Below are 55,878 nucleotides of genomic sequence, written 5' to 3'. Positions count from 1 at the left end.
GCAACCTTGTGCAATCAGGGACAGTACAACACAGCAATTTTTTTACAGGCATCCGATTCTGGCGCGTGCAACAAGCCGTAGCAATTCCTGAAGTAGACAAGAACATTATATTTACATTGCTTATTATTCGAACTACAGAAAATAAATTTGTTATTACCAGCCTAGATATGGTCTGGAACTAACGCTTAGTATAGCCTTAAATTTAATAAATGCGGGCAAAAATGCAATAAAATTGCACATATCGGTAAAACCATGTTATAAGCTAGTGAAAAAACACCAATAAAAATCATGATAAATAGCACATTAATTGATGAAGCCCTCAGCAAGTCCGATAAAAAAGAACTGGATCTTTTAGCAACACATCATTCGCCAGAAGCTTTACAAAAAATATTAACCACGAAATGGGTGTTACATAATGCCAATCTAAAAAATAGCCGCCTATACCTGGTAGGATTAATGCTTTTCTTTGGAACATACCTTAAAAAGGATATTCCCCTAGCCCTGTCTTTCTTACGGCTTGCAGCGTCTCGAATGGATCGCGCTGCCATCAATGCTTTAGGGATTATTTACAAAGAAAATCTCCATGGCGATCCACACGCACCTCATCTTAAAATTGCGAAAATATTATTGGCTGACGGTGCGGCACTTAAAGATTCGCTAGCCATCTTACACTTGATTATGATGCACCAAAAACATGGAAGTATTGCGATTACCGATGAAGATATTCAAGAATCTGTACAATATACTGGCTTTGAAATCAAAACATTTAAAAGCTACATTGCCAATCAGGAATTAACTCCGATGGAGGCAGATAGCGTCCGCGATCTGCATGATTTGACCCTGGATACTCTTGTTTATGATCCAAAATCTTCCCTTCTTTCAACTATGAAAGAAGACGCTTTTAAAGATTTGGAAATGCGCGCGCGCGAGAAGGCTGCGTCTGATTTGTTCAATTTAGGCTTAGCCTATGAGCATGGTCTAGCGCCACTAGACAAACCTGTTGAGGTTGATTTAAAGAAAAAAAACGCATGCGCCAAATACTTGGCGGCTTTTATGGCGAACCCTCATTACAGCTTAGCCAAGGAATACGCTGATCGGCTTCTTGAAGAACACAAACAATCCGCAGGGACAAGCAAGAACGCGAGTCCGATTAAATTGGCTGTGCCTGTAAAATCCAATGCCAGGCGGCATAAATATCTGGTAACGGATTCACCCGAAACATCCACTGATGATAATGCTACCGATGCAAATACAAAAGCTCAAGCCCAGGTAACGCCGCCTCTGCAACAAGTGTCTTTAAGGCAAGAACAATCGCTGGAGATATCAGAAAGCCTATCTCCACATTTCAGCGGGCCTCATCCCCTAACCCATAAGCGCAAGCGTGATTTTCCTGCCGAAGAATCCAATGCCAAAGTTTTTTTACAAACTGCCAATGAGCCACCCACGCCAGCACAACCCCCAGAGCAAGTGATCCGGACCAAATTACGTGAATTTATACCTGCCATCGAACCGCGCGACATGGATTATCAGAGTATTCAATTTTTTAAAAAAGAAAGGCAACGGCGAGACTCCCCTGCAGCAAGCAAACAATCCCCGAGGAAAAGCAATATTGAACACAACGAGGAAAAATCTTCACAAACAGAAATTGAGCAAACTTCGTTTAGTGAGGAAGCGCTTAAAAAAATAGGGCGTTGGGGAGAAGAACATGTATTCCATCTTTTACAAAAATATTATCAAACAGTATATCCTAATCACGTCTTTACTCTCACAACCCGCGGCTTTGCATTGACCGATGCCAGTAACAATAAAAATAAAATTGAAATCATTTGGTACAATAAAGACGCTGAGAGTTATAAAAGCAAGGATTTCGGAGTTGAAATTACCATAAACGGAGCCATTACCGAGAAACAGCGCCTGGAAGTTAAAACCACTACCGCTCATGCAGAGCATTATGCCACTATTTCCAATGGCGAATTTCAAAAAATAATTCGCTACCAGCAAAAAAGCAAACCTTACTCCATTTTTAGAGTATATGGGGCCGGCAATCCGCAGCATGTAAAAGTTGAAGTCATCGATAATATTCTTGAGCGAATTACTGCAGGAGAATTTCCCTTATCATTGAATATTAAGTTCTGAGCTTAACGCCAATCTAACTTACGCGAAAGATATCCACAAAATCTGTGGATATCTCTGTGTATTCCCTGCCAAAATTCTTGTATATCCATAATAGATGGATATACTTGTTTTTATTTATATTTGGAGGGGTATATGCAGCGTAGCAAGCATCTCATCCTAATTGCAGTTTTCTGCTGTTTCTTCGCTCCTTTACATGCGACCGCTTTAGGTAAGGATATAAAAGAAATCGAGCAAGAAATTAGTGATTCCGTCATCACTGCAAAAATAAAAGCCAAATTCACTAAAAACAGGAACTTAAATCCTTTAAAAATTTCCGTCTCAACTGAAAATGGCTTGGTCACTTTGCATGGCCACGTTAAGGATCAACAAGCCTTCATGGAGGCATTAAAACTGGCAAGAAACACTAAAGGTGTTAAAAACGTTGATGCAGAAGGCTTGGATATTAAAGTTGTAAATTTAGCCTTAACCGATGCTTATATTACGGCCCGGGTAGAAGCGGCCATATTTAAAGCCAAGGTTTTGGATGACGAATCCATTCCTTTAGTCGGGGTTAAAGCATCAACGACCAATGGCATAGTTACCTTATCAGGCTCTATCCAAAATGATAAAGCTATTGCAGCTATCTTAAAGCGGGTAAGCGCCATTCGCGGGGTTAGGAAAATCATTTCTCATCTGGAAATCAAGAAGGATGATGCTTAATGAAAGCCTTAACCCGATTTAGATTTTTCCTGTGGTATTTTAGCCACTATAAAGTCCCGATGATTGGGTATGTAAGGCCACGATTAGTAGAACTTGATGCAGAAAAAATAGTAGTTAAAATTCCGCTGCACCGCCGCACCCGTAATCATTTGCATTCAATGTACTTCGGAGCCTTGGCGGTGGGCGCCGACATCGCAGGAGGCTTGCATGGTTTCTATCATGCAGAACAGGAAGGGGTAAAAATTTCACTGGCATTTAAATCCTTCCAGGCAGAATTTCTGCAAAGACCTGAATCAGATGTATATTTCATCTGCGACAAAGGTAAAACCGTAAAAAACATGATTCAGCAATCTCGGAAAAACGGCTTGCGTCTGCACGAAAAACTTCCAGTCAAAGCTTATGTAAATTATCCCGCCTCCGCAACAGAAGTAGCATCCTTTATCCTGGAACTCTCCATAAAAGTTGTACAAGTAAAAAAAACCGTAATTGACAAACCCGGCATACAATTCTAATTTTAGTATTAGTAGTCACACTCATTGCTTTTCTTTTGAAAATACAACGCCCATGATTAATCTTCACATGCACACACAACCCGATGATGAGAGCTGCGGTCCCACGTGTTTGCATGCAATTTATACTTATTATGGGCTCATGATTAAGCTGGAAGATGTGGTACGCGACGTCGAACGCTCTTTATCCGGCGGGACCTTGGCGCCTATGCTTGGGAAACATGCATTAACCCATGGCTTTGAAACCACCATTTATGTGAATAATTTGGATGTATTTGATCCCACCTGGTTTGCACCGGACGGCGAATCCGAGCGCGAGGTGCTCATGGCGAAACTCGACGCGCAATTAAAGCACAAAATCGACATTGGCATTGTGCAATCCAGCACGGCTTATCAAGAATATCTGGAATTGGGCGGCAAAGTACGTTTCAGTACGTTAAGCGTTTCCCTGCTAAAAGAGTATTTCCAGCAAAAAATTCCTATTTTGACCGGGTTGAGTGCTACTTATCTTTATCGCAGTGCACGGGAAATTTATACCACTGAGGGGATAGCTTACTATGATGATATTCGGGGTACGCCTTGCGGCCATTTTGTAGTGTTGTGCGGCTATGACGATAAAAAAAGACATATTGTCGTCGCCGATCCGCACCGCGAGAATCCTCTATCGCATGATAACTACTACAAGGTAGGAAGCACCAATCTAATCAATGCCATTATGTTAGGGGTGCTGACTTATGATGCCAATTTATTAATCATACGACCGAAAAGGGATTTGCATGCAAACGATATTAGTAACTGATAATGTACAAAGTTGGGAATTTTTAAGTCATTTAGCTCCAGTGGTTCATGCTTTCGATTACTTGTCCAATGAAAATTACCATCAAAGCAAATCCATGCGCATCATCAACTTATGCCAATCTTACAATTATCAAACTATTGGGTATTATGTTTCCCTGCTTGCGCATGCACGCGATCATAAAGCCATCCCTTCCGTCTTAAGCATTCAAGATGTCCTTAATGCCAGTTTATCCAAGCAAATCTCGCAAGAAATTGATGAAGAAATCCAGCACAGCTTGCATGACATCAAAGGGAATGAATTCGTTTTAAGTTTGTATTTTGGGCAAAACATGGCCAAACGGCATGCAGTTTTAGCAAAAAAATTGCATGGATTATTTCCTTTACCGCTGCTTCGTTTTACCCTGGAGAAAAAAAAGCATTGGAGTATAAAAAAATTACAAACCCTATCGCTAGGCGATATTCCGGCACACCATGATGAATTTATGCGACAAGCCGCTGAAAGTTATTTTTCCAAAAAAAGATTTCATCAGTGGCGGAAAAAACAACGCTTCCATGACTTAGCCATCTTAATCGATGCTCAAGAACCAAATCCTCCTTCTAATAAAAAAGCATTGGATTCTTTTGTCAATGCTGGGGAAGAAATGGGGCTTAACATTGATTTTATTGATAAAAATGATAGCCGCTCAATTGCTGAATATGATGCACTGTTTATTCGTGCCACCACAGCCGTTGATCATTATACCTACCGTTTTGCCCGCCGTGCCGCCCAGGAAAATATAGTCGTGATTGATGACCCGCAATCCATTGTGAAATGTACAAATAAAGTGTATTTGGCAGAACTTTTGCAAAGCCATCAAATCCTAACTCCCGAAACATTATTCATCAGCAAATACGATACAGCGCTCCCTGATATCAAATTCCCTTGCGTGCTAAAAAAACCGGATAGTGCTTTTTCGCATGGGGTAATAAAATTAGATGATGAAAAAGATTTACAAAAATCCTTGGCACAATTTTTTAAAACATCCGATTTGATTCTCATCCAACCATTTATTCCAACTGATTTTGACTGGCGAATTGGTGTTCTCGACAACAAACCTTTATATGCTTGCCGCTATTTTATGGCTAAAAACCACTGGCAAATTTATAACTGGGATTCTAAATTCGAGCGCGAGGGGCGTTGCGAATCCGTTCCGTTATCCCAAGTTCCTGAAGCAATTATCAAGACTGCTTTGAAAGCCACACGCCTAATCGGTGACAGCCTTTATGGGGTCGACATCAAAAGCCATGGAGACAAGCATTACGTAATCGAGGTAAACGATAACCCCAACATTGATTTCGGCATAGAAGATGAAATTCTTGGCGAAACGTTGTATCAGCAAATCATGGGGATTTTCCTACAACGCATTCGCAGGAAGCATGGTTATGTCTAATTATCCGCTGTTATCTGTTCTTGGTATTGAAATTGAATATATGCTGGTTAATAAAACCACTCTCGATGTGCAACCGCAAAGCGACTTGCTTCTTAAATTGCTGGCAGGCGAGCTCACCAATGAAACCGTTTTAGGTGAAATAGCCATCAGCAATGAATTGGTGCTGCACGTTTTGGAATTTAAAAACCATGGGCCGAAACCACCCTCCCCGCACGTGCTTGCGCAGTTCCAACAAGCCATCCTGCAGATACAACCTGTGCTGGAACAACATAACCTGCAATTATTGCCCACTGGCGCACATCCTTGGATGAATCCACACCAAGAAACCAGACGCTGGCCACATGGCAATCGGGAAATTTACCAGCAGTATGACGAGATTTTTAATTGCCAAGGCCATGGATGGTCAAATTTACAAAGCATGCACGTCAATTTACCTTTTGCGAACGACGATGAATTCTGCCAATTACATAATTCCATACGCCTGCTCCTGCCACTTTTGCCTGCTTTAGCAGCCAGCACGCCTTTTCTGGAGGGGAAAAAAACAGGACTTTTAGATTCACGCTTGTTTTTTTATGGCAAAAATCAGCAGCGTATCCCATCCATAAGCGGCGATATTATTCCTGAATTCATCTGTTCTCGGGCAGAATACGAGCAAAAAATACTAAACCCCATGTATAAAGAAATAAGTCCGCTGGACCCTAAAGGCATCTTGCAACATGAATGGCTTAATTCACGGGCCGCCATTGCAAAATTTGCATACAATGCCATTGAAATTCGTATTCTTGATTCCCAGGAATGCGTCAGCGCGGATCTTGCCATCGCTTATGCCATCCATGCCATCCTCAAGGACTGGCATGAAAAATCCCCATTGCGCATCGATAAGCGTTGTGAAACTTCATGTCTTAAAGCTCTTTACGATGCAAGCATTAAGGAAGGCTTAGATGTTGAGATAACCGATTCACAGGTACTTGAGCAATGGCAATTGCCAAAACGCACTATGAAAATGCGTGAAGCCTGGTCGCAATTGCTTGAGCGGATCAGCAGCCAATTGGATGCCACCACGCAAATAACACTGGAACACATGCTGCGGCATGGCAATCTGAGCGAGCGCATCATACGCGCTTGCGGTGATGATACCAGCCGAAAAACGTTAATGCACGTATACCGCCAATTGGGCGATTGTTTATTAGAAAACCGATTATTCAGTGCTTTATGAAACCAACTATCCTCGTCATAAGCTGTGAGCATGGGGGCAATGATGTGCCCCCCCAATACGCACTATTATTCAAAGATAATGCGGAAATCCTAGCAACGCACCGAGCCTATGATGCAGGCTCACTGGCCATTGCTGAGTATTTACAACAAAAATTTTCCTGTGACTTTGTGTACACGACCATTACCCGCCTGTTAATTGATTGCAACCGTAGTTTAAATCACCCTAAATGCTTTTCAGAATTTACTAAAAAACTAAGCAGAGCTGAAAAACAAGTCTTAATTGACGCTTACTATTTACCTTACCGTCGGAAATTGGAAAGTTTAATCCAACAACATATTGCTCTAGGGCATCAAGTATTGCATTTATCCATCCACTCTTTTGTGCCCGAACTTAAAGGAGTCATCCGTAATGCTGCCATTTCCCTATTGTACGATTATCAGCGGCATGCAGAAAAAGAAGTGGCCCGCATCTGGCGAGGATTATTGCTAGAACAAACCCCTGCTTACAGAATCCGCATGAATTATCCCTATCGCGGCGACAGCGATGGCTTCACCAGCGCTTTGCGTAAACAATATTCTGAAAAAGAATACCTAGGAATTGAAGTGGAAAGCAATCAAGCCTTGATAGACCATGAATATTTATTCTCACAATTGCTCCATGTTTTGTCGGCAAGCTTAAAAGATTTGCTACAAGTTTTATGAATAATCTTTTGAAGCTCAACTATACTTTAATTGCCCGCATCAAAAGATGGAGCAGTACATGCAAAAAATAGCCAATCTGGAGAGTATCGGTGTCAAATTTACGGAATTGTTAAAGCAGGTTGGCATTGAACATCAGGAGCAATTATTAGCCCGCTGCGGTCCACGCAAAGAGCGTCAGGCATTGGCAAAACAATTAGGCATCAATGCAAAATTATTATTAAAATGGACACAACAAGCCGATTTAGCAAGGATTAGCGGCATTGGCGACGATTATGCTGAATTACTGCTGCAAGTTCGCATTGATTCCGTGCCAGCCCTGGCACAAAGCAACTCCAAGAAGCTGCTTAGCCATATGCAACAAATTAATGAGCAAAATAATTTGGTAAAAAAGCTGCCCAATGTAACACATCTAGAATCCTGGATCGAACAAGCCAAGAATTTACCCGCCTTAGTTGAACGCGATTTATTTTAATTCTCGCAGTGCAAGCGCTTGGCATTCCGGGCATATTCCATAGATATTTAAAGCATGATCCGTCATTTCAAATTGTGCTTTTTCAGCGATAAGCTTCTGCCTTTTTTCAATAATTTCATCGAAAAATTCTTCCACTCGGCCACATTTAATACAAACTAAATGGTCATGATGTTCATCTTGCCTTAACTCAAACACGGAATATCCGCCTTCGAAATTATGACGATTAATCAAACCCGCTGTTTCAAATTGTGCAAGCACCCGATAAACCGTGGCCAAGCCAACTTCTTCTCCCATTTCTTTTAACGTTTTATAGACGTCTTCAGCACTTAAATGATGTTGAGAAGAACGCTCCAAAATTTGTAAAATTTTCAAACGCGGGATGGTAATTTTAAGTCCGGCATCTTTCAATTGCTGGCTTTCTTCCACAAACACTCCTAGTCATACTACTCATGACAAAACTTATCCAAACAAGTTGGCTAACTTTAACAAAGCGCGGAAACGCTTGCAATTTATAGTCCTAGTGTCTTTCCCAATCTGCCATGGTATGATGGCGGATTTTTCTCCTAGGCAAAAAAATGCGGATTAAAACCATTCTCATCAGTGTTGCTTTTGTATTGACCCTACCCAGCTGTGCCTCTTATGATTTTTCACGACGGGCGGTGCAACAAGGAAATTTGTTGCCCCAATCTAAAATAGAACGCCTGCATGTTGGCATGAGCAAAGAAGACGTTGCCATCTTGATGGGCACAAGTTTAATCAGCCCATTATTCACGCAAGACCGCTGGGATTATGCGTATACTTGGCGGCGGGGCAACGGCCCAATGCAACAGCGCAACCTTGTTTTATATTTCAGACATGGACAATTAGTGCGTATACAGCATAACCCCTAATTAAATCCGTGCACGATAGTCTCTGCTATTCTGTACCACAGAGACTATCGTTTTGGTTAACTGGGCTTTTAGCATTTATCATTCTGAAAAGTTTCTCAGCAATTGCATCGTAATATTGCTCACTGCCATGTATCCAGTCTTGGACTTCGGCATTTACAGCATAGTAAGAATTATCAAATCCGATGGAAAAAATATATTTTCTGGCATTTAAAACCTGACAACCCATAGAGGTAAAAAGACTTTCTGTCATTTCATCGTATAATTCCCAAAAATTTAAAATGCCAGATAGTGCTTCGTTTATTGCCTGAGTAGGAGGGTCCGTTAAAACAATGACCTTAAACTTACATTTTTCACGCAATCGCCTAATCACTTCTATATTTTTAAGATTTTTTGATTTATACCAAGCTTCAAATTGAGACGGAGTTAAATGTTGAACATTTTTCTTATCGAGAAATTTCCTGAATGCTAAAACATTTTTATGAGACTGCATGCCTATATTTGTGATGACAATTTTTTCTTCATTCCCACTAATCGTCTTAAGAAATGGGATAATTTCCTCCCAAACAGGAGAAATTACCATGGGCGCAAAAACCTTATCATCATCGAGTTCAATTTCATTGGAAGCCCAACGCTTACCAGCCATCACCATACCACCTATATGTTCTATTTTTAATTTGTCAAAGCTCCTCGAGAGCTTTTCCATATGACTATCACCAAGCAAACAAATTTTGCTATTTACACACTTAATATCTTTTCTTTGCCATGCCTCCAGTAGGACGTCTTCGCAAATTACGTCTTGTTGGTCGACTAATTCTTCTAACCTATCTGCAAATTTTCTCTCATGACTGGGAGTAATACCTTTTTCAAAGTGCCGCATTACAAAATCAACGCCTTCCTGAGTCACCGTCCTTAAGTTGGAATCAAAATATTTGCCTCTTAACGGAAATGAAGCTATCAATTCATAGGATGGAAAGTAATCGACATTATTTTTGCAGTTAGAAAGATACCCGGCCACACTTCTCAATACCGATTTTGAATACATAGTCGCGGCAAGAACATGCTGATTTGAAGCAGTGGCTGTTAAAGGGACTGGCGAGACAGTGAGTAAAAAATTTAAGTGCGGGTTAATATTATTGAGCGTATCGATTACCCAAAGCAAATCTTCCAATACCTCCATGTAAGAATAATTTACAAAAATATGTTTTTGCTTATCAAAAACGCCCTTAATGGTTCCAGGGCAGACAGGATAAACAGCTCCTGCCGTACTAACCCACGCTTCTGTTAATCCAAGAGTAAAAATAAAAACATCAGCCTTTGCAATCGCGCCAATCATATTCACAAATGTTTGTATGCGAGCTTCTTGTAACTCTTCTTTACTTGAGAATCCATGTGTGGGAATAAGAGGCCGGAAAGGATCGTAATAAACTCCATTCTCATGATAGTATTCCGTTATTATTGGCATGGAATTTGTAGCTTGGGCGAGCCATTGCTTTAACAGAGATACTGTATATATATTCCCGGTCCTGAAAGAAAATACCCCATAACCGTTGTTTTTTAATTCCTCGGGACTAACATCCTGAGGACCTGGTTCAGAATCTAACCACACATACCCATTTTTTATAAGCCACCTGCTAATATGCTGGGCGAAGCACGAACCTACGGTAAGGAATGTAGAATCTTTACTCACAGGAAACTTAGGCTGCCATATCTTAAATATCTCACCCGTTGCCAGAGAATCAACCACTCCAGTACGCCAAAATTTTGTCTCGTCAAGATCTTGATATGGGTTCATCAGTTAACTTCCTGTTAATTATTAATTAGTATGTGATAAAGCTATCTATTATAGGAATAGTTGCTGCTTCAGTAATTAAGGGAGAGCAGGGAATTGATTATGTTTAAATAAAAGAATTAATAGTAATTTATGCATTTAAAATTTACTATAAAAATTAGGTAGAGCGTGGATACACTAATAACAAGGAGTTTTAATTGGATAATGTTAGCACCTTGCGACCTTTAGTTCACAAAACATACACTTGTATGCATCGTTATCGAGAACTATTCCTGTTTTTACAGCAAATACACAAAGCTTTTGATTTAAATTTTCGTCATATTCTCTCTTTTGGTTGCTCAAGTGGCGAAGAATGCCTCACTTTGAAAGAGCTTTTTCCAAACGCAAAAATTTTTGGCACAGATATTTTATCTGAGATGGTAGGCAAAGCCACCGAGTTTTGTGCTCTTGAGGCGAATATTAACATTTTACCCTACGAGACGTTTTGGCAAGATAATGACCAATATGACTTAGTTTGCTGTATGTCTGTATTGCTAGAATTGCAGTATCAATTTATGAAAAAACCTCATTGGCATACCTTGGTGGAAAACGAAGACCCGCAAAAAAAATTATTAGCATACGAACTCGTAATTAAAAATCTCAAGCTCAAATTCCCATTTTCAGAATTTGAAAATATAGTGACCTTATTAGATACTCGCGTACGTCCTGGTGGAATTTTGGTGCTTCATAATACCAATTATCGTTTTTTGGAAACAAAAGTTGGCGCTAATTATGACCCTATTATCTTACCGGGAAAAAATTATGAAACCATCCCGAAATGGCATGCAAATGATGAGCCGGTATTTCATGACTATACTGAAGTGATTTTCCGCAAGGCTCGCTAAATTATTTTACAGTTGGCTAGCAATTGCCCATGCCCACTCTATGCGCAATTTTTGCAAAATAGGGGTCTATAAATTCTTTATAGGTCTTATCTAAAAAGTTAAATAAAGATTTATAGCCCTCGAAATTTTCTTCAATTTGTCTTGCAAGGAAATTTTTAACACAATCTAATATCGAATAATCAGCTGCAAAGCTATCAAATAAAAATGCAGGAAAACAACCATGGCTAGTACCTGCCGTACGGGCAAAACCAAATCCCCTTGCATCTTCTACTAATAATATGGAAGCCTTACGTTTTCGCAAAAAAGCTATGTGGCCGTGTAACCGATAACCTATATGAAGATCCATGGGATTATATTGGTCTAGGTTGTCCACGTTACCCGACAAACGAAGAGTTGAGTAACCAATTTTTTCCGCCTCTTCTGCAATAAAATTCATCATTGGATTGGGTTTACTGTGCATAGAAACAAATAAGTCCGCCTGCGGAAAAATTTGCCTAATAAGGTGTAACAAACGTAACGATTGCTCCTGATATTTGGGATGATGCTGCAGAGTCATCACGATGGAGCGTATTGGACTAGGGGGAATGAATGGTTTATGTAAATATTCTTCATCAAAAAGGGCAAGGTCACCACTATAAACAGCTGGGACATTGAAACGATTTAACATGTTTACAATCAGCTGATCGCGGCAAGGCAAAGGACCGAATTTAGCCGTCAAAAAATTTAATACCTCAAGGGTTTTTTTATCGTATTCCACTGTTGTAAACGCGGTTGGAGAGACATTTTGAAAAGAACATCCTATTGGAAAAAACGCCGGCATGTTTTCAAGGTTATTGTATAAACGATATAAATCAGGGTAAGTGCTTGGGGAAATAGAAAATCCAGGGGCGATAATATTTTTGATTTGCCCCTGATCATAATTTTCCAGCGATGCTTCACGAAATAATGTCAAGGGCGCAAACTGCGGATTACGCGCCTTGATTAAACGCATTGCCGAATGAGCGATAAGAGCATCACCTACATTACGCGATTTATGCGCTGGATAAGTTGTGAGCAATATATCCGTATAAGCCATATTATCCTCCTGTATTGCCAGGCTCTTAACTTCGCCCCAGTGTTCTTAAGGTAAAACACTTGTAAATTTCAGCAACGACAATAATTTGCACCTACATTTTGCGGCGTGCTCGTTGCCGTCTTTTTTCTTTAGGATCAACCAACAGTGGCCGGTAGATTTCAATCCGGTCCCCGGTTTTTAGCACCGTATCGGGCGATATCGGTTTGGAAAAAATTCCAATTGGCAAAGAGGCAACTTCAGGATATTTTTCCTGCAAACCCGTTCTATGAATTGCCTCTTTGGCGGTGGTGCCGGTTGGCACCTGCAAATGCAGGTGTACAGGCTCGCCATTAAGAGGAATGTATACCAATTCAACCGTTTCCATATAAAACCTGGGCACGGTTACAGAAAGCGTCTACCATTTTGTCAGTAATTTGCTCAAAAATAGGGCCCAATAACATGGAAAGCATACGGCCGGCAAAATCAAACTCCAGGTCAAATGAAACGTGGCAGCCTTCCGGAACCTCGTCAAAACGCCAAAATCCCTCCAAGTGGCTAAAGGGCCCATCCACTAAACGAATTTCAATCATTTTATTTGCTTGCAGACGGTTGCGAGTTGTAAATGATTTACTCATGCCCGCCGCCGCAATCACCAGAGTCGCTTGTACCTCGTCTGCATCACGATGGTGAACCAAGGTCTTGGAAAAATAAGGTAGAAATTCAGCATAACGCTCTACATCATTCACTAAATCATACATTTGTTCGCATGAATAAGACACTACCCGGGATTTCTTTACTATGGTCATCGGGCTCCTCCACTTACTACTGGCAATTGTTGATTAAACCAATGGGATAAATCTTGTATTTCCTGCATTGAAATCGAATGTTCAAGCGGATATTCGCGGTAAGTAATATTGGCAAATCCTTGCGCTTGCAGCCAATTCATACTGGCTTTCGTCCACACAGGTAAAACGATTTGATCGTAAATGCCGGCCGCCATAAAAACAGGTATGTTTTTATGCATTTGCTGCACCTGCAATACATTGGGTAAAAAACTTGACAGCGCGATGATTCCTCCCAAAGGGGTTGAGCTGCGCAATCCGGCAAATAAAGCCATGGCCCCCCCTTGGGAAAACCCTGCTAAGAAAATTTGCTCGTGAGTTAACCCTTGCCCAATTTGGTTTGCAATGATTTCTTGGATCATGCGTTCGGAATCGAATATTCCTGCTGGCTCACCAAATTCATTAAAATCCAAATTGGCAATGTCAAACCAGGCGCGCATGGGAAAATTATTATTCATCGTGACCGGCCGTACCGCGGCATTCACACATATATGCCGTACAGGAATATTTATCGATAATTGCTCGGTCAATCCCGCCATATCTTGTGCATCAGCACCCAACCCATGCATCCAAATTACACAAGCTTTGGGATTTGCCTGCTCTTTTATGTATGCGTCCAACCATCTCTCCGACAAAAGCTCAAATTATCGCTAATAGATGCTCGCATAGCAAGGCAATAACCATGCAGCCATAGGCATTTCTCGATATACAGGTAAGGCATTGGGAGCTATTTGAATTATGGTATATACTTCTTGCTCAATGATGCATAAAGTTTCGAAACTCTAATCCCTGCTGTGACGCCAGAGAGCGAAGATGAAAAAAAACAAGCCCGTCTTATTTCTAAGTGTATTATTGTTTATTTTTTTGACTGCATGTGGACAAAAAGGCCCATTGTATTTGCCTGACTCCCAAACTAACCATGAAGCTAAACAGCAATGACTTTATATTTTACAAAAATGCATGGACTGGGGAATGACTTCATCGTGATTGACGCCATCCGCCAGTCCGTTAACCTGACCCGAGCACGCATCGCCATGCTTAGCAAGCGAGATACTGGTATCGGATTTGATCAATGTTTGTTGATTGAAGCGAGTCGCGCTGCAGATTGCGATTTTTTTTACCGTATATTCAATGCAGACGGGCAAGAAGTGGGGCAATGTGGAAATGGGGCTCGCTGTCTGGCACGCTTTGTTCATTATTATCAACTGACTGATAAAAAAGCCATTACAGTTGCTACCAAAACTACCCGTATGCAACTTCATATTAATCCCGATGATACGGTCACAGTAAACATGGGAAAGCCGCAGTTACTTCCTGAAAAAATCCCTTTAAACAGGATGGCCCTGCAACCAGTTTATTCTCTCCCTCTGGATAATGAAAGCACATGTGAATTTCATGCAATCAATGTTGGCAATCCACATGCTGTGCTTATAACCGACCACATTGCCGAAGCACCGGTAACTGATTTGGGGCGATTTATTTGTGAACATCCCTTGTTTCCTGAACAAACCAATGTCGGCTTCATGCAAATCCAAAACGCGGAATCGATCGCATTGCGGGTTTATGAACGCGGGTGCGGGGAGACGCGTGCTTGCGGTAGCGGTGCAGTAGCTGCCGCCGCTGTGGGCCGGCTCTACCATGGTTTGGGTGAAACCGTCAAAGTGGACCTACCTGGAGGCAGTCTGCTTGTCTTTTGGCCTGATGTGCAAAAAGACATCTTTTTGACTGGCCCGGCCGCATTCGTTTATGAAGGTAAGATATTATGCTGACATTAGGAAAGGAATGCTCATGCGTATCGTGATCTTAGGCGCCGGACAAGTGGGAGGCACCCTGGCTTACAATCTGGTACATGAAGATAATGATATTACCTTGGTGGATATCAATGGCGAGCGCTTGCGCGATTTACAGCACCGCCTCGACATAAAAACAGTACAAGGCAGTGCTTCGCATCCCAACGTATTAATTGAGGCCGGTATCGAACAAGCCGACATGTTGATTGCTGTCACCGACAGTGATGAAATTAATATGATGGGCTGCCAAATTGCCTACAGTTTATTCCGCACCCCAAATAAAATCGCCCGCATCCGCTCACACCAATATTATCAATACCCGGAAATTTTTCACAATGATCACATCCCGGTGGATGCTTGCATTAGCCCTGAGCAATTGGTTACCGAGCACATAGTAAATTTAATTGAATATCCAGGTGCCTCGCAGGTCATTGATTTTTCCGAAGGACGCGTCTTACTGGTCACCATTAAAACACAAGCAGAAAGTATGATGGTTGGCAAAACCATAGGCGAACTGGATCAATATCTAAGCGCCATAGAAGCGGGCGTGGTGGGAATATTTCGCAATAACGCCGCAATTCCTATAGAAACGGACTGTATGATAATGAAAGGAGACGATGTCTTATTTGTCGCATCGCCCCAGGCCATTCAACAAACCTTGATTGCTTTTGGCCGTTACATACACCCTAATCGCAGAATTATTATTGCCGGAGGCGGCCATATAGGCACAAAACTCGCTCAGACATTGGAGACGCGCTATCGTATTAAAATCATCGAACACAATGCTGAACGGGCAAATTTCCTGGCTTCACATTTGCATAAATCCACCATTTTGCAAGGAGACATCGCCGATCGGGATTTATTGGTTAATGAAAATATTGAATTTACCGATGTGTTTTGCGCGGTTACTAATGATGATGAAGCAAATATCATGTCTTGTCTGCAGGCCAAAAGGTTGGGAACACGCCACGCAATGGCTTTGGTAAACCGGAATGCTTATGTTGATTTGATTGACGACAGCACGATTGACCATGCCATATCGCCGCAACTCATTACTATCGGCAGCATTCTTACCAAGCTGCGGCGCGGTAATATGATTAAAGTCCACCGCCTGCATGATGAGGCGGAAGCCATTGAGCTGGTCGTGCACGGCGATAAGCAGACTTCGCAAGTCATTGGCCGCCGGCTTGATGAAATTGCATTGCCGCCTACCTGCATCCTGGCCGCGATCGTACGTGAGGAAAAAGTGTACATTGCCAGCAAAGAATTGGTGCTCGAAACAGGGGATCATGTTATTTTGCTGCTATTAAAAAAACGTTATGTCCGCCATGTAGAAGCACTTTTTCAGGTAAATTTAAGCTTTGTCAGCTAACACTGGGTTTAGCTGCAGCAACAAAAGTTTATAATTGTATGCAAATTAAAACCATTCTGCGCTTAATCGGCTTACTGCTGATGATTTTCAGCTTGAGCATGCTTACCCCTTTAATTTTTAATTTTATCTTTCATGAGGCATTTTGGATGCCTTTTGTTGCAGCGTTTACTGTTACTTGGGGAACAGGAACATTGCTTTGGTTTTGCTGCCGCAAACACCATCAGGAATTAAAAATACGCGATGGCTTCCTCATCGTTGTATTATTTTGGTTTGTTTTATGTTTCTTTGCCGCGCTGCCATTTTTATTTGCTATTGATGACCATACGCATGGCTTAACAGATGCCTTGTTTGAATCGGTTTCAGGGTTTACGACAACCGGCGCCACCATTATCACCCAATTGGAGGGTTTGCCGCATGCACTGTTATTTTACCGACAACAATTGCAATTTTTGGGTGGTATGGGAATTGTAGTATTAGCTGTAGCGATCCTGCCGATGCTGGGCGTCGGGGGCATGCAACTATTTCAGGCTGAAACCCCAGGTCCTATGAAAGAAACGAAGCTTACCCCTCGCATCGCGCAAACGGCAAAAGCCTTGTGGTTTATTTATTTTTTACTCACTTTATTGTGCATGCTGTGCTATTGGGCCGCCGGCATGCACTGGTTTGATGCTTTAGGAGAAAGCTTCGCCACAGTATCCACCGGGGGGTTCTCTGTGCACGATGCTAGTTTTGCATTTTATCAAAGCGATACAATTGAATTGATCGCCTGCGTATTCATGTTGCTTGGCGGAACCAATTTTGCCTTGCATTTTATGGCATTTAAGAAACGCAACCTTAAGCATTATTGGGAAGACGAAGAATTCCGCTGGTATATACTTATTTTATTCATCTCAAGCCTTGTAGTAATGGTAAGCCTCATTGCCTACAAATTTTATAAAGCGGATCATCATGCCTTCATAACCAGTTTGTTTAATGTCATTTCCCTGGCAACTACTACCGGGTTTATCTCGGCACCTTTTAGTACATGGCCCTCTTTCCTGCCCATTTTCATACTCCTCCTTGCCATCATTGGGGGCTGTGCTGCGTCGACGAGTGGCGGTGTGAAAATATTGCGAACCTTGTTACTTTTTAAACAAAGCCGTCGTGAAATGATCCGTTTGGTGCATCCGCACGCCATCATTCCGATAAAATTCGGCAAACATCAACTGGCAGAACCCGTTCTACAATCCATGTGGGGATTTCTTTCCGTGTTTATCGCCTTGTTTTTATTCTTAATGATTGTTTTTATGGCGTTTGGAAATGATTTCACCACTGCTTTTTCTGCAATAGTCGCAAGCCTTGCTAATGCGGGCGCAGGCATTGGAGCATTAAGCGTTACATTTACCGATTTGAACCTCCAGAGCAAGTGGCTGTTGATTTTTGCTATGCTGGCGGGTCGGCTGGAGATATTTTCTTTACTCATTTTATTTACTCGGGCATTCTGGCAAAAATAAGGGAATTAGGGAAGCCAGGCTGGCATAGCTTGATGCTTCGCGGCTTTATCGGGGTAAGGTTTAACATTTATAACTGTAATCTACCAGCGAATGCCAGTAAAAACTTAATGCGGTTCTTTTAATTTCCAACGCTTATGTAGCCACATCCATTGCTCAGGATGGGCTAAAATCATGCGCTCCAAAGCTTGATTGTAAGCCAGCGTGTTACGGTAAATGGATTCTTGGGTGGTTGCATAATCCTGCCAGGGAATGGGTTCAAAAAATTCCAATACGTGGCGGCCATCGGGTAAGCGGTAACTTGCCGCAGGAATGATAGGCAAATTGGTATGTCGTGCGAGACTGGCAAGGCTGCGATAAGTGCCCGCTTTTTTACCAAAAAATTCCACTGCGATACCGTCACGGTTTGCCAGCGAAGCATGCTGATCGAGCACGAAAACGACAGCATGCTTTTCTTCCAGGGCAGTACAGACTTGCTGCAGAGAATTTTTTTTAGGAATGACATGAAGGCCAGCGCGGTAATACCGCCTGAACAAAATTCTTTCTATGGTCTTGCTGCCTAACGTACGACGGATGAAATGGAACTGTCCTTTAAACTGCTTAAAGTTTAAAATTCCGCCCAATGGAGCAAATTCCCAATTACCAAAATGCCCGGTTAGAATTAAAACGCCTTTCCCCGCTTCAGCAATGCTCAATACACGCTCATGGCCACGCACTTCAACTTTTTCACGTAATTTTTCCTCAGACATAAAGCGAAGCACACACATTTCTTTAAGGGATGTTGCAAGGTGTGAATAGAACGCCTTTGCCAGATGAATTCGCTGCTGCTCGTCTAAAATCTTGCCAAATGCCTGATTGATATTGTTTAAAATCACTTGCCGGCGATAAGGTAAACAATGATAAATTAGCCTGCCGGCCCAAGAGACCGGCAAGTGATTAATATAATTTACTAATTCAGACACAAGCTTTTATCACCAAACAAGTATTAATGCTTGCAAACCCTCTGTTGACTACCACAGCATAGGGTTTTGTGGGCGCCAAGGTACGGTGTTCTTTGCAAATGTTGAGGCCTTCACAGCCTTTTGCGGGCGAGGCAAAATTCGCTATACCGGGGATACATTGGGTGTGCAAAGCATACGTTGCCAATGCAGTATCCAATACGCCGGCAGCACTGAGAGTATGCCCCATGGACCATTTAAAAGAAGTCAATGGAATATGGTAATCAGCAAAAACATTTTGGAGCGCATGCGCTTCGCTAACATCGGATTGTTTATTGCCATTACCGTGAGCAATCAAAAGGCCAACCTCTTCTTTACGGATTTCCTGTTCGGCGAGTGCAGCTTCCATCATGGCCGCCAAATGCTTGCCTTCCGCTTCCAGGGCAAATAATCCGGATGCCTCGGTTGCCCCTTTGCCGCCCATGATCTCGGCATAGCAAGATGCCGAACGCGCACGAGCACTTTGCTCGCTTTCCAAAACTAATGCAGCGGCGCCTTCTGATAGCAAGGTCCCATCATGATCGCTATCAAAAGGCTTTAAATGACGTGCGCTTAATAAGCCTAATTTTTCATAATAAAATAAGCCCTGGGGTTCGGTTCCCAAATCATAAGCAACAACTACAGCGCGTTCCGCCTGCCCGCTTTTGATTGCATGATATGCTTCCAGAATAGCTTGCATGCCGCCGACCGCATGATTGGTGATGTTATGGTTGGGGCCTTTAAAACCATAGGTGATACCGGTATAAGCCAAGACATTATTCGGTAAAATGCGCAATAACCACATGGGATGCACTTCCCCGAAAAGTTGGCTTGCAAATTTTTGCATGTCCTTGCCAGACTTACTCACTAACGATAAGAAATCATATTGCTGGCAATATTTATTACCTGGGGAACCTACATAAATTCCTGTTTCATCATTAAATTGCTCCGCATCCTCCAGGCTGTCGCGATAAGTTAATAAACCGCTATGTTCCACAGCTTGGATGGCAGCATTCAAGCCGATGACATCCTGCCGGGAAATGACTTTTATTAATTTACGATCAGGAAGCATCTTTGCCGGTTGGAAATTCTGTAGCTCACCACCAATGCGATGGGTCCAGGAAGATAAATCCCATTGTTTGATGTCACCGATGCCTTGCTTGCCTGTCAAAATGGCATTCCAGGTTTGCTCCAAGGTCGCCCCTGAAGCGGTAAGCGCACCCAACCCTGTAATAAAGACACGTCGCGTATTATTCATGGGACGCTCCCTCAAATTCAGGATGCTTAAACAACAGACAGCTGTTGGAGCCGCCAAAACCAAAGGAGTTGGACAATACCACGCCCAAGGATTTTTCACGGGGGCCTTCTGTAACATAATCCAAATCGCATTCAGCATCAGGCGTGGTTAAATTTGCTGTCATAGGCACGTGTGCATGTTTAATCGCTAAGACGGATAAAACGGCTTCAAGAGCTCCTGCTGCTGCAATTAAATGCCCTGTCTGGCTTTTAGTTGAACTAACCGGCAAGCGATATGCCGTTTCGCCAAATACTGCTTTTATTGCATTGGTTTCACTTAAATCATTCATTTTGGTAGAAGTACCGTGCGCGTTAATGTAATCCACATCCGCCGGGCGAACCCCGCCATCCCGCAACGCTTGCTCTATTGCTTGTCTGGCGCCATCGCCATTGGGATGGGAATCTGTAATGCGGTAGGAACTGAGCGTATTGCCCTCTCCGGCTAATTCCGCGTAAATATGTGCCCCACGCGCTTTTGCTTTTTCCCACGCTTCCAGGATTAAAAAGGCAGCTCCCTCACCCAAAACAAATCCATTGCGTGTGCCATCGAAGGGGCGGCTTGCCGTTTGCGGTGTATCATTAAACGTAGACAAGGCACCCAATAAGCAGAAACTGGATAAGCCTAAGGGATTTATCATGGAGTCAAAGCCGCCGGCCAACATAAAATCAGCATCGCCACGCCGGATAACTTGCATGGCAAGACCTAACGCTTGCCCGCCAGAAGCGCATGCCGTATGCACGGAACTTGCATAACCCTTGATACCAAACTGCTGGATCAAGAGTGACAACCCTGAATTGGACGTGGTTTTGCCAAAATCGGTGAGCTTATGGAATTCCCGGGATTCTTGATGCAAGCGCTGCCAATCGATTTCACCGGTTGCTGCACATGCTTCTTGGAAACGATGCAGATAATCGTATTCTGCCGTCATCATGCCACTGCCAGTTACTACTCCCCAGCGGCAAGCCGTTTGTTCGGTAGGTAAAACACCCGCGTCGTTGAATGCCTGCAATGCTGCATCCAAAGCAAAATGGGTAAACGACATGGCAAAACGTGTGTGCTTACCGGTTAACTCGGGCGATGGAGAAAAATTTTTTACTTCCGCGGCAATGCGGGCAGGAAAACAAGAAGCATCAAATTGCTTTATTTCAGCGATGCCGGATTGCCTAGCCATTAAATTGTTCCAGGTAGAAACGACATCATTACCTAAAGGGGATACCACGCCGAGGCCCGTAATCGCAACTCGTCTTTTTTTCATACTACACCTCTGCAGTCAATACCATTTCCAAAACGCAAACTCGCTTGCCTGCCACTTCGCTGCGAAACGCAAGGATGAGTTCTTCTTCATCACGTTGCTTCACGCTCAGCTGACAAGCAATAACATCACCTGGCTGAACGAAATCATTCATTTTGATCTTGCGCATTTCCCGAACCTGATAGCCTTGTGTAAATTGGGCACGTGCAAGGAATTCGCGGGCCAGGTTTAGCTTGCACTCAAGCAATACCGTCATGGGCAGCACCGGCTTATTGGGAAAATGATCAGGAAAATAAGAGGCGGCGCGGTTAATGAATTTCTCGGCACATAATTGCTCGCCAGGCGTGCTGCTAACAATGCGGTCAAAAGACATGTTCGCGCACGAAATTTGTGCAGGCGCCGCAGGCAATATTTCAATCCCCGCCGGCGCAACAAGGGGCCAGTGGCCAGGCCTGTTGATTTCCGCAAACTGCCTGCGAACGCACTCCGGAGCAATAAAATCCTCCATCGGCAGCAACGGGCCTAAGGCATTTTCGATACGAAATACGATTTCATCACCCACGCGTGCCACGCTATGGTAGCGCACCGCAGCATCATCCAAAGCATCGATAAAGGATTCCAGCAGCAGGGTTTCCCCGACGTACACAGAACGATGCAAATGAGCGCTCGCCACTACGCCTGCCACAGGCCGTGAGGTAAAATCGTTGTGCAGCATGACATTCCATGCCGCCAACTGCCCCAAAGTTTCGCCAATCAGGGATGGGATAAAACACCATTTACCCTCACCGTCTTGGCAAAGGTAATGGTCGTCAAAGGTAACATGCTTTATTCCACATACATATTCAGCAGGGGATAATTGCAATATTCTGTCAACAAATAAGAAACGCATTAGGCCACATGTTCACGAGTTTTTTGCTCTTGCACCGCAACCACGATTAATTTACAAAAAGTTTCCACGGTAAACAGCAGAGGAATTTCACTGACTTTCATGTTGGGTTTAAAATGATCAGCCGGAACTTCGCTTAAATAATTTTTTAAAGCATTCATACCGGGCTCGGTGAGGACACCGCCTTTCTCAAATTCGTCTTCCGCCAAATCACCACGGGCATTTTTTTCCAATTGACCGCGAGGGATCTTAATGTCAAATTCTTTTTCTAATTGAAAGACCAAATCAAGGAAATCAATAGACTCTGCCCCTAAATCACCAATTAAGCGGCTGGTTAAGGAAATTTCATCTTCGTCAATGACTAATACATCAGCGATAATTTCCCGAACTTTGGGATAAACGCTTTCTACATTCATGTTATACCTCTGAGCTTACTAATCTTCAAATCTCGGGAGTATATCATAAGTTTCATGAGTGCAGCTATCATAACGCAAGAAATAAGTCTAGCCTATGATATTGTATCCAGCATCCACATAAATGATTTGTCCTTTAATCATTTCCGCTTCCGGCAAACACAATAAATAAATGGTATTGGCCACGTCTTCCGGCAATAAAGGGCGGCCTGCCAATGAATGCGCTTGGTATTCATCCAGTAATTGCTCACGGTTTGGAAAATGCTTTAACGCATCCGTATCGACTACGCCAGCAGAAACGGTATTGACGCTGATGCCATCTTCCGCCAGTTCAAGGCTAAGCGAGCGCACCAAAGCTTCCAGCGCAGCTTTTGAAGCACCGATAAAGGCATAATTGGGGATAGCACGCGACGCACCCAAGCTTGATAAGGCAATAATACGTCCACCGCGCGGCATCATGGCGCGCGCTTCGCTTGCTAAATGGTTCAATGCCAAAGCATTGGTTTCCAGGCACCAGCGCCAATGTTTGGTGGACATTTTCATGGCGGGCTTTAACACGCCGCTAGCCGCATTGCTGATTAAGAAATCCAGCCGGGAAAAATGTTGGCGAAATTGCCCCATCAATTCCTTTACGGAAGCATGATCCGCCACATTGCCTTGAATGGCTAATGCCCGCCGGCCTAATGCCTGAATTTCGCCCACTAAGGCTTGCGCACTATCGGAGCTATTGTAATACACAATGGCTATGTCGCAGCCTGCTTTAGCTAATTTTAAGGCAGTTGCCCGGCCTATACCCCGTGCCCCACCGGTAATTAAAGCAACCCTATCGGCAAATAGCTGGTTCATCAGTCAATCTCTGCAAGAAAAATGCACAAGCTAACGCGATTCAATGCATCTGTCAATAAAGTTTGTTCTTACAGTAATTTTTCGATTTTAGCTGCTGCGCGTTTGCCTATAATTAATGTATTCTTTGCATTATCTGAGCATAATCATGAGCGCATTTAGCAAAACTGAAGCTATGGATCTTATGGCTGGACTCCAGCAGCAGTAAAAATTTTGTCAAACAGCACGTCACAACGCATGAAAAAAGCAATAACTCACTTAAAGCTGAACGTGAAAAACAAAGAGTGAGAAGAAAATAGCCTCAAACGAGAATGAAGAAAAATTAAGAATCAATTCCTTGAATTAAATGCAAGCTAGATTTTATTTATGCAATATATTTTGCAAGCGATTTATTTAGCTGTAATTTTTCATCATCTGCACAAAATTGAATAATTTATTATCATTGCAAGCGTTGCAATTAAACTATTCACACGTGGCTCACTATTGGGTAACCTTAAGATTATGCTTGTTTCTACATACCTATCTTTGTACCATCATGCCATGTTTTGCTAGTGTGAACCGCGGTAATGAAACAAACTTGGTCCCGAAGCGTTTTCCCCATTGCGGCTATATTTTCCTTCCGCATGCTTGGCTTATTCATGCTAATTCCAGTATTTACTATCTACGCCCCGACTTTGCAAGCGGCAACCCCCGCTTTAATTGGTATAGCATTGGGAAGTTATGGTCTAAGCCAGGGCATTTTACAAATACCTTTTGGCTTGTTGTCCGATCGCTTGGGAAGAAAACCTATGCTAACCCTGGGCCTGACACTCTTTATTTTAGGAAGCTTATGGGGCGCATTAACTACTTCCATCTACGGCATGATTGCGGCACGTATTTTACAAGGAATGGGAGCAATTGGCAGTGTACTGGTGGCGCTGCTGGCTGATTTGACACCGGATGAAGAACGCACCAAAGCGATGGCGGTAATCGGTGCGACCATCGGTTTATCATTTACGCTCGCCATGGTCATAAGCCCCGCCATCACGCGTTATTTTGGCTTATCGGGCATATTTTATTTCACAGCAATCCTGGCTTTTCTAGGCTTATTCTTGTTGCATTTCGTCATACCAACTCCCAAGAAGGAACCGTTTCATATCGACAGTGAAACTAATCCTAAATTATTCAAAACCGTTATCAGTAACCCGCACTTACAACGTTTAAACGTAGGCATTTTTTCCCAACATTTTATTTTAACCTCTACTTTTTTCGTACTCCCTTTGCTGTTGCAAGAACATATTGCGCAAGGCCACTTAACACAATCCTGGCATTTTTATTTACCGCTGATGCTATTCTCATTCATCGCCATGATCCCATTTATTGTTTTTGCTGAACGCAAACATAAATTTAAAATGATTTTTTTAGCTGCTGTGATATTAACGGCATTATGTCAAAGCATACTCATTCCATTGCATACCTCATGGTTTGCCTTCTGTACGGTAATTTTTTTATACTTTGTCGTATTCAATTTGCTTGAAGCCAGCCTGCCTTCGCTCGTTTCCAAACAAGCGAATCCCGAAAGCAAAGGCACCGCCATGGGTATTTACTCCAGCAGTCAGTTTCTGGGAATTTTTGTTGGTGGTGCCCTGGCCGGTTTCATATTTCAATGGGCAGGCATTAATGGCATATTCTTCATTAATACTTTGCTGGCTTGCATCTGGTTTATCGTGGCATTGCCCATGCAGCCTAACTTGTATCAAACTACCTTACTTGTTCCTTTCCCTGATGAAAAAATAAGCAATGATTTAATCGCAAAGCTAGGCAAAATTCCAGGTGTGCACCAGGTTACCTTGGCGTCAGATGAACGCATCATTTATTTGCGAATTGATAAATCCCGCTATAAACCAGGCAGCGCAGAAAACTTATTTAAGGCTTGATTTAGTCGTTATCCTGTGTCTTCTTACTCTACGCAAGGGCATAAATATTCAGTATAATGGCTTGCTAACTATCGCATAATGGAGAATTCAATGGCTCGCGGGATTAACAAAGTTATATTGGTAGGCAATGTCGGCACGGATCCTGAAATCCGCTACATGCCAAACGGCAATGCGGTCGCTACTTTATCGGTTGCAACCAGTGAAGCATGGAAAGATAAACAAACTGGGGAAAAACAAGAACGCACCGAATGGCACCGGGTAGTATGCTTTAATCGTCTGGGTGAAATAGCAGGCGAATACATTCGCAAAGGCGCCAAACTCTATGTGGAAGGCAGCTTGCGCACACGAAAATGGCAAGATCAGCAAGGCCAGGATCGCTACACTACTGAAATCGTAGCTGCTGATATCCAAATGCTGGACAGCAAGAGTCCAGGTGCGGGAGCAAACAATTATAGTGAAGCACCTCCCATGCACCATGAAAATTCTCACACCCCGGTAAAACCGTCACAAAAAACCGCACAAGAAGCATTTGATGAGCTGGATGACGATATCCCATTCTAAAAGCCTGAGTAAAGTTTAATTATTTTATAAGCCCATGGATTTGGGCTTTTTATTTTAAAAATAGTATAAAATTACAAATATAAGCTTGCAGGTATTTGCTATCAAAACATGACAAGAAAGCCACATATGAGCAGTAAACAATCTCTATTAATTCGACTTTTATAGAATTTATTACACAATCGCCAACGCATTTATTTACAATGATGAAATTTTATAAAAATGATTATTTTCGCTAGAATATGATTTCTGGGTAAACTTTCATTTAATTTTCAATCATTGCATGGCCAGATGTTATGAATGATTTTTGCCGTTGGGTGGAATGCATTCAAAAAATCATCAATACCTATGCAAACATGCATGCCTGTCATTAGGTACGCACAGTAAACACGAGAGCATTTATTTATGAAAAAAGCGGTTATTCTTTTCTCTGGAGGACTCGATTCAACCACAGTTCTGGCTTTCGCTAAAAATCAGAATTTTGATTGTTATCCCATCAGTTTTAATTATGGGCAAAAGCATTCGATTGAGTTACAAGCAGCTAAAAATATTATCCGGCATTTTGACATCAAGCAGCATAAAATCATTGAACTTTCACCAAACATGTTCGGCGCATCGGCATTGACAGAAGATACAATTACTGTACCTGCCTACAAAGAAGACCGTGCATCCAGCATTCCTATTACTTATGTGCCCGCGAGAAATACCATTTTCCTCTCTATCGCTTTGGGCTATGCGGAAAGCATCGGTGCTCAGGATATTTTTCTGGGCATCAGCCATGTTGATTATTCGGGTTATCCAGATTGCAGACCTGAATACCTACAAGCCTTTGAAAAACTAGCCAACCTGGCTACCAAAGATGCGGTGGAAGGTAAAAAAATAACTGTGCATGCTCCTTTGCTCTATTTAAGCAAAGCAGAAACCATCAAGCTCGGGATTGCAAATGGTGTGGATTATGCTTTCACCGTATCATGCTACAATGCCAATCCTTCTGATTTTTCGGCATGCGGGTATTGCGACAGCTGCACGTATCGCAAGAAAGGTTTTGCCGAAGCAGGCATAGCAGATCCAACCCGATACGCCTCACATAATAAGCTTTAGTCTAAGCAACTTTTCAATGGATGATGTTAAGCATATTCCTTTGGCTACACCACATCGCAATCATAATAAAAGGCAAGGAGATAACAGTTGAACTTACTTGGGTGACAGAAGCGGCATGTTCCAATGTTGCTGTACCAGCTTCTGAACGCAGGCTTTACAAAAGAAACTTAAAACGATTTATAAAAAAACAAAAAAGCCAGGACAAGCCTGGCTTTTTACTACTGATTTTTATTCCTCAGTAGCTTCTGGTCTGTCTACCAATTCAACAATTGCCATAGGGGCATTGTCGCCTGGACGAAAACCGCATTTTAACACACGAACATAACCACCGGGACGCTTTGCATATCTTGGCCCTAGGGTTGTAAACAATTTGCCAACTGATTCTTTGCAACGTAAAGAAGCAAAAGCTTGTCTTCGGCTTGCTACTGAATCGGATTTTCCAGTAGTAATCAATGGCTCAATATAACGACGTAATTCTTTTGCTTTCGGCAATGTCGTCTTAATCAACTCATGCTTGATTAAAGAACAGCACATGTTTGAAAACATCGCTTCTCTATGGCTGCTTGTACGACTTAATTTACGTCCGATATTACGATGACGCATAACAAAAACTCCTAAATTTATTCGCCAAGGTTCTCTGGCGGCCAATTCTCAAGTTTCATCCCTAATGATAAAGAGCGGGAAGCCAGAACATCCTTGATTTCGGTCAGTGATTTTTTACCCAAATTTGGTGTCTTCAACAATTCATTTTCTGTTTTCTGCACCAAATCACCGATGTAGTAAATATTTTCAGCTTTTAAGCAGTTTGCTGAACGTACAGTTAGCTCCAGATCATCCACAGGGCGTAACAGTATGGGGTCGAATTCATTACGCTCTTTATGATCAAGGCGTGACTCTTCAAACTTCATATCAACAAACGCATGCAACTGACGTTGCAGGATGCTGGCTGAAATTCGAATGGCTTCTTCCGGATCCAGAGTACCGTTCGTTTGTAAATCAATAGTTAACTTGTCCAAGTCAGTACGATTTTCCACACGCGCATTATCGACAAAATAAGCAACTTTACGTACAGGTGAAAAAATACTGTCAATTTTTAACTTGCCTACAGATTTCTTTTGTACTTCTTCATCCAGAGCATAGTGAGCGAATGTTTCAGTAGAGCGGAAACCTACTCCTTTTTCGACCTTTAAAGTCATATTGAGTTTTCCATTCTCATTCAAGTTAGCAATGACAAAGTCTGGATTTAATATTTCAACACCGTGAGTCAGCTGAATATCACCGGCAGTAACTTGGCAAGGACCTTGCTTGTTCAAAGTCAAGGTAGCTTCATGTCCGACGGAAATTTTAACAGCAACTTCCTTCAGATTTAGAAGAATATTCACTACGTCTTCTTGTACGCCTTCAATCGTGCTGTATTCATGCAGCACGCCTTCAATTGTAGCTTCGGTGATAGCACTGCCTGGCATGGAAGAAATTAAAATTCGTCTCAATGCATTACCAAGAGTATGCCCAAACCCACGCTCTAAGGGTTCGAGTACAATTCTTGAGTGATTAGGCGTCTCAGACTGCACTTTTAAAACCTTAGGGGTCAGCATTTCATTAATATCAGTATACATTCGGCTATGCCTCCAGTTTTACTTAGAGTAAAGTTCTACCACCAAGTTAACGTTAAAATCAGCAGGTAGATCATTCAATGTTGGCAATGACGTAAATGTACCTTTCAAAGAATTTGCATCTACATTCAACCAGGCACAAGGTGCACGCTGTTCAGACAATGCGATTGCAGCTTGAATACGGCCCTGATCTTTTGCTCTTTGCCGAATTGACACAACATCGCCTGCCTTAACTAAATATGACGCTATATCAACAATTTTGTCATTGACCAAAATAGCTCGGTGTGAAACCAATTGTCTTGCCTCAGCACGTGTGCTGGCAAATCCCATACGGTACACAACGTTATCTAGACGTCGCTCCAAAGCAATCATCAGGTTTTCGCCCGTGGCACCTTTTTGCCGGCTAGCCAGCTTATAATAGTTACGGAATTGCTTTTCTAGCACGCCATACAAACGTCTAATTTTTTGCTTTTCACGTAATTGCAAACCATAATCGCTTAAACGTGGGCGCTTATCACCGTGTTGACCAGGCAACTTCTCAGCTTTGCATTTTGATTTATAATCACGAACACCACTTTTAAGGAATAAATCGGTCCCTTCTCTACGTGACAATTTACACTTTGGACCAAGATATTTAGCCATTGAATACTCCTGAGTCTTTATACACGACGTTTTTTAGGCGGTTTACAACCATTATGAGGTATACCCGTTACATCGGTTATTTCTACGATTTTAAAATCCTGCGCTATCAATTCACGAATAGTTGATTCACGGCCAGGTCCCGGACCATGTACAAAAACAGCTACAGACTTCATGCCATATTCTTTGGCAGTAGCTGCTGCTCTTTCAGTAGCAACCTGGGCTGCATAAGGTGTACTTTTACGTGAGCCACGGAAGCCCGAACCACCCGCGGTAGCCCAACACAGCGCATTACCCTGGCGATCAGTAAAAGTAATGATTGTATTGTTAAAGGAGGCATGTACGTGAACAATACCATCTGATACTACACGTTTAACCTTTTTTCTTACCCTTTGTTGTTTTGCCTTAGCCATCTTAATTTCCTACGTGAAAAATCAAACCACAGTGCCTTTACGTCGACCTTTTCGTGTTCTAGCATTTGTCTTCGTACGCTGGCCTCTCAGTGGCAAACCTCTACGGTGACGTAAACCTCGGTAACAACCAAGATCCATCAGACGCTTAATATTCATGCTAATTACACGGCGTAAATCGCCCTCAACTGTTATTTTTGCAATCTCATTTCTGAACAATTCCAGTTGGTCATCACTCAATTGCGACACTTTTGTCGCAGGATCAATACCAACTTGTTGGCATAATTTAAGAGATGTTGGCTTTCCAATACCGTAGATCGATGTAAGTGCAATTACTATGTGTTTATTATCCGGTATGTTCACACCTGCAATACGAGCCATTAATTTCTCCGATCGTTATTTGCTCTGCCGAAAGGGACAGAAGAATACTAGTTTCATTAATTAAAATCAAGCTTGTTAGCCTTGCTTTTGCTTATGCCGGGCATCTTTACAGATTACTCGCACAGATCCACTGCGCTTAATAATTTTACAGTTGCGGCAAATTCGCTTTACTGACGCTCTAACTTTCATTCTTATTAACTCCAAAAAAAATCATAACAGACCCGGCAATTTCGTGCCTTTAAAATTGGCTTTTTTCATTAATGAATCATATTGCTGGGTCATCAAATGGGCTTGTATTTGTGCAACAAAATCCATAATTACGACAACAATAATCAATAATGAAGTACCACCAAAATAAAAAGGAACATGCCATGTATACATTAGCAGCTGGGGCAACAAACAAACTAAAACCAAGTATATTGCACCAACTAATGTCAAGCGTGTCATGACCTGATCAATGTATCTTGACGTTTGTTCTCCTGGTCTAATTCCAGGAATATAAGCACCAGACTTCTTTAAATTGTCAGCTGTATCTTTCGGATTAAATACCAACGCTGTATAGAAAAATGCAAAAAACAAAATCGCAACAGCATATACAATTAAGTACAATGGTTGTCCGGGTGATAAAGCCATGCCAATGTCAGCCAACCAATCCATTCCCTTGCCGCGAGCAAAAAATTGAGCCAAAGTTGCAGGCAACAAAATAATACTTGATGCAAATATAGGTGGAATAACTCCAGCCATATTAATTTTCAAAGGTAAATGGCTTGATTGTGCTGCATAAACTTTGCGCCCTTGCGTTCTTTGCGCATAGTTTACACGAATTCGCCGTTGTGCGCGCTCTATAAACACAACAAACCCAGTTACCAACACAACGATTACTGCTATTAATATCAAGGTTAATGCCTGCATTTGCCCTTCTTTTACTTGTTGCAAAACAGAAGCAATTGCACTAGGCATGCTTGATACAATCCCAGAAAAAATGATAAGAGAAATGCCATTTCCTATCCCTTTTTCGGTAATTTGCTCACCAAGCCACATAAGAAACATTGTACCAGTAACTAAAGTGACTACAGCCGTAAAATAAAAAAATAAATCCGGTTGCAATGCAATCTGCTGGCTGGCTAACCATCTTGCCATTCCCAATGACTGGAATATAGCCAAGAATAAGGTTAAATAGCGCGTGTACTGATTTAATTTCCGCCGGCCCGATTCGCCTTCTTTTTTCAATTGTTCCAACGATGGAACGACAACTGAAAATAACTGAATCATGATGGAAGCAGAAATATATGGCATGATCCCGATAGCAAATACAGTGACTCGTGATAATGCGCCACCAGAAAACATATTGAACAAGCCAAAAATAGTATTTTGTTGTTCGTTAAAGAAATTTGCTAGCTTTTGCGGATCCAGACCTGGAACAGGTATATGCGCTCCAAGTCTGTATACCAAAATCCCAATAACCACAAATAGCAATCTTGACTTTAGCTCAGCCAAGCCACCACGAGCTAGACCGGATGTTGCTTGTTTCTGGTTTTTCATAGTCACTCTTCTATGCTTCCACCCAGATCAGTAATTGCTTTACGTGCACCCTGGGTTACACGAAGGCCTCTAAGCTTGATAGCAGTGGTTAATTCACCAGACAAAATGACTTTAACATCCAATATGGACTTATTAATTAATCCAGCAGCTTTTAAGGCAGCCAAATCAATTACTTCTGCATCCAACTTAGCCAGTTCGCCTAAAGTAACTTCATCAATTGTCTTAGCAACGCGCGATTTAAACCCCATTTTGGGCAAACGGCGTTGGATAGGCATCTGACCGCCTTCGAAATTGATTTTGTGATAGCCACCAGCTCTGGCTTTTTGTCCTTTGTGACCTTTTCCGCTTGTTTTACCAAGTCCGGAGCCTATACCGCGCCCTAAACGCTTACGGCTAGTGCGTGCGCCTGGTGCAGGAGAAAGTGTATTTAACTTCATTATGCGCTCTCCTCAACCTTAACCAAGTAGCTAATTACATTCACTAAACCTCTAATTTGTGGAATATCTTGATGTATAGCTGAATGGTTCATTTTACGTAAGCCTAGCTGCCGAGCAATTTCAATATGTTTGGGCAGTCGGCCAATCAAACTTTTAACGAGTGTGATTTTAATTTTGTTATTGTTCATGATTAACCTGCCGTAATTTCTTCAACGGTCTTACCGCGCTTGGCAGCGACGTAATCCGGTGTACCAATATTGGTCAGCGCACCAACTGTTGCACGGACAATATTGCTTGGATTGGTGGAACCAATGCTTTTAGCTAAAATGTTTTGTACGCCCAAAACTTCAAGAACAGCCCGCATTGCACCACCGGCAATAATTCCTGTACCTTCACTGGCAGGCTTCATAAATACTTTAGAGGCACCATAGTTCCAAGTGATTTCATGATGAATGGTTGTACCTGCAAGAGGGACATACACCATGTTTTTACGTGCTTGATCCATTGCCTTTTGAATAGCAATCGGAACTTCACGAGCTTTACCACGACCAAAGCCAACCTTACCCTTACCATCACCAATTACTACCAAAACTGCAAATCCAAAAACCCGACCGCCTTTTACTACTTTAGCAGTACGCGTTACGGATACTAATTTCTCTTGGTAGCCATCAGTTTTTGTTGATTCATCTAATGCCATAACCGTTCCTTAAAAATCCAAGCCCGCTTCACGAGCACCATCTGCCAGCGCTTTAACTCGGCCATGATATTTATAACCTGCTCGGTCAAACGCTACTTGAGATATGTTTTTCTCTTTGGCACGCTGCGCCAATAATTTGCCAACCTGCTGTGCTTGCTCGCACTTATTGCCTTTCAAAGTGGCTTTCAATTCTTTATCTACAGTAGATGAAGATGCAAGCACTTGATCGCCATTTAAGCCTTTTTCTACAATGAGTGCATAAATATGCGATGCACTGCGACGAACTACCAGTCTAGGACGGTTAGAGCGGGAGCTTTTAATAACAGCTTTTGCTTTAGCAGCTCTCCGTTCACGGGCTTTCAATTTTGTCATGATTTACACCTTATTTCTTTTTCGCTTCTTTGCGAATAATCACTTCACCAGCGTATTTAACACCTTTCCCTTTATATGGCTCAGGTGGACGGAAAGCACGAATCTCGGCTGCAACTTGTCCTAAAAGCTGGTTATTAATACCTTTCAGGATGACGGTCGTGTTGTTAGGCGTCTCTACAACCACACCTTCAGGCAGGTTGTAATCAATGTTATGAGAATAACCAAGCGATAATGAAACAGATTTGCCTTTAGCTTGCGCACGATAACCTACGCCTACCAGTTCAAGAGTCATTTCGAAACCGTCGGTAACACCTTTTACCATATTATTTACTAAAGCACGTGCTGTTCCAGCTTGTGCCCAAGCATTTGGGTCATTTGAAGCAGGTTTAAAAATAACTTTTTTACCATTTTCTTCAGTCGTTTGTACATCAACCAGTCGATTGCGATGCTGGGTTAATGAACCTTTGGGCCCTTTTACTGTTACTGTATCTTTATCGACTGTCAATTCAACATTGGCCGGCAGAACAATAGGGGCTTTTGCTACTCTAGACATATCTATCCTCGTTCTTTATTACGCGACTTCACAAATAACTTCGCCGCCTACACCACTCTTTTTTGCCTTAATGTGCGACATCACGCCTTCAGAGGTTGATAAAATAGCGATACCGAACCCTGGTACAGCAGACAATTGTTTTGCTGATTTATAAATCCGCAATCCAGGTCGGCTGATACGCTTAATTCGCTCAATAACCGGGCGCCCGTGATAATACTTAAGCTGCAAAGTAATTTTCTTAAGGTTATTATCCAAGGACTCAACAGCGTAGTCTGCTATGTATCCTTCATCTTTTAGCACTTTTGCAATTGCTTCCTTTAAGTTTGACGAAACTAACGTCACATACTGATGCTTTGCTTGCTGGCCATTCCTAATTCGGGTCAGCATATCAGCAACGGGATCATGCATACTCACAATCTTTCTCCAATGAATAAATGTTCTTACCAGCTGGACTTTCTGCCGCCAGTAACGTTTCCACTCATCAACTGCTGGCGTAGGCAAATTCTGCAGAGTCCAAATTTACGGTATACAGCATGAGGACGGCCACATTGTTGACAACGTGTACTAAGACGAACAGGATTCGAGTTAACCGGTAACTTGGCTAGCTTCGCCTGAGCTGACATGATTTCATCAAAATCAGTAGATGACTTAATGAGGTCTTTTAATTCAGCTCGTCGAGCTCTATATTTTTCTACTAGATGAGCTTTTTGATTCTCACGTTCTATTATAGATTTTTTAGCCACAGTTATACCCTTCTTATTTTCTATCTTTATCTTTTAATGGAAGATTAAAGGCCTCTAATAAAGCTTTAGCTTCTTCATTCGTTTTTGCGCTGGTCGTGATGCAAATATCAAGCCCACGAATACCATCAATTTTATCAAAATCGATTTCAGGGAATACGATTTGCTCTTGTATCCCCATGCTGTAATTGCCGGTTCCGTCAAATGATTTAGGATTTAAACCCCTAAAATCACGCACCCGTGGCAAAGCTACAGTAATCAATCTATCTAAAAATTCATACATGCGGTCTTTACGCAGAGTAACTTTACATCCAATAGGCCAGCCTTCGCGAATTTTAAAACCGGCGATGGATTTTTTTGCACGCGTAACAACTGGCTTTTGACCAGAGATTCTTGTCATGTCTTCGATTGCAAAGTTCATTACTTTTTTGTCGCCCACTGCTTCACCAACCCCCATATTCAGGGTGATTTTTTCAATTTTGGGGACTTGCATGACACTTTTGTAGCCAAATTTTTTCATCATCATTTCGACTACATCTTTTTTATAAAATTCTTTCAGTCTAGCCATTTCCATCACCTAATTAAACAAGGTCGATTACTTCATCATTTGATTTGAAGTATCTTACCTTGTATCGATTACCGTCTTTCTCAAGAAACTTGAACCCAACTTTATCGGCTTTTTTCGTGGCAGGATTATATAAAGCTACATTTGAAGCGTCTAATGGAGCTTCTTTTGCTATAATTCCACCCTTTTGGTTTATTTGAGGATTTGGCTTGACGTGTTTCTTAACGACATTAGCGCCTTCAACTACCAGCTTTTCCCCAACCACACGCAGTACCTTGCCTACGTGATTCTTACTTTTTCCGGCTGTCACAATGACTGTATCGCCTTTTTTAATGCGTTTCATAAACAATCCTCACAATACTTCAGCGGCAAGAGAAATAATTTTCATGAATCGCTCTCTTAGCTCGCGAGTTACTGGCCCGAAAATACGGGTACCAATAGGCTCATACTGGTTGTTTAAAAGTACGGCAGCATTTCCGTCAAAGCGGATTAAAGATCCGTCATCGCGACGCACACCTTGGCTTGTACGCACTACAACTGCATTCATCACAGCACCTTTTTTAACTTTGCTGCGTGGAATGGCTTCTTTAACACTGACTTTGATAATATCACCAATGCGTGCATAACGCCTATGCGATCCGCCAAGCACTTTGATACACATTACTTTGCGCGCGCCACTATTATCTGCGACATCGAGCACGGTCTGCATTTGTATCATTCTATTCTCCAGCTCTAAATTCGACCAGAAAAAGGCTGCTGATTATATCAGCCTTCTTGGTTTTTTAAAAGTAATCAAATTATGAATATTAAGAAATTACTTCGACTAGGACCCAGCTTTTCAGTTTTGACAGAGGTCTGGATTCACGAATTTTCACAATATTACCAATTTTACATATTTGATTTTCATCATGAGCGTGTAATTTGGTTCTACGCTTCATGATTTTTCCATATTTTGGATGCTTAACCGTACGTTCAACCATGACAACTATGGTTTTTTGCATCTTGTCACTAACTACTTTACCAATCATTGTTCTGGCATTTGATTCACTGTTTGACATATTAATTACCTGCCTTTTCAGTCATAAGTGTTTTAATTCTGGCAATCAATCTTCTTACTTTGGAAACTAAATGTGTCTTATCCAGTGTGCCATTAGCCTTTTTCATGCGTAAGTTAAACTGTTCTTTACGTAAAGAGAGCAACTCAGTCTGCAATTCATCAATCGTCATGTTTTTCAGTTCATTTATACTTTTCATCACATCACCTTGCGCTCTTCAAATACAACTTTGAATGGTAGCTTTGCTTTAGCTAAATCAAATGCTTCCATTGCAAGTTCTTTACTCACACCTTCCATTTCAAAAAGAACTTTGCCAGGCTGAATTTGAGCAACCCAGTACTCAACGTTACCTTTACCTTTACCTTGCCGGACTTCTAAAGGTTTTTGTGTAATTGGTTTGTCAGGGAAAACGCGGATCCAAATTTTACCACCACGCTTGACATGACGAGTCATGGCACGACGTGCTGCTTCAATTTGTCTTGCCGTCAAACGGCCTCGTTCTACCGCTTTCAAACCAAATTCGCCAAAGCTGATCTTGGAACCTCTTAGTGCCAGACCACGATTTCGGCCTTTCATTTGCTTACGATATTTTGTTCGTTTTGGCTGTAACATAATTCAAATCCTCACTTCTTATCGCTGTCAGCACTACGGGTTTTTTGTGTAACAGTCTCACCCTTAAAGATCCAAACTTTGACGCCAATAATACCGTAGGTTGTTTTAGACTCAGCAGTGCCATAATCAATATCAGCACGGAAAGTATGCAAAGGAACTCGGCCTTCTCGATACCATTCACTTCGCGCAATCTCTGCACCACCCAAACGACCGCTTACGCAAATTTTAATGCCTTTGGCACCAGCTTTTAACGCAGACGTAACAGCACGCTTCATTGCACGGCGGAACATAACACGTTGTTCCAACTGTTGAGCAATGCTCTCAGCAACAAGCGTCGAATCCAGTTCGGGTTTGCGAACTTCTTCGATGTTTAAATGTACCGGCACACCAAGCTCAGCAGAAATTTCACTGCGTAAAGACTCAATACCGCCACCTTTTTTACCAATTAAAACACCAGGACGAGCGCTATGGATGGTTACTACTGCATTATTAGCAGGACGCTCAATCTGGATGCGGCTGATAGCAGCTGCCATCAATTTCTTTTTTAATTGTTTACGCAAATTGATATCTTGATTCAATAACTGTGCATAATTTTTGCTTGCGTACCATTTTGAGTTCCAATCTTTAATAATGCCAAGGCGTATACCGATTGGATTTACTTTTTGTCCCATTGCTATTCCTCGTCAGACACTTTAATGGTGATGTGGCAAGTACGCTTGCTTATACGATTTGCGCGGCCTTTTGCACGAGGGCTAATACGTTTTAATGTAACCCCTTCGTCTACGCACACCATACCTACTTTCAGTTCGTCAATATCCGCGCCATTATTATTTTCTGCATTAGCAATAGCAGATTCTAATAATTTCAGCATTAACTGCGCCCCTTTTTTAGGGGTAAACCTTAGTACTTCCACTGCCCCTGAAACGTTCATATTACGAATCATGTCAGCAACCAATCTGCCTTTCTGAGCAGATAATGGTGCATTTTTTAATCTAGCTGTAACTTCCATCATTGCCCTCTTTACTTACCTTTGGCCTTTCTGTCACCAGCATGGCCCTTGAATGTGCGAGTCATGGCAAATTCGCCTAACTTATGACCAACCATGTTATCCGTAATGAACACAGGAACATGATCTTTGCCGTTATGGACGGCTATGGTTAAATCAATCATTTCTGGAATGATTGTAGAACGTCTTGACCAAGTCTTAATCGGCTTTTTAGATTTAGACTCAACAGCCGCCTCCACTTTGGTAAGCAGGTGATGATCAACAAATGGACCTTTTCTAACAGAACGTGCCACTTTTATATCCTCTTAACGAATTATTTTTTCTTGCGTCTTCTTACAATAAACTTGTCAGTCCGTTTATTACTTCTTGTTTTATAACCTTTGGTTGGTACACCCCAAGGAGTCACAGGATGACGGCCACCAGAAGTTCTTCCCTCACCACCTCCATGAGGATGGTCAACTGGGTTCATTGCAACGCCACGGACGGTCGGTCGTACACCACGCCATCTCTTTGCGCCGGCTTTACCCAAAGAGCGAAGACTGTGTTCACTATTGCTTACTTCACCAACAGTAGCGCGACAAGCAATTAGAACTTTCCTCATTTCGCCAGAGCGAAGTTTAATAGTTGCGTAAGCACCTTCTTTTGCAACGATCTGTCCACTGCAACCAGCACTGCGTAACATTTGTGCACCTTTGCCAGGCTTGAGTTCAACACAGTGAATGGTTGTACCTACCGGAATATTTTTTAAAGGCAGGCAATTTCCATTGCTGATCGGAGAATCATCCCCACTTACAATCACATCCCCTTGCTTCAAATGGGATGGGGCAATAATGTACCGCCGTTCGCCATCTTTGTAAACAACTAAAGCAATTAATGCAGAACGATTTGGATCATATTCTATTCGTTCAACCTTGGCTTCAATCCCATCTTTATTGCGCTTAAAGTCGATTAAACGGTATTGTCCGCGAATACCGCCGCCAATATGGCGTACCGTAATTCGACCTTGGTTGTTGCGCCCACCGGTTTTATTCAGCTTTTCTGTCAATGCTGCGTGCGGTTTGCCTTTATGGATATGATGGTGAACAACCCGCAGCTCACTGCGCTTTCCAGGTGACGTAGGTTTTGATTTTAATAATGCCATCTTAATCTGCCTTTTATTCTGTTACGCTGAAGTCGATATCGTAGCCTGACTGTAAAGTAACAAACGCTTTTTTCCAGTCACTACGCTTACCGAGCATCTGTCTGAAGCGTTTTTGTTTGCCTTTCACATTCACCACAGATACGTTTTTAACTTTTACGTTAAAAATATGTTCAACAGCTTGTTTAATTTCATTCTTAGTAGCATTTTTAAGCACTTTAAAAGTAAACTGCTTAAAATGCTCAGCCATAACAGTTGTTTTCTCAGAGGTATGCGGCTCTCTTAGAACCATCATTAATCGTTCAGCATTCATTGTAACTGCTCCTCTAATTTCTTGATGGCATCTTTAGTAATTAAAACCTTTTCAAAGCGCAGTAAGTTTACCGGATCTAATCCGACAACATCACATACTTCATATTGAATGAGATTACGTGAAGCCAAGTATTCATTTTCACCGATTTCATCCATGACAATTAACGCATTTTCTAAATTAAGTTCCTTCATTTTTTGCATAAAATCTTTAGTTTTCAATGAAGGGCACTGAAAATCGCTAACCACTATTAAATTTTCTGTACGCTGCAGCTCAGAAAGGATACTGCGCATGGCACGCTTATACATTTTGCGGTTTAATTTCTGTGAATAATCACGCTTTTTGGAAGCGAAGGTAACACCACCACTACGCCACAAAGGGCTGCGGATCGTCCCGGCACGAGCGCGGCCAGTGCCTTTTTGATTCCAAGGTTTTTTACCGCCGCCACGAACTTCTGAACGGGTTTTTTGCGCACTATTACCACTACGTGCATTATTCATGAACGTTACAACAGCTTGGTGAACCAAACTTTCATTGTAGTCATAGGCAAATATTGCCTCACTAACGTCAAACTTTGCGTTTGTATCTCTTGTTTCTAATTGCATCATTGGCCCCTTACTTGCTTTTTAGTTGCGGGCTTAACTTCGACTCGGGCTCCCGGAGCACCAGGAATAGCGCCTTTAATTAAAAGCAAATTACGCTCGTTATCAACTTTTACTACTTCCAGCGATTGTATGGTGCAGCGTTTGTTACCCATTTGCCCAGCCATCTTTTTGCCTTTGAATACACGGCCAGGGGTCTGGTTTTGTCCAATTGAACCTGGGACACGGTGTGAACGTGAATTACCATGCGTAGCGTCTTGTGTGCGGAAGTTATGACGCTTAACCGTACCGGCAAATCCTTTACCTTTGGAAATTGCAGACACATCTACGAATTGACCTTCGTTAAATACATCGGCAACAGTCAAGCTTTGTCCCAGTGTGTACTGGTCAATATCATCCAAGCGGAACTCGCACAGCATATCTCCTGCTTCAACTTGTGCCTTTGCAAAGTGACCTGCCATAGCTTTGTTAACTCGGCTCGTTTTTTTTGTGCCAGCTACTAACTGTACAGCTGTATACCCATCAACATCGACATTTTTCAATTGTGAAACGCGATTGGCGTAAACTTCCACTACAGACACAGGAATAGATTTTCCTTCTGTTGTAAAAACTCGCGTCATACCGATTTTACGGCCTAATAAACCGATCGTCGTCATTTTAACACCTCTTTAAATATCCTGTGTCCACTTAGCTAATCATCAAGACTAATTTGAACATCCACACCGGCAGCCAAATCTAGCTTCATTAATGCATCCACTGTTTTTTCAGTTGGATTAACAATAACGACTAAACGCTTGTGGGTACGCAACTCGTATTGATCCCGTGCATCTTTATTCACATGCGGAGAAGTGAGCACAGTAAATTTTTCCTTCTTCATGGGAAGAGGAATAGGACCACGAATTTGTGCGCCTGTACGCTTGGCAGTATCAACAATTTCACGTGTTGAGGCATCAATCATTCGGTGGTCGAATGATTTGAGACGAATTTTAATGTTTTGATTATTGCTCATTTTCTCTTACTCAATAATTTTAGCGACAACACCAGCGCCTACGGTACGGCCACCTTCGCGGATAGCGAAACGCAAACCTTCGTCCATAGCAATTGGAGAATGCAAGCTAACAGTCATTTGAACGTTATCACCTGGCATCACCATCTCAATACCTTCCGGTAAATCACAGGTGCCTGTTACGTCGGTTGTCCTAAAGTAAAACTGTGGGCGATAACCATTGAAAAATGGTGTATGGCGACCACCTTCATCTTTAGACAACACATAAACTTCCGCTTCAAACTTCGTATGTGGCTTGATGGTGCCTGGCTTAGCTAATACCTGGCCACGCTCAACTTCATCACGCTTCGTACCACGCAGCAACACACCTACGTTGTCCCCAGCTCGACCTTCATCCAGAAGCTTGCGGAACATTTCAACACCAGTACAAGTCGTCTTAACTGTGTCACGTATACCAACAATCTCAACTTCTTCACCAACTTTGACAATTCCACTCTCAACACGGCCGGTAACCACAGTACCACGTCCAGAAATAGAAAATACGTCTTCAATCGGCAACAAGAAGCTCTTGTCAATGTTACGAACTGGCTCAGGTATGTAAGAATCCATCGTGTCAACCAGCTTATCATATGCTTTGGCAGTACCACCAAATTTCTTCGCCATAACCGTAGTGATCGCCGCCGTCAGTGTCGTCTTGCCATGGTCTACGTGACCAATCGTTCCCACGTTCACGTGCGGCTTCGTACGTTCAAACTTTTCCTTCGCCATCTTGTACCTCGTTAACTTTTATTGTTTCTTGATGATCGCTTCAGCAATATTTGCTGGCGCTTCTGCGTACTTAGCAAATTCCATGGTATACGTAGCTCGTCCTTGGGTTGCAGAGCGTAAATCAGTGGAATAACCAAACATCTCAGCAAGTGGTACTTCTGCACGAATAACACGACCAGCTGGAGACTCATCCATACCTTGTAATACACCTCTGCGGCGGCTTAAGTCACCCATTACATCACCCATGTAATCTTCAGGGGTAACTACTTCCACTTTCATAATTGGCTCAAGCAATATAGGGGTTGCCTTTAATGCACCTTGTTTGAAACATTGCGAACCGGCAATTTTAAATGCCATTTCACTTGAGTCAACTTCGTGGAAAGAACCGTCAAACAATGTTACCTTCACGTCTACCACTGGATAACCAGCAATAACACCGTTTTGCAATTGCTCTTGTACACCTTTATCAACAGCAGGAATATATTCTTTTGGAATAACACCGCCGACAATTGCATTAACGAATTCGTAACCTTCACCACGCGCCTTAGGCTCGATTTTAAGCCAAACGTGACCATATTGACCACGACCGCCTGACTGACGTACGAATTTGCCCTCTTGTTCCACAGCGGATTTTAAAGTTTCACGATAAGCAACCTGCGGCTTACCTACATTTGCTTCAACCAAAAATTCGCGGCGCATTCTATCGATGATAATTTCAAGGTGTAATTCACCCATACCTTGAATGATTGTTTGTCCTGACTCTTCATCGGTATGCACTCGGAACGAAGGGTCTTCCTGTGCCAGCTTACCTAATGCAATCGACATTTTTTCCTGGTCAGCTTTTGTCTTAGGTTCAACGGCAACAGCAATTACTGGATCTGGAAAGTCCATACGCTCTAAGGTGATGATTGAATTAGTATCACACAAAGTGTCCCCTGTGGTTACTGTTTTCAATCCAACGGCTGCGGCTATGTCTCCTGCCCTAACTTCTTTGATTTCTTCGCGAGAGTTAGCATGCATTTGCAACAAGCGGCCAATTCGTTCTTTTTTGTCTTTAACTGGGTTATAAACCGTATCACCTGACTTCAATACCCCAGAGTAAACACGGAAATAAGTTAACGTACCTACAAATGGATCGGTAGCAATTTTAAACGCCAATGCCGAAAAAGGCTCATCATAAGATGTTTTACGGAAAGCTTCTTCACCATCTTCATCAACACCCCGTACAGGAGGAATATCGAGTGGAGAAGGTAAATAATCAACCACGCCGTCCAACACGGCTTGTACGCCTTTGTTTTTGAAGGCAGAGCCACAAAAAACGGGGACGATTTCATTATTGATCGTTCTGCGGCGTAATGCAGCCTTAATTTCTTCTTCGGAAAGTTCTTCGCCTTCGAGGTATTTTTCCATCAACGCTTCAGAATCTTCGGCAGCAGCTTCAACTATTTGACTACGCAATTCTTCGCACTGTGCTCTTAATTCAGCAGGGATTTCATGGTATTCAAATTTCATACCCTTGCTTTCTTCATCCCAGTGAATTGCTTTCATTTTTACGAGGTCAATTACCCCTTTGAAGGTTTCTTCAGCACCAATAGGTAATTGCACAACCACCGGATTAGAGCCCAGACGTTCTTTAATTTGCTTGACCACACGAATGAAATTAGCACCCATGCGATCCATTTTATTTACGAAAACAATGCGTGGCACACCATATTTGTCTGCTTGCCGCCACACGGTTTCGGATTGCGGCTCTACGCCAGATACTGAGTCGAATACGACAACCGCACCGTCCAAAACGCGTAGAGAACGCTCTACCTCAATCATGAAGTCAACGTGTCCAGGGGTATCAATGATGTTAACGCGATGGCGCTTGAATTGGTTATCCATGCCAGACCAGTAGCAAGTAGTTGCTGCTGATGTAATGGTGATTCCCCGCTCTTGTTCTTGGGGCATCCAATCCATAGTCGCAGCACCCTCATGCACTTCACCCAGCTTATGAGAACGACCAGTATAAAAAAGAACGCGTTCTGTGGTGGTGGTCTTTCCCGCATCAACGTGTGCGGCGATGCCAATATTTCTATATAATTCTAAAGGTGTAGTTGACACGGATAACCTCTCTCATTAATTCCATCTGAAATGCGCAAAGGCTTGGTTAGCTTTTGCCATTCTGTGGGTCTCTTCACGTTTTTTCACGGCTGAACCTTTGCTTTCAAATGCATCAAGCAGTTCACCCGCCAGGCGCAACATCATGCCCTTCTCACCGCGTGAACGTGCAGCTTGAACAATCCAGCGCATACCTAATGCAATGCTGCGATCCAATCGGACTTCCACCGGAACTTGATAAGTTGCACCACCAACACGGCGTGAACGAACTTCAACGGTAGGGCGAACGTTATCCAATGCTTGTTCAAAATAACGTAAAACGCCTGTAGCAGAACTGCTGCCAGCATCGCCTTCGTCTTCATCCGATTTTTTAACTTTCTTCAGGCGCTCTTCCAGGATGGATAAGGCACCATAAATGATTTTTTCAGCAGTTGATTTCTTACCGCTGATCATTAAAACGTTAATAAATTTTGCCAACAATTCACTATGATATTTTGGATCAGGCAAAATTTCTCTTTTGGGGACTTCTCTTCTTCTTGGCATGTCTAAATTCCTAATCTAAGATTATTTCTTATCTTTTGGTTTTTTGGTTCCATATTTAGAGCGGCCTTGTTTACGATCATTAACACCTGACGTATCCAAGCTACCGCGAACCGTGTGATAGCGCACACCAGGCAAGTCTTTAACCCGGCCCCCACGGATGAGAACAACAGAATGCTCTTGAAGGTTATGACCTTCGCCGCCGATATAGGAGGTTACTTCATAGCCATTTGTTAACCGTACACGCGCCACCTTACGCATAGCTGAGTTAGGCTTTTTAGGTGTTGTTGTATAAACGCGGGTACATACCCCTCTGCGTTGTGGGCAAGATTCTAACGCTGGAACGTTACTTTTTCTTTTAACATCCCGACGTGGCTTTCTCACCAGCTGATTAATAGTAGCCATTTATTGTTAACTCCGAACTTTATCTTTAGATTATTTTCGTATGCATAAGGAGGCCGGATTCTATATAGCTCCAGCCGGTTTGTCAAGCCTAACCTGTATGCACCTGGTTTCAGATTATTAAATTTTGAGTTTCAACTTTGCCTTAATCGCTAAAGCAAAGCTAAATTTTGAGCTCGCTGTTTATTGCATGGATACACATGATACTTTGCTGCCTGACATTTGCATGTAAGGCAGCAAAACCGCTCACGAAAATTTAATTAAAAACTCCCAAAATTATCAATCTTAGAACCCTGTTCCCTCATCGCGATTATCTGCATTCAATGCTTCGCTTAATGCATGCTCAACATCGCTTGCAGTAACTGTGTGCGAAGATTGTTCCATAAGCGACCTGCGCTTGGCTTTACGTCCTTGATGATAAGCATATCCAGTACCTGCTGGAATCAATCGTCCCACCATGACGTTTTCTTTAAGACCACGCAAATCGTCAACTTTTCCGCTTACCGCCGCTTCAGTCAATACACGTGTCGTTTCCTGGAATGACGCCGCTGAAATAAACGACTCGGTAGCCAATGAAGCTTTAGTGATTCCAAGGAGTATCGGCGTACCATCTGCAGGCATTTTATTGTCTGCAACCAGTTTATCGTTTTCCTGGAGCATAGCCGTCTCTTCCACTTGCTCACCCACCAAGAATTTGGAGTCGCCAGCGAATGCAATGGTTCTTTTCCGCAACATTTGCCGCACGATGGTTTCAATGTGCTTATCGTTAATTTTTACGCCTTGCAGTCTGTACACATCCTGAACTTCATTGACGATGTAATTCGCTAATGCACCGACTCCCAAAAGACGTAAAATATCATGCGGATTTGGAGGACCATCGGCAATGATTTCCCCTTTTTCTACATGCTCACCTTCAAACACAGAAATATGTCGCCATTTTGGTATCAATTCTTCATGAATTTGATTATCGGCTCCTGTAATGATCAGGCGGCGTTTACCCTTGGTTTCTTTACCAAAGCTAACAATTCCAGATATTTCCGCCATGACTGCCGAATCTTTTGGCTTGCGGGCTTCAAACAAGTCTGCTACACGCGGCAAGCCCCCGGTGATATCACGGGTCTTCGAGCGCTCTTGCGGAATACGGGCAATAACATCACCCACGCCAACGCGACTGCCATCTTCAAAGTTGATGATGGCATCAACAGGCAGGTAGTATTGAGCAGGAACATTGGTACCTGCCAAGAAAATATCATCACCCTCATCAGATACCAGCTTAACCATAGGACGTAAATCACGCCCGGCGATACCACGCTGTTTGGCATCAATGACAACAATGTTGCTAAGCCCGGTCAGCTCATCGGTTTGACGATTCATGGTCAAACCTTCAATCAAATCGACGAACTTCAATTTTCCGGCTACTTCTGAAATGACTGGATGGGTGTGCGGATCCCAAGTGGCAATGACTTGCCCTGCTTCAACCGGTGAGTTATCACGCACAGATAATACGGCACCATATGGCAGCTTGTAACGCTCACGCTCACGGCCAAACTCATCAGCAATGGTTACTTCCCCAGAGCGGGATACAGCAACTAAATTATTATTTTCATGGGTTACGGTCTTAATATTATGCAGCCTGATTATACCCTTGTTTTTAACTTGGATATTATTAGCAGCAGTGGCCCGTGATGCAGCACCTCCAATGTGGAAAGTACGCATGGTTAACTGTGTACCCGGTTCACCAATGGATTGCGCAGCAATAATCCCTACTGCTTCCCCAGTGTTTACCAAATGCCCACGTGCCAAATCGCGACCATAGCATTTAGCACACAAGCCAAAACGCGTTTCACAAGTGATAGGTGAACGGACATAAACTTGGTCAACACCTATCTTTTCCAAACGCTCAACCCATTCTTCATCCAGCAATGTTCCTGCCGTGACGATGGGTTCACTTTGGTGAGGCACATACACGTCGGTAGCTACCACGCGCCCTAAAACGCGCTCTTGCAAAGGCTCTACTACGTCACCACCCTCAATTAACGGCTGCATTAAAATGCCTTTTTCCGTACCGCAATCATCTTCAGTAATCACGACATCCTGCGCTACGTCTACGAGGCGCCGGGTCAAATAACCGGAGTTTGCTGTCTTCAATGCTGTATCAGCAAGACCTTTGCGCGCACCGTGGGTCGAAATAAAGTACTGGAATACATTTAATCCCTCGCGGAAATTCGCAGTAATCGGGGTTTCAATAATAGAGCCGTCCGGAGCCGCCATCAATCCGCGCATCCCGGCTAACTGTCTGATCTGGGCCGCCGAACCCCGCGCTCCTGAGTCAGCCATCATAAAGATTGGGTTAAATGAATCCTGCCGAACTGCTTTTCCTTCGGCATTGACTATTTCTTCGGTCGCAATTTTGGTCATCATCGATTTGGCGACCATCTCATTGGTACGCGACCAAATGTCGATGACTTTGTTATAACGCTCACCATTGGTTACCAGACCAGAACGATATTGTGATTCAATTTCCCGAACTTCATTGTCAGCTTGCTCGATAATATCTGCTTTATCATCCGGAATTTCCATATCTTCAATACCGATGGATGCACCGGCACGGGTGGCATATTTAAAGCCCATATACATCAATTGGTCTGCAAATATGACGGTTTCCTTTAAGCCAAAGTTTCGGTAACAGCTATCGACGACCCTGGATATGGCTTTTTTAGTCATCGGCTTGTTGATGTTGGAAAACGGCATGCCTTTAGGAAGGATGTCAGCAAGAATTGCTCTTCCAACCGTGGTATCAACCAACTGATAACCAGAAGGATGAACCGATTTGTCTACGGGCATGCGAATTTTTACCTTGGCATGGATATCAACATAACCATCTTCATAAAAATTCTGTGCTTCTTGAATATTGGCAAATATTTTACCTTCGCCTAAAGCATTTACGCGTTCGCGGGTTAAATAATACAAGCCCAGTACCACATCCTGGCTAGGAACAATAATGGGTTCGCCGTTTGCTGGCGACAAGATATTATTGGTAGACATCATTAATGAACGAGCTTCCAACTGCGCTTCAATGGTCAGTGGCACGTGCACAGCCATTTGGTCACCATCAAAGTCTGCGTTGTATGCTGTACACACCAGCGGGTGCAATTGAATTGCCTTGCCTTCGATGAGAACGGGTTCGAATGCCTGAATCCCCAAACGGTGGAGTGTTGGAGCACGGTTTAAGAGAATCGGATGTTCACGTATTACGTCTTCAAGAATATCCCAAACCACGGGCTCTTCACGTTCTACCATTTTTTTAGCCGCTTTAATCGTAGTCGCTAAACCACGAAATTCCAGCTTGCTGAATATGAATGGCTTAAACAATTCCAAAGCCATCTTTTTAGGTAACCCGCATTGATGCAAACGTAGTGTAGGACCTACTACAATAACCGAACGGCCTGAATAATCGACACGCTTACCCAATAAGTTTTGGCGGAAGCGACCTTGCTTACCTTTGATCATGTCAGCCAAAGATTTTAATGGACGCTTATTCGTTCCTGTAATGGCACGACCCCTGCGACCATTGTCCAATAAAGCATCTACCGATTCTTGCAGCATGCGCTTTTCATTACGGACAATAATATCCGGAGCATTTAAATCCAACAGGCGTTTCAAACGATTATTACGGTTAATAACGCGACGGTACAAGTCATTGAGATCAGAGGTAGCAAAGCGACCGCCATCCAAAGGAACCAAAGGTCTTAAATCCGGTGGCAAAACAGGAAGGACATTCATAATCATCCATTCCGGTTTATTTCCTGAATCATAAAATGCCTCAAGTAATTTGAGACGTTTGGTGATTTTTTTAATTTTTGTCTCAGAATTGGTAGTCGGCAATTCCTCACGTAGCGATTTAATTTCCTCTTCCAAATCGATTTGACGTAACAAGTCACGGATTGCTTCAGCACCCATGCGTGCGTCAAACTCATCGCCATATTCTTCCATCGCTTCGAGATATGCTTCATCATTGAGCAGTTGCCCGCGCTCAAGCTCAGTCATTCCTGGGTCAACCACTACGAATGCTTCAAAGTAAAGTACACGCTCAATATCTCTTAAAGTCATATCCAATAACAGACCGATGCGGGAAGGCAGAGACTTTAAAAACCAAATGTGGGCTACAGGACTTGCCAATTCAATATGCCCCATGCGCTCACGTCTTACTTTGGTCAGCGCAAGCTCAACACCACACTTTTCACAAATTACACCACGGTGTTTTAAACGCTTATATTTTCCGCATAAGCATTCATAATCTTTGATAGGGCCAAAAATTTTGGCGCAAAATAATCCATCGCGTTCTGGTTTAAACGTGCGGTAATTAATGGTTTCAGGTTTTTTGACTTCACCATAAGACCATGAACGAATTAATTCAGGAGAAGCTAACGCAATTTTAATTGCATCAAATTCTTCACTTTGGCCTTGTTGTTTGAGCATGCCTAGCAAATCACTCATTACAGGTGTTTTCTTCATCGATTCGTTGCCTAGATTAGCCAAGTTAATGCCTCCAAAAATGGTCAGTCAGAAGTAACATCATTGAGCACAGACAAGCGATTGCCGTGCTCGTTACAGTCGAATAAATACAGTTAGTCGTGTTCTAACTCAATATCAATGCCCAATGCGCGGATTTCCTTTAACAACACGTTAAAGGATTCAGGCATGCCGGCATCCATACGGTGGTCGCCATCCACAATATTTTTGTATATCTTGGTTCGACCGCTCACGTCATCCGATTTAACAGTTAACATTTCCTGCAGAGTATAAGCAGCACCATAAGCTTCCAAGGCCCAAACTTCCATCTCCCCGAAACGCTGGCCTCCGAACTGGGCTTTACCCCCTAATGGTTGTTGGGTAACCAAACTGTATGAACCCGTGGAACGGGCATGCATCTTGTCATCCACCAAGTGGTTCAACTTCAGCATATACATGTATCCAACAGTAACCGGGTTGTCGAATTTCCTACCAGTTCGACCATCAATCAATGTTGTTTTGCCGTCTAAAGGCAAGCCAGCCAGCTTAAGCATGGACTTAATTTCAGCTTCACTTGCACCGTCGAATACTGGGGTAGCCATGGGAACCCCTGCCCGCAAGTTATTTGCCAGCAAGAGAAGTTCTTCATCACTCAATCGATCCAGTTCGACTCGCTTTTGTTCATCATGGTTGTAGATGGTGTGCAAATATTCTTTGACTTCTGCAATAGAACGTCTGCTGTCCAGTAACTCACCAATACGGTGGCCCAAGCCTTTGGCAGCAAGCCCCAAGTGGGTTTCAAGTACTTGACCAATGTTCATTCGCGAAGGCACGCCTAATGGGTTCAATACGATATCGACTGGAGTCCCATCTTCCATATAAGGCATATCTTCCACTGGTACTACAATTGAAATTACCCCTTTGTTTCCATGGCGACCCGCCATTTTATCACCGGGCTGGATACGTCGTTTCACCGCCAGATAAACTTTTACAATTTTTAAAACGCCTGGCGCTAAATCATCGCCCTGGGTGATTTTTTTGCGATTGTCATTGAAACGTTTTTCTATTTCCTGTGCCAAGGATTCCATTTGTTTGGACAGTTGCTCTAGCTGTTGACTGCCAGCATCGTCTTCCAAGCGCACATCAAACCACTTTTCACGATCAGTTTTTTCAAGATAGCTTGCAGTCACTTTCGATCCTGGCTTTAAACTGCTAGGACCACCAGTCGCCACTTTATCAATAAGCAAGTTATAAACACGGTGATAGATATCTTCTTCCCGGATGCGGCGCTCATCAATTAAATCCTTACGAACCCGAGCCAGATATTCTTCTTCAATGCTCTTCGCGCGCTCATCTTTTTCAAGACCATCACGGGTAAAAATTTGTACGTCAATTACGGTACCATTCATACCTGAAGGCACGCGCAACGACGTATCCTTAACGTCAGAAGCTTTTTCGCCGAAAATAGCGCGTAATAATTTTTCTTCCGGGGTAAGCTGTGTCTCGCCTTTAGGAGTAACTTTACCCACCAGAATATCGCCAGCGCTTACTTCCGCACCGATGTAAACCACACCGGACTCATCCAGATTAGCAAGAGCCGACTCACCTACATTGGGAATATCAGCGGTAATTTCTTCTGTGCCTAATTTGGTATCGCGAGCAATACAAGTCAATTCTTCGATGTGAATGGTAGTAAATCGATCTTCCTGTACGACACGCTCAGAGATGAGGATGGAATCCTCAAAGTTGTAGCCATTCCAAGGCATGAAAGCCACTAGCATATTTTGGCCTAAAGCCAGTTCACCCATATCAGTACAAGGGCCATCAGCTAATATATCGCCGCGGTTAATGCGATCGCCTTTTGCAACAATCGGAATTTGGTTGATGCAAGTATCTTGGTTTGAGCGGAAATACTTAGTTAAGTTGTAAATATCCACACCTGTTTCACCGGCGGAAGTTTCATCATCATTAACGCGAACCACAATACGTGCAGCATCGACCAAATCAATCACACCACCACGCTTAGCAACGACGCACACGCCGGAATCAGAAGCCACCGTGCGCTCCATACCAGTTCCAACTAGTGGCTTTTCAGCACGCAAGGTAGGAACGGCTTGGCGCTGCATGTTTGAACCCATCAGTGCACGGTTCGCATCATCATGCTCTAAGAATGGGATTAATGAGGCAGCTACGGACACGATCTGTTTTGGCGACACGTCCATATAATTGATTTTATCCGGCGTTGTTAATGAAAACTCATTTTGGTGACGACATGGCACCAAATCAGCCAGAATATTCCCTTCTTTATCGACAGGAACCGTAGATTGAGCAATATACATGTCTACTTCTTCGATGGCAGATATGTATTCAATTTCATCAGTTACCCGTCCATCTATGACTTTCCGGCAAGGTGTTTCAATGAAACCATATTCATTTGTACGTGCATATACAGACAATGAGTTGATAAGTCCGATGTTTGGACCTTCCGGAGTTTCAATTGGACAGACACGGCCATAATGAGTCGTATGTACGTCGCGTACTTCAAAACCGGCACGCTCACGGGTTAAACCACCGGGCCCTAAAGCCGATACACGGCGCTTATGCGTTACTCCAGACAATGGATTAACTTGGTCCATAAATTGGGACAATTGGCTTGAGCCAAAGAATTCTTTTACTGCTGCCGAAACTGGCTTGGCATTAATCAAATCCTGCGGCATTAAATTTTCGGATTCGGCCAGGCTTAAACGTTCTTTTACAGCTCGCTCGACGCGCACTAAACCAACGCGGAATTGGTTTTCTGCCATTTCACCAACGCTGCGTACCCGACGGTTACCCAAGTGGTCAATATCATCAACCATGCCAATACCATTGCGGATATCGATTAAAGTCTTGATAACAGCCAGAATGTCTTCTTTTGTTAACGTGCCAGGGCCATGATCATCCTTCCGGCCAACGCGGCGATTAAATTTCATACGACCGACGGCAGATAAATCATAACGCTCTTCAGTGAAGAACAAATTTTTAAATAAAGCTTCTGCAGCTTCTTTAGTCGGTGGTTCGCCAGGACGCATCATGCGATAAATTTCGACCAGCGCTTCCAATTGGCAAGAAGTGGGATCAATGCGAAGCGTGTCTGATATATAAGAACCATGATCCAAGTCATTGGTATAAATCAATTCAAAATCATGAATGCCATGATCAATGATGGAATCCAATAATTCGCTGGTAATTTCATCGTTTGCTTGCGCAATGGATTCACCGGTAGATGTATCTACAATATTTTTAGCCAATACCTTGCCGATCAAGTAATCGCGGGGAACTACAAGAACGGTCATATTGCTTTTTTCCATCATTTTGATATGGCGCGCCGTGATGCGACGGCCTTCTTCCACGATGACTTCACCAGTTTCAGGAACTGTAATGGTAAATGAAGCTATTTCGCCACGTAAACGGGAAGGAACCAAATCAATGTGGAATTCACCATTTTTAATATGGCAACCAGTGGTTTCAAAAAATTCGGCCAAAATGGCTTCAGCATCCAAACCAAGTGCGCGCAATAAAATGCTTACCGGCAATTTGCGACGTCGATCGATTCGTACAAACACGGCATCTTTTGGATCAAATTCAAAATCTAGCCATGAACCACGGTAAGGAATAATTCGTGCGGAATATAATAATTTTCCAGATGAGTGAGTTTTACCGCGATCATGCTCAAATATAACACCTGGGGAGCGATGCAACTGCGATACGACAACGCGTTCTGTACCATTTACTACGAAAGTACCTACATCGGTCATCAAGGGGATTTCGCCCATGAACACATCTTGTTCACGAATGTCTTTAATTGGTTTTGGCTCACCCGTCGCATCTTTATCTAAAACAACCAAACGAATCTTGACGCGCAGCGGCGCAGAATAAGTTAATCCACGCAATTTGCATTCACGCACATCAAAAGCTGGCTCGCCTAAGCTGTAACTTACGTATTCAAGTCTGGCGTTACCTGAAAAGCTGTGAATTGGAAATACGGATGAGAATGCTGCATGCAATCCTGTTTTATATTGTTCTGATGGATTGGGGTGCAGGAAATCATTATACGACTTTAACTGAATCTCCAGGAGGTTAGGGATTGCCATCCTTTCAGTTTGTCTACCAAAGCTCTTGCGAAATCGTTTTTTCTCAGCATGCGAATATTGATTGTTAGCAACTGCTTCGGCCATGGTGGTTCCTCTATAAAATATTGAAATCTTTAAACAAGTAAACCCAGCCATGAATCATGGCTGGGTCATCAATTTTTGACTTATCGGAGTTACTTAACTTCGACAGAAGCACCAGCTTCTTCAAGTTGTTTCTTAATGTCAGCAGCTTCTGCTTTAGATACGCCTTCCTTGACAGTTGATGGAGTACCTTCTACTAAATCCTTAGCTTCTTTCAAACCAAGACCAGTGATGGTACGGATAGTTTTAATAACACCAACTTTGTTATCGCCAAAGCTTGTCATAACAACGTCAAACTCTGTTTTCTCTTCAGCAGCAGTAGCGGCAGCAGCAGGTGCAGCAACGGCAACAGCAGCAGCTGCAGCAGAAACGTTAAATTTCTCTTCCATTGCTTCGATTAAATCTACTACTTCCATAACAGACATGTTGGATATAGCTTCTAGGATCTCATTTTTGTTTACAGCCATTTCTAGCTCCTAAGTTTAATAATTAGTTAAGATTAGCGATTAACTTGCTTTTTTGTCTTTAACCGCAGCAAGCAGCCTGACCAATTTGGCATGTGGCTCTGCCAGCGTGCGAACGAATTTCTCGATTGGTGCTTTCATTACATACATCAGCTTAGCAATCGCTTCATCTTTGGTTGGCAAGCTAGCGACAGCATCGAGCTGTTCAGCACCATACACTCTACCACCGACTGATAAGGCTTTGACTTCAAGCTTTTCGAATGTTTTGTTAAATTCCTTTAATAATCTTGCAGCGTCACTGGGTGCATCCAGTGACAAGGCGATAAATAAAGGACCAACCAACATGTCGCTCAGACAAGCAAATTCTGTATTTTCAAATGCCCTGCGGGTTAAGGTGTTCCTCACTACGCGAAGATATACCCCTGCCTTACGCGCTTCAGCACGTAGTTGGGTCATTTGATTAACAGTCAAACCGCGATAATCAGCAACAACTGCTGAAATAGCTTTGGAAGCAACAGCGGTTACTTCTTCAACTACAGCTTTTTTTCCAGCTAAGTTTAATGTCACGTTACTGACCTCCTAAATGCGCAAATCGAGGATTTGCCAGTTATGGTGGCCGTCTCAGAGTCATGGATCCCAGAGCCGGTTCACCGTCTGCGCAGGATATTAAGCGTTAGCACCTGCGGTCTTCGACGGCATGAACCGAAGTCTATGCCGTGAAATCTTTAAAGTGGGTGAATATTCTACACAGCAATTGATGCTGGATCAATAGGCAAGCCTGGACCCATGGTCGAAGACAAGGTAATTTTCTTAATGTAAATACCTTTTGATGAAGCGGGCTTTGCTTTTTTCAAATCAGCAATTAATGTCTGTATGTTTTCAATTAAGTCAGCAGCAGAAAAATTAATTTTGCCGACGGTGCAATGAATTATACCCATCTTATCGGTTCGATAACGAACCTGACCGCCCTTGGCATCTTTTACTGCAGCTTCAACGTTGGTAGTAACCGTGCCTACTTTAGGGTTTGGCATTAAACCACGTGGGCCAAGAATTTGACCGAGTTGCCCCACGATGCGCATTGCATCAGGCGTAGCGATGACAACATCAAAGTTCATTTCACCTGCTTTGATTTGCTCAGCCAAATCTTCAAAACCAACGATATCTGCTCCAGCGTCTTTTGCTTTCTTGGCATTGTCACCCTGAGCAAAAACTGCGACGCGCACGGTTTTTCCGGTACCTTTAGGAAGCGTGGTGGATGCACGCACAACCTGATCAGATTTACGTGGATCAACACCTAAATTAACGGCGATATCCAAGCCTTCAACAAATTTTTTACTCGCAAATTCTTGTAATAATTGAATGGCTTCATCAGCTTTATACAAACGGTTTGTCTGTATTTTTTCTCTAATTTTTTGTCGCTTTTTACTTATCTTAGGCATAATGCTTACTCCAAACCTTCTACTTCGATACCCATGCTGCGTGCTGTACCAGCAATGCAACGAACAGCAGCTGCCAAGCTAGCAGCGCTCAAATCAGGCTCTTTAGTCTTTGCGATTGCTTCAAGCTGTTCGCGATTAAGCTTAGCGACTTTATTGGTATTGGGTCTGCCACTGCCTTTTTGAATTCCAGCTGCTTTTCTGAGCAATACAGAAGCAGGTGGAGTTTTGGTAACGAATGTAAAACTACGATCACTATAAACAGTAATTACAACTGGAGTTGGTAATCCTTGTTCCATAGATTGGGTAGCTGCGTTAAACGCTTTACAAAATTCCATAATATTAACACCGCGCTGACCCAATGCAGGTCCAACTGGTGGACTTGGGTTTGCTTTACCGGCAGGAATTTGTAACTTAATATATGCTTCTACTTTTTTAGCCATATT

General features: G+C 42.8%; 68 protein-coding genes (1 of these 68 cut by a window edge). 18 read left to right on the top strand and 50 right to left on the bottom strand.

Annotated elements, in window-relative coordinates; translation table 11 throughout:
• From NKV53_RS05805 to NKV53_RS05765, 9 genes are all read left to right on the top strand, one after another.
• A protein-coding gene (locus tag NKV53_RS05805) for a hypothetical protein (protein ID WP_126954251.1) crosses the window boundary here: on the top strand, window positions 1–182 show its 3' portion. Its footprint begins 271 nt before the window's first position; the window shows 182 of its 453 coding nt (coding positions 272–453); its start codon lies beyond the left edge, outside the window; it ends in the stop codon at window positions 180–182.
• 106 nt (window positions 183–288) lie between these two features.
• Window positions 289–2,136 (top strand): SEL1-like repeat protein, encoded by a 1,848-nt coding sequence (locus NKV53_RS05800; protein WP_127032656.1) that lies wholly within the window; start codon window positions 289–291, stop codon window positions 2,134–2,136.
• 132 nt (window positions 2,137–2,268) lie between these two features.
• Window positions 2,269–2,835, top strand: coding sequence for a BON domain-containing protein (locus NKV53_RS05795; protein ID WP_126954253.1), 567 nt, complete (start codon window positions 2,269–2,271; stop codon window positions 2,833–2,835).
• On the top strand, window positions 2,835–3,347 hold the full coding sequence (locus NKV53_RS05790) for a DUF4442 domain-containing protein (protein WP_126954254.1): 513 nt from the start codon (window positions 2,835–2,837) through the stop codon (window positions 3,345–3,347). The genes NKV53_RS05795 and NKV53_RS05790 overlap by 1 nt, the downstream gene beginning before the upstream one ends.
• A gap of 52 nt (window positions 3,348–3,399) precedes the next feature.
• Window positions 3,400–4,143, top strand: a complete 744-nt coding sequence (locus tag NKV53_RS05785) for a C39 family peptidase (protein ID WP_126954255.1) — start codon at window positions 3,400–3,402, stop codon at window positions 4,141–4,143.
• Complete coding sequence (locus NKV53_RS05780; RefSeq protein WP_126954256.1) at window positions 4,121–5,572, top strand: RimK family protein; 1,452 nt, start codon at window positions 4,121–4,123, stop codon at window positions 5,570–5,572. The genes NKV53_RS05785 and NKV53_RS05780 overlap by 23 nt, the downstream gene beginning before the upstream one ends.
• Entirely contained in the window at window positions 5,565–6,788 is a 1,224-nt protein-coding gene (locus NKV53_RS05775; RefSeq protein WP_253350850.1) for a glutamate-cysteine ligase family protein, read from the top strand. The genes NKV53_RS05780 and NKV53_RS05775 overlap by 8 nt, the downstream gene beginning before the upstream one ends.
• On the top strand, window positions 6,785–7,489 hold the full coding sequence (locus tag NKV53_RS05770; protein WP_126954258.1) for an N-formylglutamate amidohydrolase: 705 nt from the start codon (window positions 6,785–6,787) through the stop codon (window positions 7,487–7,489). The genes NKV53_RS05775 and NKV53_RS05770 overlap by 4 nt, the downstream gene beginning before the upstream one ends.
• Before the next feature lie 58 nt (window positions 7,490–7,547).
• Complete coding sequence (locus tag NKV53_RS05765; protein ID WP_253350849.1) at window positions 7,548–7,961, top strand: DUF4332 domain-containing protein; 414 nt, start codon at window positions 7,548–7,550, stop codon at window positions 7,959–7,961.
• Here NKV53_RS05765 and fur read toward each other — a convergent pair.
• A complete protein-coding gene (gene fur, locus NKV53_RS05760) occupies window positions 7,953–8,387 on the bottom strand; it encodes a ferric iron uptake transcriptional regulator (RefSeq protein ID WP_127111300.1) in 435 nt (144 codons plus the stop codon). The genes NKV53_RS05765 and fur overlap by 9 nt on opposite strands.
• 149 nt (window positions 8,388–8,536) lie before the next feature.
• On the opposite strand from fur, the gene NKV53_RS05755 reads away from it, so the two are divergent.
• Entirely contained in the window at window positions 8,537–8,851 is a 315-nt protein-coding gene (locus NKV53_RS05755; RefSeq protein ID WP_126954261.1) for an outer membrane protein assembly factor BamE, read from the top strand.
• Between the two features lie 25 nt (window positions 8,852–8,876).
• On the opposite strand, the gene NKV53_RS05750 is transcribed toward NKV53_RS05755, so the two are convergent.
• Entirely contained in the window at window positions 8,877–10,643 is a 1,767-nt protein-coding gene (locus tag NKV53_RS05750) for a GSCFA domain-containing protein (RefSeq protein WP_253350848.1), read from the bottom strand.
• Window positions 10,644–10,837: 194 nt separating this feature from the next.
• On the opposite strand from NKV53_RS05750, the gene NKV53_RS05745 reads away from it, so the two are divergent.
• Window positions 10,838–11,524 (top strand): class I SAM-dependent methyltransferase, encoded by a 687-nt coding sequence (locus tag NKV53_RS05745; protein ID WP_253350846.1) that lies wholly within the window; start codon window positions 10,838–10,840, stop codon window positions 11,522–11,524.
• A 16-nt stretch (window positions 11,525–11,540) separates the two neighbouring features.
• On the opposite strand, the gene NKV53_RS05740 is transcribed toward NKV53_RS05745, so the two are convergent.
• The 4 genes from NKV53_RS05740 to NKV53_RS05725 all read right to left on the bottom strand — a co-directional run bounded on the left by NKV53_RS05740 (window position 11,541) and on the right by NKV53_RS05725 (window position 14,040).
• Window positions 11,541–12,599 carry a polysaccharide pyruvyl transferase family protein gene (locus NKV53_RS05740; protein WP_253350845.1) on the bottom strand — a complete coding sequence of 353 codons (1,059 nt, stop codon included), beginning with the start codon at window positions 12,597–12,599 and terminating at the stop codon, window positions 11,541–11,543.
• 91 nt (window positions 12,600–12,690) lie between these two features.
• Window positions 12,691–12,963 (bottom strand): RnfH family protein, encoded by a 273-nt coding sequence (locus tag NKV53_RS05735; RefSeq protein WP_253350843.1) that lies wholly within the window; start codon window positions 12,961–12,963, stop codon window positions 12,691–12,693.
• The gene (locus NKV53_RS05730; protein WP_126954263.1) at window positions 12,950–13,384 is read right to left on the bottom strand and encodes a type II toxin-antitoxin system RatA family toxin; all 435 of its coding nucleotides are present in this window, start codon (window positions 13,382–13,384) and stop codon (window positions 12,950–12,952) included. The genes NKV53_RS05735 and NKV53_RS05730 overlap by 14 nt, the downstream gene beginning before the upstream one ends.
• On the bottom strand, window positions 13,381–14,040 hold the full coding sequence (locus NKV53_RS05725) for an alpha/beta hydrolase (protein ID WP_126954264.1): 660 nt from the start codon (window positions 14,038–14,040) through the stop codon (window positions 13,381–13,383). Before NKV53_RS05725 ends, NKV53_RS05730 begins: the two co-directional genes overlap by 4 nt.
• Before the next feature lie 193 nt (window positions 14,041–14,233).
• Between NKV53_RS05725 and NKV53_RS05720 the strand changes: the two genes are divergently transcribed.
• From NKV53_RS05720 to NKV53_RS05705, 4 genes are read left to right on the top strand one after another with little or no spacing between them, the layout of a single operon-like run.
• Window positions 14,234–14,359, top strand: coding sequence for a lipoprotein (locus NKV53_RS05720; RefSeq protein ID WP_126954265.1), 126 nt, complete (start codon window positions 14,234–14,236; stop codon window positions 14,357–14,359).
• A complete protein-coding gene (gene dapF / locus NKV53_RS05715; RefSeq protein WP_126954266.1) occupies window positions 14,356–15,189 on the top strand; it encodes a diaminopimelate epimerase in 834 nt (277 codons plus the stop codon). The genes NKV53_RS05720 and dapF overlap by 4 nt, the downstream gene beginning before the upstream one ends.
• Window positions 15,190–15,208: 19 nt before the next feature.
• The gene (gene trkA, locus NKV53_RS05710; protein ID WP_126954267.1) at window positions 15,209–16,582 is read left to right on the top strand and encodes a Trk system potassium transporter TrkA; all 1,374 of its coding nucleotides are present in this window, start codon (window positions 15,209–15,211) and stop codon (window positions 16,580–16,582) included.
• A 38-nt stretch (window positions 16,583–16,620) separates the two neighbouring features.
• Window positions 16,621–18,075 (top strand): TrkH family potassium uptake protein, encoded by a 1,455-nt coding sequence (locus NKV53_RS05705; RefSeq protein ID WP_126954268.1) that lies wholly within the window; start codon window positions 16,621–16,623, stop codon window positions 18,073–18,075.
• A gap of 104 nt (window positions 18,076–18,179) precedes the next feature.
• Here the strand turns inward: NKV53_RS05705 and NKV53_RS05700 are convergent, their stop codons facing one another.
• The 6 genes from NKV53_RS05700 to fabL form a co-directional block, all read right to left on the bottom strand.
• Window positions 18,180–19,034 (bottom strand): lysophospholipid acyltransferase family protein, encoded by an 855-nt coding sequence (locus NKV53_RS05700; RefSeq protein WP_126954269.1) that lies wholly within the window; start codon window positions 19,032–19,034, stop codon window positions 18,180–18,182.
• On the bottom strand, window positions 19,027–20,307 hold the full coding sequence (locus NKV53_RS05695) for a beta-ketoacyl synthase (protein ID WP_126954270.1): 1,281 nt from the start codon (window positions 20,305–20,307) through the stop codon (window positions 19,027–19,029). The genes NKV53_RS05700 and NKV53_RS05695 overlap by 8 nt, the downstream gene beginning before the upstream one ends.
• Complete coding sequence (locus NKV53_RS05690) at window positions 20,300–21,601, bottom strand: beta-ketoacyl synthase (RefSeq protein WP_126954271.1); 1,302 nt, start codon at window positions 21,599–21,601, stop codon at window positions 20,300–20,302. The genes NKV53_RS05695 and NKV53_RS05690 overlap by 8 nt, the downstream gene beginning before the upstream one ends.
• Before the next feature lies 1 nt (window position 21,602).
• Window positions 21,603–22,487: a hydroxymyristoyl-ACP dehydratase gene (locus NKV53_RS05685; protein ID WP_126954272.1), complete on the bottom strand. Its 885-nt coding sequence runs from the start codon at window positions 22,485–22,487 to the stop codon at window positions 21,603–21,605.
• Complete coding sequence (locus NKV53_RS05680; RefSeq protein WP_126954273.1) at window positions 22,487–22,900, bottom strand: acyl carrier protein; 414 nt, start codon at window positions 22,898–22,900, stop codon at window positions 22,487–22,489. The genes NKV53_RS05685 and NKV53_RS05680 overlap by 1 nt, the downstream gene beginning before the upstream one ends.
• An 87-nt stretch (window positions 22,901–22,987) precedes the next feature.
• Window positions 22,988–23,743 carry an enoyl-[acyl-carrier-protein] reductase FabL gene (gene fabL, locus NKV53_RS05675; RefSeq protein ID WP_126954274.1) on the bottom strand — a complete coding sequence of 252 codons (756 nt, stop codon included), beginning with the start codon at window positions 23,741–23,743 and terminating at the stop codon, window positions 22,988–22,990.
• 563 nt (window positions 23,744–24,306) lie between these two features.
• On the opposite strand from fabL, the gene NKV53_RS05670 reads away from it, so the two are divergent.
• From NKV53_RS05670 to queC, 3 genes are all read left to right on the top strand, one after another.
• Window positions 24,307–25,656: an MFS transporter gene (locus tag NKV53_RS05670; RefSeq protein ID WP_253350841.1), complete on the top strand. Its 1,350-nt coding sequence runs from the start codon at window positions 24,307–24,309 to the stop codon at window positions 25,654–25,656.
• A gap of 90 nt (window positions 25,657–25,746) precedes the next feature.
• Window positions 25,747–26,217: a single-stranded DNA-binding protein gene (gene ssb / locus NKV53_RS05665; RefSeq protein ID WP_127111538.1), complete on the top strand. Its 471-nt coding sequence runs from the start codon at window positions 25,747–25,749 to the stop codon at window positions 26,215–26,217.
• A 402-nt stretch (window positions 26,218–26,619) separates the two neighbouring features.
• Window positions 26,620–27,315 (top strand): 7-cyano-7-deazaguanine synthase QueC, encoded by a 696-nt coding sequence (gene queC, locus NKV53_RS05660; RefSeq protein ID WP_127111539.1) that lies wholly within the window; start codon window positions 26,620–26,622, stop codon window positions 27,313–27,315.
• 228 nt (window positions 27,316–27,543) lie between these two features.
• Here queC and rplQ read toward each other — a convergent pair whose 3' ends face one another.
• From rplQ to rplK, 38 genes are all read right to left on the bottom strand, one after another.
• On the bottom strand, window positions 27,544–27,918 hold the full coding sequence (rplQ, locus tag NKV53_RS05655; protein WP_127111540.1) for a 50S ribosomal protein L17: 375 nt from the start codon (window positions 27,916–27,918) through the stop codon (window positions 27,544–27,546).
• A gap of 17 nt (window positions 27,919–27,935) precedes the next feature.
• Window positions 27,936–28,931, bottom strand: coding sequence for a DNA-directed RNA polymerase subunit alpha (gene rpoA, locus NKV53_RS05650; protein WP_126954279.1), 996 nt, complete (start codon window positions 28,929–28,931; stop codon window positions 27,936–27,938).
• 18 nt (window positions 28,932–28,949) lie between these two features.
• Entirely contained in the window at window positions 28,950–29,570 is a 621-nt protein-coding gene (gene rpsD, locus NKV53_RS05645; RefSeq protein WP_126954280.1) for a 30S ribosomal protein S4, read from the bottom strand.
• Between the two features lie 17 nt (window positions 29,571–29,587).
• Window positions 29,588–29,980, bottom strand: a complete 393-nt coding sequence (rpsK, locus tag NKV53_RS05640; protein WP_199737766.1) for a 30S ribosomal protein S11 — start codon at window positions 29,978–29,980, stop codon at window positions 29,588–29,590.
• Window positions 29,981–30,001: 21 nt separating this feature from the next.
• Entirely contained in the window at window positions 30,002–30,358 is a 357-nt protein-coding gene (rpsM, locus tag NKV53_RS05635; protein WP_126954282.1) for a 30S ribosomal protein S13, read from the bottom strand.
• Between the two features lie 75 nt (window positions 30,359–30,433).
• Window positions 30,434–30,547 (bottom strand): 50S ribosomal protein L36, encoded by a 114-nt coding sequence (gene rpmJ, locus NKV53_RS05630; RefSeq protein ID WP_126954283.1) that lies wholly within the window; start codon window positions 30,545–30,547, stop codon window positions 30,434–30,436.
• 21 nt (window positions 30,548–30,568) lie between these two features.
• Entirely contained in the window at window positions 30,569–31,900 is a 1,332-nt protein-coding gene (gene secY, locus NKV53_RS05625; protein ID WP_126954284.1) for a preprotein translocase subunit SecY, read from the bottom strand.
• Window positions 31,901–31,902: 2 nt separating this feature from the next.
• The gene (gene rplO, locus NKV53_RS05620) at window positions 31,903–32,337 is read right to left on the bottom strand and encodes a 50S ribosomal protein L15 (protein WP_126954285.1); all 435 of its coding nucleotides are present in this window, start codon (window positions 32,335–32,337) and stop codon (window positions 31,903–31,905) included.
• Entirely contained in the window at window positions 32,337–32,525 is a 189-nt protein-coding gene (rpmD, locus tag NKV53_RS05615) for a 50S ribosomal protein L30 (protein ID WP_126954286.1), read from the bottom strand. Before rpmD ends, rplO begins: the two co-directional genes overlap by 1 nt.
• A gap of 2 nt (window positions 32,526–32,527) precedes the next feature.
• The gene (gene rpsE / locus NKV53_RS05610) at window positions 32,528–33,034 is read right to left on the bottom strand and encodes a 30S ribosomal protein S5 (RefSeq protein WP_126954287.1); all 507 of its coding nucleotides are present in this window, start codon (window positions 33,032–33,034) and stop codon (window positions 32,528–32,530) included.
• A 9-nt stretch (window positions 33,035–33,043) separates the two neighbouring features.
• Window positions 33,044–33,406, bottom strand: a complete 363-nt coding sequence (gene rplR, locus NKV53_RS05605; protein WP_127032650.1) for a 50S ribosomal protein L18 — start codon at window positions 33,404–33,406, stop codon at window positions 33,044–33,046.
• 10 nt (window positions 33,407–33,416) lie between these two features.
• The gene (rplF, locus tag NKV53_RS05600; RefSeq protein WP_126954289.1) at window positions 33,417–33,959 is read right to left on the bottom strand and encodes a 50S ribosomal protein L6; all 543 of its coding nucleotides are present in this window, start codon (window positions 33,957–33,959) and stop codon (window positions 33,417–33,419) included.
• Window positions 33,960–33,977: 18 nt separating this feature from the next.
• Window positions 33,978–34,373, bottom strand: a complete 396-nt coding sequence (gene rpsH / locus NKV53_RS05595; protein WP_126954290.1) for a 30S ribosomal protein S8 — start codon at window positions 34,371–34,373, stop codon at window positions 33,978–33,980.
• Window positions 34,374–34,399: 26 nt separating this feature from the next.
• Window positions 34,400–34,702 (bottom strand): 30S ribosomal protein S14, encoded by a 303-nt coding sequence (gene rpsN / locus NKV53_RS05590; RefSeq protein ID WP_126954291.1) that lies wholly within the window; start codon window positions 34,700–34,702, stop codon window positions 34,400–34,402.
• Window positions 34,703–34,715: 13 nt separating this feature from the next.
• A complete protein-coding gene (gene rplE, locus NKV53_RS05585) occupies window positions 34,716–35,267 on the bottom strand; it encodes a 50S ribosomal protein L5 (RefSeq protein ID WP_126954292.1) in 552 nt (183 codons plus the stop codon).
• A 13-nt stretch (window positions 35,268–35,280) separates the two neighbouring features.
• A complete protein-coding gene (gene rplX / locus NKV53_RS05580; protein WP_126954293.1) occupies window positions 35,281–35,607 on the bottom strand; it encodes a 50S ribosomal protein L24 in 327 nt (108 codons plus the stop codon).
• A gap of 9 nt (window positions 35,608–35,616) precedes the next feature.
• On the bottom strand, window positions 35,617–35,982 hold the full coding sequence (gene rplN, locus NKV53_RS05575) for a 50S ribosomal protein L14 (protein ID WP_126954294.1): 366 nt from the start codon (window positions 35,980–35,982) through the stop codon (window positions 35,617–35,619).
• Window positions 35,983–36,070: 88 nt separating this feature from the next.
• Window positions 36,071–36,322 (bottom strand): 30S ribosomal protein S17, encoded by a 252-nt coding sequence (rpsQ, locus tag NKV53_RS05570; RefSeq protein WP_126954295.1) that lies wholly within the window; start codon window positions 36,320–36,322, stop codon window positions 36,071–36,073.
• Window position 36,323: 1 nt separating this feature from the next.
• Window positions 36,324–36,518, bottom strand: coding sequence for a 50S ribosomal protein L29 (gene rpmC, locus NKV53_RS05565; RefSeq protein WP_126954296.1), 195 nt, complete (start codon window positions 36,516–36,518; stop codon window positions 36,324–36,326).
• Entirely contained in the window at window positions 36,518–36,931 is a 414-nt protein-coding gene (rplP, locus tag NKV53_RS05560; RefSeq protein ID WP_126954297.1) for a 50S ribosomal protein L16, read from the bottom strand. Before rplP ends, rpmC begins: the two co-directional genes overlap by 1 nt.
• Window positions 36,932–36,942: 11 nt before the next feature.
• Complete coding sequence (gene rpsC, locus NKV53_RS05555) at window positions 36,943–37,602, bottom strand: 30S ribosomal protein S3 (protein ID WP_126954298.1); 660 nt, start codon at window positions 37,600–37,602, stop codon at window positions 36,943–36,945.
• A gap of 2 nt (window positions 37,603–37,604) precedes the next feature.
• Window positions 37,605–37,940 carry a 50S ribosomal protein L22 gene (rplV, locus tag NKV53_RS05550; RefSeq protein WP_126954307.1) on the bottom strand — a complete coding sequence of 112 codons (336 nt, stop codon included), beginning with the start codon at window positions 37,938–37,940 and terminating at the stop codon, window positions 37,605–37,607.
• Window positions 37,941–37,951: 11 nt separating this feature from the next.
• Window positions 37,952–38,230 (bottom strand): 30S ribosomal protein S19, encoded by a 279-nt coding sequence (rpsS, locus tag NKV53_RS05545; protein WP_126954299.1) that lies wholly within the window; start codon window positions 38,228–38,230, stop codon window positions 37,952–37,954.
• A gap of 20 nt (window positions 38,231–38,250) precedes the next feature.
• Window positions 38,251–39,078, bottom strand: a complete 828-nt coding sequence (rplB, locus tag NKV53_RS05540) for a 50S ribosomal protein L2 (protein WP_126954300.1) — start codon at window positions 39,076–39,078, stop codon at window positions 38,251–38,253.
• 13 nt (window positions 39,079–39,091) lie between these two features.
• Complete coding sequence (rplW, locus tag NKV53_RS05535; RefSeq protein ID WP_126954301.1) at window positions 39,092–39,388, bottom strand: 50S ribosomal protein L23; 297 nt, start codon at window positions 39,386–39,388, stop codon at window positions 39,092–39,094.
• Window positions 39,385–39,990, bottom strand: a complete 606-nt coding sequence (gene rplD / locus NKV53_RS05530; RefSeq protein WP_199737772.1) for a 50S ribosomal protein L4 — start codon at window positions 39,988–39,990, stop codon at window positions 39,385–39,387. The genes rplW and rplD overlap by 4 nt, the downstream gene beginning before the upstream one ends.
• Complete coding sequence (rplC, locus tag NKV53_RS05525; protein ID WP_126954303.1) at window positions 39,990–40,643, bottom strand: 50S ribosomal protein L3; 654 nt, start codon at window positions 40,641–40,643, stop codon at window positions 39,990–39,992. Before rplC ends, rplD begins: the two co-directional genes overlap by 1 nt.
• A 35-nt stretch (window positions 40,644–40,678) precedes the next feature.
• Entirely contained in the window at window positions 40,679–40,996 is a 318-nt protein-coding gene (gene rpsJ / locus NKV53_RS05520) for a 30S ribosomal protein S10 (RefSeq protein WP_126954304.1), read from the bottom strand.
• A gap of 6 nt (window positions 40,997–41,002) precedes the next feature.
• Window positions 41,003–41,761: an EF-Tu/IF-2/RF-3 family GTPase gene (locus NKV53_RS05515; RefSeq protein ID WP_253350839.1), complete on the bottom strand. Its 759-nt coding sequence runs from the start codon at window positions 41,759–41,761 to the stop codon at window positions 41,003–41,005.
• Window positions 41,762–41,779: 18 nt separating this feature from the next.
• On the bottom strand, window positions 41,780–43,867 hold the full coding sequence (gene fusA / locus NKV53_RS05510) for an elongation factor G (RefSeq protein WP_126954989.1): 2,088 nt from the start codon (window positions 43,865–43,867) through the stop codon (window positions 41,780–41,782).
• Between the two features lie 15 nt (window positions 43,868–43,882).
• Window positions 43,883–44,407, bottom strand: coding sequence for a 30S ribosomal protein S7 (gene rpsG, locus NKV53_RS05505; protein ID WP_126954990.1), 525 nt, complete (start codon window positions 44,405–44,407; stop codon window positions 43,883–43,885).
• A gap of 21 nt (window positions 44,408–44,428) precedes the next feature.
• Window positions 44,429–44,809 carry a 30S ribosomal protein S12 gene (rpsL, locus tag NKV53_RS05500; RefSeq protein ID WP_126954991.1) on the bottom strand — a complete coding sequence of 127 codons (381 nt, stop codon included), beginning with the start codon at window positions 44,807–44,809 and terminating at the stop codon, window positions 44,429–44,431.
• Between the two features lie 282 nt (window positions 44,810–45,091).
• The gene (gene rpoC / locus NKV53_RS05495; protein WP_253351207.1) at window positions 45,092–49,303 is read right to left on the bottom strand and encodes a DNA-directed RNA polymerase subunit beta'; all 4,212 of its coding nucleotides are present in this window, start codon (window positions 49,301–49,303) and stop codon (window positions 45,092–45,094) included.
• A 131-nt stretch (window positions 49,304–49,434) separates the two neighbouring features.
• On the bottom strand, window positions 49,435–53,535 hold the full coding sequence (gene rpoB / locus NKV53_RS05490; RefSeq protein WP_253350837.1) for a DNA-directed RNA polymerase subunit beta: 4,101 nt from the start codon (window positions 53,533–53,535) through the stop codon (window positions 49,435–49,437).
• Window positions 53,536–53,624: 89 nt separating this feature from the next.
• Window positions 53,625–53,999, bottom strand: a complete 375-nt coding sequence (rplL, locus tag NKV53_RS05485) for a 50S ribosomal protein L7/L12 (protein ID WP_126954994.1) — start codon at window positions 53,997–53,999, stop codon at window positions 53,625–53,627.
• 39 nt (window positions 54,000–54,038) lie between these two features.
• Entirely contained in the window at window positions 54,039–54,563 is a 525-nt protein-coding gene (gene rplJ / locus NKV53_RS05480; protein WP_126954995.1) for a 50S ribosomal protein L10, read from the bottom strand.
• Between the two features lie 176 nt (window positions 54,564–54,739).
• Complete coding sequence (gene rplA / locus NKV53_RS05475) at window positions 54,740–55,435, bottom strand: 50S ribosomal protein L1 (RefSeq protein WP_126954996.1); 696 nt, start codon at window positions 55,433–55,435, stop codon at window positions 54,740–54,742.
• A 5-nt stretch (window positions 55,436–55,440) separates the two neighbouring features.
• Window positions 55,441–55,875 (bottom strand): 50S ribosomal protein L11, encoded by a 435-nt coding sequence (gene rplK, locus NKV53_RS05470; RefSeq protein ID WP_126954997.1) that lies wholly within the window; start codon window positions 55,873–55,875, stop codon window positions 55,441–55,443.
• Between the last annotated feature and the right edge of the window lie 3 nt (window positions 55,876–55,878).

This window comes from Legionella sp. 27cVA30 (genome assembly GCF_024160945.1).
GTDB lineage: Bacteria > Pseudomonadota > Gammaproteobacteria > Legionellales > Legionellaceae > Legionella_A > Legionella_A septentrionalis.
Note: the sequence above shows the minus strand (reverse complement) of the source record. Positions and strands in the feature narration are given on the sequence as shown.

What these genes read in the sequence shown, in the direction of transcription:
- trkA (WP_126954267.1), top strand. Translation starts at nt 15,209, where the DNA reads ATGCGTATCGTGATCTTAGGCGCCGGACAAGTGGGAGGCACCCTGGCT.
- rpoA (WP_126954279.1), bottom strand. Translation starts at nt 28,931, where the DNA reads ATGTATACTGATATTAATGAAATGCTGACCCCTAAGGTTTTAAAAGTG.
- NKV53_RS05735 (WP_253350843.1), bottom strand. Translation starts at nt 12,963, where the DNA reads ATGGAAACGGTTGAATTGGTATACATTCCTCTTAATGGCGAGCCTGTA.
- rplR (WP_127032650.1), bottom strand. Translation starts at nt 33,406, where the DNA reads ATGACAAAATTGAAAGCCCGTGAACGGAGAGCTGCTAAAGCAAAAGCT.
- NKV53_RS05780 (WP_126954256.1), top strand. Translation starts at nt 4,121, where the DNA reads ATGCAAACGATATTAGTAACTGATAATGTACAAAGTTGGGAATTTTTA.
- NKV53_RS05720 (WP_126954265.1), top strand. Translation starts at nt 14,234, where the DNA reads ATGAAAAAAAACAAGCCCGTCTTATTTCTAAGTGTATTATTGTTTATT.
- rpmC (WP_126954296.1), bottom strand. Translation starts at nt 36,518, where the DNA reads ATGAAAAGTATAAATGAACTGAAAAACATGACGATTGATGAATTGCAG.
- fabL (WP_126954274.1), bottom strand. Translation starts at nt 23,743, where the DNA reads ATGAACCAGCTATTTGCCGATAGGGTTGCTTTAATTACCGGTGGGGCA.
- NKV53_RS05515 (WP_253350839.1), bottom strand. Translation starts at nt 41,761, where the DNA reads ATGGCGAAGGAAAAGTTTGAACGTACGAAGCCGCACGTGAACGTGGGA.
- rpsJ (WP_126954304.1), bottom strand. Translation starts at nt 40,996, where the DNA reads ATGAGCAATAATCAAAACATTAAAATTCGTCTCAAATCATTCGACCAC.
- rplQ (WP_127111540.1), bottom strand. Translation starts at nt 27,918, where the DNA reads ATGCGTCATCGTAATATCGGACGTAAATTAAGTCGTACAAGCAGCCAT.
- rplX (WP_126954293.1), bottom strand. Translation starts at nt 35,607, where the DNA reads ATGAAACGCATTAAAAAAGGCGATACAGTCATTGTGACAGCCGGAAAA.
- rpmD (WP_126954286.1), bottom strand. Translation starts at nt 32,525, where the DNA reads ATGAACAATAACAAAATTAAAATCACACTCGTTAAAAGTTTGATTGGC.
- rplD (WP_199737772.1), bottom strand. Translation starts at nt 39,990, where the DNA reads ATGCAATTAGAAACAAGAGATACAAACGCAAAGTTTGACGTTAGTGAG.
- NKV53_RS05785 (WP_126954255.1), top strand. Translation starts at nt 3,400, where the DNA reads ATGATTAATCTTCACATGCACACACAACCCGATGATGAGAGCTGCGGT.
- ssb (WP_127111538.1), top strand. Translation starts at nt 25,747, where the DNA reads ATGGCTCGCGGGATTAACAAAGTTATATTGGTAGGCAATGTCGGCACG.
- NKV53_RS05670 (WP_253350841.1), top strand. Translation starts at nt 24,307, where the DNA reads ATGAAACAAACTTGGTCCCGAAGCGTTTTCCCCATTGCGGCTATATTT.
- NKV53_RS05730 (WP_126954263.1), bottom strand. Translation starts at nt 13,384, where the DNA reads ATGACCATAGTAAAGAAATCCCGGGTAGTGTCTTATTCATGCGAACAA.
- rplK (WP_126954997.1), bottom strand. Translation starts at nt 55,875, where the DNA reads ATGGCTAAAAAAGTAGAAGCATATATTAAGTTACAAATTCCTGCCGGT.
- rplC (WP_126954303.1), bottom strand. Translation starts at nt 40,643, where the DNA reads ATGACGACGATCGGTTTATTAGGCCGTAAAATCGGTATGACGCGAGTT.
- rpoB (WP_253350837.1), bottom strand. Translation starts at nt 53,535, where the DNA reads ATGGCCGAAGCAGTTGCTAACAATCAATATTCGCATGCTGAGAAAAAA.
- rplE (WP_126954292.1), bottom strand. Translation starts at nt 35,267, where the DNA reads ATGGCTAGACTGAAAGAATTTTATAAAAAAGATGTAGTCGAAATGATG.
- rplL (WP_126954994.1), bottom strand. Translation starts at nt 53,999, where the DNA reads ATGGCTGTAAACAAAAATGAGATCCTAGAAGCTATATCCAACATGTCT.
- rplO (WP_126954285.1), bottom strand. Translation starts at nt 32,337, where the DNA reads ATGAAGTTAAATACACTTTCTCCTGCACCAGGCGCACGCACTAGCCGT.
- rpsC (WP_126954298.1), bottom strand. Translation starts at nt 37,602, where the DNA reads ATGGGACAAAAAGTAAATCCAATCGGTATACGCCTTGGCATTATTAAA.
- NKV53_RS05800 (WP_127032656.1), top strand. Translation starts at nt 289, where the DNA reads ATGATAAATAGCACATTAATTGATGAAGCCCTCAGCAAGTCCGATAAA.
- rpoC (WP_253351207.1), bottom strand. Translation starts at nt 49,303, where the DNA reads ATGAGTGATTTGCTAGGCATGCTCAAACAACAAGGCCAAAGTGAAGAA.
- dapF (WP_126954266.1), top strand. Translation starts at nt 14,356, where the DNA reads ATGACTTTATATTTTACAAAAATGCATGGACTGGGGAATGACTTCATC.
- NKV53_RS05685 (WP_126954272.1), bottom strand. Translation starts at nt 22,487, where the DNA reads ATGCGTTTCTTATTTGTTGACAGAATATTGCAATTATCCCCTGCTGAA.
- NKV53_RS05770 (WP_126954258.1), top strand. Translation starts at nt 6,785, where the DNA reads ATGAAACCAACTATCCTCGTCATAAGCTGTGAGCATGGGGGCAATGAT.
- NKV53_RS05740 (WP_253350845.1), bottom strand. Translation starts at nt 12,599, where the DNA reads ATGGCTTATACGGATATATTGCTCACAACTTATCCAGCGCATAAATCG.
- rpsE (WP_126954287.1), bottom strand. Translation starts at nt 33,034, where the DNA reads ATGGCATTAGATGAATCAACAAAAACTGATGGCTACCAAGAGAAATTA.
- rpsD (WP_126954280.1), bottom strand. Translation starts at nt 29,570, where the DNA reads ATGGCTAAATATCTTGGTCCAAAGTGTAAATTGTCACGTAGAGAAGGG.
- NKV53_RS05790 (WP_126954254.1), top strand. Translation starts at nt 2,835, where the DNA reads ATGAAAGCCTTAACCCGATTTAGATTTTTCCTGTGGTATTTTAGCCAC.
- rplV (WP_126954307.1), bottom strand. Translation starts at nt 37,940, where the DNA reads ATGGAAGTTACAGCTAGATTAAAAAATGCACCATTATCTGCTCAGAAA.
- rpsQ (WP_126954295.1), bottom strand. Translation starts at nt 36,322, where the DNA reads ATGTCAAACAGTGAATCAAATGCCAGAACAATGATTGGTAAAGTAGTT.
- NKV53_RS05695 (WP_126954270.1), bottom strand. Translation starts at nt 20,307, where the DNA reads ATGAATAATACGCGACGTGTCTTTATTACAGGGTTGGGTGCGCTTACC.
- NKV53_RS05795 (WP_126954253.1), top strand. Translation starts at nt 2,269, where the DNA reads ATGCAGCGTAGCAAGCATCTCATCCTAATTGCAGTTTTCTGCTGTTTC.
- rplW (WP_126954301.1), bottom strand. Translation starts at nt 39,388, where the DNA reads ATGAATGCTGAACGATTAATGATGGTTCTAAGAGAGCCGCATACCTCT.
- NKV53_RS05690 (WP_126954271.1), bottom strand. Translation starts at nt 21,601, where the DNA reads ATGAAAAAAAGACGAGTTGCGATTACGGGCCTCGGCGTGGTATCCCCT.
- rplB (WP_126954300.1), bottom strand. Translation starts at nt 39,078, where the DNA reads ATGGCATTATTAAAATCAAAACCTACGTCACCTGGAAAGCGCAGTGAG.
- secY (WP_126954284.1), bottom strand. Translation starts at nt 31,900, where the DNA reads ATGAAAAACCAGAAACAAGCAACATCCGGTCTAGCTCGTGGTGGCTTG.
- rpsG (WP_126954990.1), bottom strand. Translation starts at nt 44,407, where the DNA reads ATGCCAAGAAGAAGAGAAGTCCCCAAAAGAGAAATTTTGCCTGATCCA.
- NKV53_RS05750 (WP_253350848.1), bottom strand. Translation starts at nt 10,643, where the DNA reads ATGAACCCATATCAAGATCTTGACGAGACAAAATTTTGGCGTACTGGA.
- rplF (WP_126954289.1), bottom strand. Translation starts at nt 33,959, where the DNA reads ATGTCTAGAGTAGCAAAAGCCCCTATTGTTCTGCCGGCCAATGTTGAA.
- NKV53_RS05705 (WP_126954268.1), top strand. Translation starts at nt 16,621, where the DNA reads ATGCAAATTAAAACCATTCTGCGCTTAATCGGCTTACTGCTGATGATT.
- queC (WP_127111539.1), top strand. Translation starts at nt 26,620, where the DNA reads ATGAAAAAAGCGGTTATTCTTTTCTCTGGAGGACTCGATTCAACCACA.
- rpsK (WP_199737766.1), bottom strand. Translation starts at nt 29,980, where the DNA reads ATGGCTAAGGCAAAACAACAAAGGGTAAGAAAAAAGGTTAAACGTGTA.
- rpsL (WP_126954991.1), bottom strand. Translation starts at nt 44,809, where the DNA reads ATGGCTACTATTAATCAGCTGGTGAGAAAGCCACGTCGGGATGTTAAA.
- rplP (WP_126954297.1), bottom strand. Translation starts at nt 36,931, where the DNA reads ATGTTACAGCCAAAACGAACAAAATATCGTAAGCAAATGAAAGGCCGA.
- NKV53_RS05775 (WP_253350850.1), top strand. Translation starts at nt 5,565, where the DNA reads ATGTCTAATTATCCGCTGTTATCTGTTCTTGGTATTGAAATTGAATAT.
- rpsM (WP_126954282.1), bottom strand. Translation starts at nt 30,358, where the DNA reads ATGGCTCGTATTGCAGGTGTGAACATACCGGATAATAAACACATAGTA.
- rplA (WP_126954996.1), bottom strand. Translation starts at nt 55,435, where the DNA reads ATGCCTAAGATAAGTAAAAAGCGACAAAAAATTAGAGAAAAAATACAG.
- NKV53_RS05680 (WP_126954273.1), bottom strand. Translation starts at nt 22,900, where the DNA reads ATGAATGTAGAAAGCGTTTATCCCAAAGTTCGGGAAATTATCGCTGAT.
- rpmJ (WP_126954283.1), bottom strand. Translation starts at nt 30,547, where the DNA reads ATGAAAGTTAGAGCGTCAGTAAAGCGAATTTGCCGCAACTGTAAAATT.
- rplN (WP_126954294.1), bottom strand. Translation starts at nt 35,982, where the DNA reads ATGATACAAATGCAGACCGTGCTCGATGTCGCAGATAATAGTGGCGCG.
- NKV53_RS05755 (WP_126954261.1), top strand. Translation starts at nt 8,537, where the DNA reads ATGCGGATTAAAACCATTCTCATCAGTGTTGCTTTTGTATTGACCCTA.
- NKV53_RS05765 (WP_253350849.1), top strand. Translation starts at nt 7,548, where the DNA reads ATGCAAAAAATAGCCAATCTGGAGAGTATCGGTGTCAAATTTACGGAA.